General features: G+C 60.7%; 44 protein-coding genes and 1 tRNA gene (2 of these 45 running past the window's edge). 18 read left to right on the top strand and 27 right to left on the bottom strand.

Annotated elements, in window-relative coordinates; all coding sequences use genetic code 11:
* Positions 1–476: the 3' portion of a methylamine utilization protein gene (locus NZ960_05310; protein ID MCS7177021.1), read on the top strand. Its footprint begins 553 nt before the window's first position; only the last 476 of its 1,029 coding nucleotides appear in the window; its start codon lies off the left edge, out of view; the stop codon is at positions 474–476.
* Positions 477–481: 5 nt separating this feature from the next.
* Here the strand turns inward: NZ960_05310 and NZ960_05315 are convergent, their stop codons facing one another.
* The 13 genes from NZ960_05315 to NZ960_05375 all read right to left on the bottom strand — a co-directional run bounded on the left by NZ960_05315 (position 482) and on the right by NZ960_05375 (position 19,740).
* A complete protein-coding gene (locus NZ960_05315; GenBank protein ID MCS7177022.1) occupies positions 482–1,189 on the bottom strand; it encodes a Crp/Fnr family transcriptional regulator in 708 nt (235 codons plus the stop codon).
* A gap of 81 nt (positions 1,190–1,270) precedes the next feature.
* Positions 1,271–2,527, bottom strand: coding sequence for a hypothetical protein (locus NZ960_05320; GenBank protein MCS7177023.1), 1,257 nt, complete (start codon positions 2,525–2,527; stop codon positions 1,271–1,273).
* Between the two features lie 7 nt (positions 2,528–2,534).
* Positions 2,535–2,720: a hypothetical protein gene (locus NZ960_05325; GenBank protein MCS7177024.1), complete on the bottom strand. Its 186-nt coding sequence runs from the start codon at positions 2,718–2,720 to the stop codon at positions 2,535–2,537.
* Positions 2,721–2,784: 64 nt separating this feature from the next.
* Positions 2,785–2,857, bottom strand: a tRNA-Met gene (locus tag NZ960_05330).
* A 52-nt stretch (positions 2,858–2,909) separates the two neighbouring features.
* Positions 2,910–4,460, bottom strand: a complete 1,551-nt coding sequence (locus NZ960_05335) for a glycoside hydrolase family 57 protein (GenBank protein MCS7177025.1) — start codon at positions 4,458–4,460, stop codon at positions 2,910–2,912.
* Positions 4,461–4,465: 5 nt separating this feature from the next.
* Complete coding sequence (locus NZ960_05340; protein ID MCS7177026.1) at positions 4,466–6,826, bottom strand: endonuclease MutS2; 2,361 nt, start codon at positions 6,824–6,826, stop codon at positions 4,466–4,468.
* 166 nt (positions 6,827–6,992) lie between these two features.
* Positions 6,993–8,198, bottom strand: a complete 1,206-nt coding sequence (locus NZ960_05345; GenBank protein ID MCS7177027.1) for a metallophosphoesterase — start codon at positions 8,196–8,198, stop codon at positions 6,993–6,995.
* 43 nt (positions 8,199–8,241) lie between these two features.
* Positions 8,242–12,879, bottom strand: a complete 4,638-nt coding sequence (locus NZ960_05350; GenBank protein MCS7177028.1) for a choice-of-anchor D domain-containing protein — start codon at positions 12,877–12,879, stop codon at positions 8,242–8,244.
* A 14-nt stretch (positions 12,880–12,893) separates the two neighbouring features.
* Complete coding sequence (locus NZ960_05355) at positions 12,894–13,934, bottom strand: LD-carboxypeptidase (GenBank protein MCS7177029.1); 1,041 nt, start codon at positions 13,932–13,934, stop codon at positions 12,894–12,896.
* An 11-nt stretch (positions 13,935–13,945) separates the two neighbouring features.
* Positions 13,946–14,560, bottom strand: coding sequence for an HD domain-containing protein (locus NZ960_05360; GenBank protein MCS7177030.1), 615 nt, complete (start codon positions 14,558–14,560; stop codon positions 13,946–13,948).
* Between the two features lie 24 nt (positions 14,561–14,584).
* Positions 14,585–16,294: a DNA repair protein RecN gene (gene recN / locus NZ960_05365; GenBank protein MCS7177031.1), complete on the bottom strand. Its 1,710-nt coding sequence runs from the start codon at positions 16,292–16,294 to the stop codon at positions 14,585–14,587.
* Between the two features lie 59 nt (positions 16,295–16,353).
* Positions 16,354–18,813 (bottom strand): DNA translocase FtsK, encoded by a 2,460-nt coding sequence (locus NZ960_05370; protein ID MCS7177032.1) that lies wholly within the window; start codon positions 18,811–18,813, stop codon positions 16,354–16,356.
* 12 nt (positions 18,814–18,825) lie between these two features.
* Positions 18,826–19,740 carry a 2-phosphosulfolactate phosphatase gene (locus NZ960_05375; protein ID MCS7177033.1) on the bottom strand — a complete coding sequence of 305 codons (915 nt, stop codon included), beginning with the start codon at positions 19,738–19,740 and terminating at the stop codon, positions 18,826–18,828.
* On the opposite strand from NZ960_05375, the gene NZ960_05380 reads away from it, so the two are divergent.
* Both NZ960_05380 and NZ960_05385 read left to right on the top strand, forming a co-directional pair.
* Complete coding sequence (locus NZ960_05380; protein MCS7177034.1) at positions 19,739–20,092, top strand: hypothetical protein; 354 nt, start codon at positions 19,739–19,741, stop codon at positions 20,090–20,092. The genes NZ960_05375 and NZ960_05380 overlap by 2 nt on opposite strands.
* Entirely contained in the window at positions 20,073–21,020 is a 948-nt protein-coding gene (locus NZ960_05385; protein ID MCS7177035.1) for a hypothetical protein, read from the top strand. Before NZ960_05380 ends, NZ960_05385 begins: the two co-directional genes overlap by 20 nt.
* Before the next feature lie 11 nt (positions 21,021–21,031).
* Here the strand turns inward: NZ960_05385 and NZ960_05390 are convergent, their stop codons facing one another.
* From NZ960_05390 to NZ960_05405, 4 genes are all read right to left on the bottom strand, one after another.
* Positions 21,032–22,354 (bottom strand): replication-associated recombination protein A, encoded by a 1,323-nt coding sequence (locus tag NZ960_05390; protein MCS7177036.1) that lies wholly within the window; start codon positions 22,352–22,354, stop codon positions 21,032–21,034.
* A 65-nt stretch (positions 22,355–22,419) separates the two neighbouring features.
* Positions 22,420–23,685 (bottom strand): RdgB/HAM1 family non-canonical purine NTP pyrophosphatase, encoded by a 1,266-nt coding sequence (gene rdgB, locus NZ960_05395; protein ID MCS7177037.1) that lies wholly within the window; start codon positions 23,683–23,685, stop codon positions 22,420–22,422.
* On the bottom strand, positions 23,664–24,812 hold the full coding sequence (locus NZ960_05400) for an alanine--glyoxylate aminotransferase family protein (protein MCS7177038.1): 1,149 nt from the start codon (positions 24,810–24,812) through the stop codon (positions 23,664–23,666). The genes rdgB and NZ960_05400 overlap by 22 nt, the downstream gene beginning before the upstream one ends.
* Positions 24,772–25,596: an RNA methyltransferase gene (locus NZ960_05405; protein MCS7177039.1), complete on the bottom strand. Its 825-nt coding sequence runs from the start codon at positions 25,594–25,596 to the stop codon at positions 24,772–24,774. The genes NZ960_05400 and NZ960_05405 overlap by 41 nt, the downstream gene beginning before the upstream one ends.
* A gap of 895 nt (positions 25,597–26,491) precedes the next feature.
* On the opposite strand from NZ960_05405, the gene NZ960_05410 reads away from it, so the two are divergent.
* From NZ960_05410 to NZ960_05430, 5 genes are all read left to right on the top strand, one after another.
* On the top strand, positions 26,492–27,211 hold the full coding sequence (locus NZ960_05410) for a response regulator transcription factor (GenBank protein MCS7177040.1): 720 nt from the start codon (positions 26,492–26,494) through the stop codon (positions 27,209–27,211).
* A 276-nt stretch (positions 27,212–27,487) separates the two neighbouring features.
* The gene (gene plsY, locus NZ960_05415; protein ID MCS7177041.1) at positions 27,488–28,165 is read left to right on the top strand and encodes a glycerol-3-phosphate 1-O-acyltransferase PlsY; all 678 of its coding nucleotides are present in this window, start codon (positions 27,488–27,490) and stop codon (positions 28,163–28,165) included.
* Complete coding sequence (locus tag NZ960_05420; protein ID MCS7177042.1) at positions 28,162–29,157, top strand: NAD(P)-dependent glycerol-3-phosphate dehydrogenase; 996 nt, start codon at positions 28,162–28,164, stop codon at positions 29,155–29,157. The genes plsY and NZ960_05420 overlap by 4 nt, the downstream gene beginning before the upstream one ends.
* A gap of 385 nt (positions 29,158–29,542) precedes the next feature.
* Positions 29,543–30,043: an HDOD domain-containing protein gene (locus tag NZ960_05425; GenBank protein MCS7177043.1), complete on the top strand. Its 501-nt coding sequence runs from the start codon at positions 29,543–29,545 to the stop codon at positions 30,041–30,043.
* A complete protein-coding gene (locus NZ960_05430) occupies positions 30,043–30,870 on the top strand; it encodes a prolipoprotein diacylglyceryl transferase (GenBank protein MCS7177044.1) in 828 nt (275 codons plus the stop codon). The genes NZ960_05425 and NZ960_05430 overlap by 1 nt, the downstream gene beginning before the upstream one ends.
* On the opposite strand, the gene sdhA is transcribed toward NZ960_05430, so the two are convergent.
* The 3 genes from sdhA to sdhC are packed head-to-tail and all read right to left on the bottom strand — an operon-like array spanning position 30,851 to position 33,433.
* Positions 30,851–32,620, bottom strand: coding sequence for a succinate dehydrogenase flavoprotein subunit (gene sdhA / locus NZ960_05435; protein MCS7177045.1), 1,770 nt, complete (start codon positions 32,618–32,620; stop codon positions 30,851–30,853). The two genes, NZ960_05430 and sdhA, sit on opposite strands and share 20 nt — an antisense overlap.
* A 27-nt stretch (positions 32,621–32,647) precedes the next feature.
* Entirely contained in the window at positions 32,648–33,007 is a 360-nt protein-coding gene (locus NZ960_05440) for a hypothetical protein (GenBank protein MCS7177046.1), read from the bottom strand.
* Positions 33,008–33,025: 18 nt separating this feature from the next.
* Positions 33,026–33,433 carry a succinate dehydrogenase, cytochrome b556 subunit gene (gene sdhC / locus NZ960_05445; GenBank protein MCS7177047.1) on the bottom strand — a complete coding sequence of 136 codons (408 nt, stop codon included), beginning with the start codon at positions 33,431–33,433 and terminating at the stop codon, positions 33,026–33,028.
* A 155-nt stretch (positions 33,434–33,588) separates the two neighbouring features.
* On the opposite strand from sdhC, the gene NZ960_05450 reads away from it, so the two are divergent.
* Entirely contained in the window at positions 33,589–35,685 is a 2,097-nt protein-coding gene (locus tag NZ960_05450; protein ID MCS7177048.1) for a TonB-dependent receptor, read from the top strand.
* A 23-nt stretch (positions 35,686–35,708) separates the two neighbouring features.
* Here NZ960_05450 and der read toward each other — a convergent pair whose 3' ends face one another.
* Together der and NZ960_05460 are read right to left on the bottom strand one after the other, a co-directional pair.
* Positions 35,709–37,034 carry a ribosome biogenesis GTPase Der gene (gene der, locus NZ960_05455; GenBank protein ID MCS7177049.1) on the bottom strand — a complete coding sequence of 442 codons (1,326 nt, stop codon included), beginning with the start codon at positions 37,032–37,034 and terminating at the stop codon, positions 35,709–35,711.
* Positions 37,031–38,011, bottom strand: a complete 981-nt coding sequence (locus tag NZ960_05460; protein ID MCS7177050.1) for a MoxR family ATPase — start codon at positions 38,009–38,011, stop codon at positions 37,031–37,033. Before NZ960_05460 ends, der begins: the two co-directional genes overlap by 4 nt.
* 149 nt (positions 38,012–38,160) lie before the next feature.
* Here NZ960_05460 and lpdA point away from each other — a divergent pair, with 149 nt between their 5' ends.
* Genes lpdA through NZ960_05480 form a run of 4 tightly spaced genes read left to right on the top strand, consistent with a single transcriptional unit; the run spans position 38,161 to position 42,760 of the window.
* Positions 38,161–39,564 carry a dihydrolipoyl dehydrogenase gene (gene lpdA / locus NZ960_05465; protein ID MCS7177051.1) on the top strand — a complete coding sequence of 468 codons (1,404 nt, stop codon included), beginning with the start codon at positions 38,161–38,163 and terminating at the stop codon, positions 39,562–39,564.
* A 30-nt stretch (positions 39,565–39,594) separates the two neighbouring features.
* Positions 39,595–40,617, top strand: coding sequence for a hypothetical protein (locus NZ960_05470; GenBank protein ID MCS7177052.1), 1,023 nt, complete (start codon positions 39,595–39,597; stop codon positions 40,615–40,617).
* A complete protein-coding gene (locus tag NZ960_05475; GenBank protein ID MCS7177053.1) occupies positions 40,614–41,453 on the top strand; it encodes a class I SAM-dependent methyltransferase in 840 nt (279 codons plus the stop codon). Before NZ960_05470 ends, NZ960_05475 begins: the two co-directional genes overlap by 4 nt.
* Entirely contained in the window at positions 41,432–42,760 is a 1,329-nt protein-coding gene (locus tag NZ960_05480) for a glycosyltransferase (protein MCS7177054.1), read from the top strand. Before NZ960_05475 ends, NZ960_05480 begins: the two co-directional genes overlap by 22 nt.
* A 75-nt stretch (positions 42,761–42,835) precedes the next feature.
* Here the strand turns inward: NZ960_05480 and NZ960_05485 are convergent, their stop codons facing one another.
* Positions 42,836–44,371 (bottom strand): DASS family sodium-coupled anion symporter, encoded by a 1,536-nt coding sequence (locus tag NZ960_05485; GenBank protein ID MCS7177055.1) that lies wholly within the window; start codon positions 44,369–44,371, stop codon positions 42,836–42,838.
* Between the two features lie 139 nt (positions 44,372–44,510).
* Here NZ960_05485 and NZ960_05490 point away from each other — a divergent pair, with 139 nt between their 5' ends.
* From NZ960_05490 to NZ960_05505, 4 genes are all read left to right on the top strand, one after another.
* On the top strand, positions 44,511–47,477 hold the full coding sequence (locus tag NZ960_05490; GenBank protein ID MCS7177056.1) for a carbohydrate binding domain-containing protein: 2,967 nt from the start codon (positions 44,511–44,513) through the stop codon (positions 47,475–47,477).
* A 102-nt stretch (positions 47,478–47,579) separates the two neighbouring features.
* Entirely contained in the window at positions 47,580–48,458 is an 879-nt protein-coding gene (locus NZ960_05495; GenBank protein MCS7177057.1) for an NAD(+)/NADH kinase, read from the top strand.
* Between the two features lie 8 nt (positions 48,459–48,466).
* Positions 48,467–49,156 (top strand): exonuclease domain-containing protein, encoded by a 690-nt coding sequence (locus NZ960_05500; GenBank protein MCS7177058.1) that lies wholly within the window; start codon positions 48,467–48,469, stop codon positions 49,154–49,156.
* 205 nt (positions 49,157–49,361) lie between these two features.
* Positions 49,362–50,066 (top strand): hypothetical protein, encoded by a 705-nt coding sequence (locus tag NZ960_05505; GenBank protein ID MCS7177059.1) that lies wholly within the window; start codon positions 49,362–49,364, stop codon positions 50,064–50,066.
* Positions 50,067–50,127: 61 nt separating this feature from the next.
* Here the strand turns inward: NZ960_05505 and NZ960_05510 are convergent, their stop codons facing one another.
* The 4 genes from NZ960_05510 to NZ960_05525 are packed head-to-tail and all read right to left on the bottom strand — an operon-like array spanning position 50,128 to position 57,391.
* Positions 50,128–51,243, bottom strand: coding sequence for a hypothetical protein (locus NZ960_05510; protein MCS7177060.1), 1,116 nt, complete (start codon positions 51,241–51,243; stop codon positions 50,128–50,130).
* Complete coding sequence (locus tag NZ960_05515) at positions 51,243–54,809, bottom strand: UvrD-helicase domain-containing protein (protein ID MCS7177061.1); 3,567 nt, start codon at positions 54,807–54,809, stop codon at positions 51,243–51,245. Before NZ960_05515 ends, NZ960_05510 begins: the two co-directional genes overlap by 1 nt.
* The gene (gene nadC / locus NZ960_05520; protein ID MCS7177062.1) at positions 54,809–55,699 is read right to left on the bottom strand and encodes a carboxylating nicotinate-nucleotide diphosphorylase; all 891 of its coding nucleotides are present in this window, start codon (positions 55,697–55,699) and stop codon (positions 54,809–54,811) included. Before nadC ends, NZ960_05515 begins: the two co-directional genes overlap by 1 nt.
* 45 nt (positions 55,700–55,744) lie before the next feature.
* On the bottom strand, positions 55,745–57,391 hold the full coding sequence (locus tag NZ960_05525; protein MCS7177063.1) for a VCBS repeat-containing protein: 1,647 nt from the start codon (positions 57,389–57,391) through the stop codon (positions 55,745–55,747).
* Between the two features lie 84 nt (positions 57,392–57,475).
* Here NZ960_05525 and NZ960_05530 point away from each other — a divergent pair, with 84 nt between their 5' ends.
* A protein-coding gene (locus tag NZ960_05530; GenBank protein MCS7177064.1) for an acyl-CoA dehydrogenase family protein crosses the window boundary here: on the top strand, positions 57,476–57,671 show its beginning. The gene runs 968 nt beyond the window's last position; only the first 196 of its 1,164 coding nucleotides appear in the window; its start codon is at positions 57,476–57,478; the stop codon falls past the right edge of the window.

The following is a 57,671-nucleotide window of genomic DNA, read 5'->3' on the forward strand; positions in this document are numbered from 1 at the left end:
TCCGAGCGCTTTTGAGCGGAAGTTCGCCCTATGACCGCTTCCGCGCTGGGGATTCTTCCGCGCTGAGTCCTCAGCAACACCAGGGCATGCAGCTCTTCTTCCGCGTGGGTTGTGCTGAGTGCCATCCCCCACCCCTCTTTACTGACCACCGTTTTCACTGCAATGGACTGCTGGCCCACTACTGGGACGCGGGCCGAGCTGGCGTTACAGGCCGGCCGGCTGACTACGCTCGCTTCCGCACTCCCAGCCTCCGTAACGTCGCAGTTACCGCTCCGTACCTACACGATGGCTCTCTCGGCACTCTCCATGAGGTCCTACAGCGCTACAACCGTGGCGGCTATCCCGTCGCCTCCAAGGACCCGCGCATTCGCCCCTTGGGACTCTCAGCGGAAGAAGTAGAGGCCCTCGCAGCGTTTCTGCACAGCCTCACGGATTCCTCGCTCCTCCACAATCCCCTCTATGGCCCACCACGGTAAGGCCGTCAGTCGTAGAGCTCTGCCACGTGTGCCAAGCCTACTGGGTCCAGTACCCGAATGTGGCGATGATCAACCGACACCAGTCCCTTCCGCTGGAAGTCGCTCAGCAAACGGATGACCGTCTCGGGAGCGGTACCAACCAACTCTGCTAACTCGCGACGCGTCATGCTGGTCTTGAGGGCTCCCGACTCGTCCTCGCCGAAAAGCTCCCGAAGGTAGAGGAGGATTTCGGCCAGACGCTGCGGTACTGTCTTCTGGGCCAACGAGGCCAGCCGGCTTTCGGCCGTACGTAGGTCGCGTGCTAACAGCTCCGTTATAGCAGCCATTAGGCCTGCATTGCGGCGGAGTACCTCGAAGAAAGTCGGCCGTGGGATGAAGCAGACGATGCAGTCCTCCAGCGCTTCAGCCGTGGCTGTGTAATGCTCGTTGCTGAGTAGGGCACGGTAGCCTAAGAGGTCCCCTTGCTTGGCAAGGCGCACAATGACCAAGTTCCCGAGCGCGTCGCTCCGGTAGAGCTTCACAGCACCTTGGTGGACGCAGTAGATGCCAGCCGGATAGCTCCCCTCGCGAAAGATAATCTCACCACGCCGGTAGAAATAACACCCTTTGACCTCGTCTAGTGCAGTAGCCTCACCCTGCTCAAGGGTCCGGAGAGCGTTGTGGGAGCGTAGGGGACAGTACTCACACGTTGGGACGGCAACCTGCCGCGCCATGAGCCGGCTTCTGCGAGCGCTCTCCGCAAAAATACGCGACGCTCGCTGAAACGTCCGATGTACTTAGTCCCCAACCTCCTGTCACCACCTGTACAAAACTCCGAAGCTGAGCAGCGGGAACTTGCTGAGACTGCCATCCACTGCCACGGTGACCGGCCCTATAGGCTGGGCAACGCCAAGAGTCAGCTTCCAGTTGGTATCCGTCAGCAGAGGACGCACTACCTGGGGCTTTGTATCGCCAGGCTGTTCAGGTGTAGGCCGCTTATCCTCCGGCAGTAACCCCAGCCGGAGCTGTACTTCTATGGGCAACACGAAGGTGTACTCCGACTCAATCTGTATCCGCTCCCAGGCAGCACCGAGGTAGAGCAGCGTCCCTAGCCGAGGAAGGACATAGGCAGCATGCACGTTCGCACTCCATATCGCCGCCCAAGCACGGAGGCGGGCTCCTGTCTCCCCAATGGTATTCCGGAGCGCCGTACCCTGGTACACAACCTGAACCGCCGCTTGCACTGGCGCTCCCGCAGCCTCCCAGTACTGGGACAGCGAGTGCGTCAACCCAATCCCCCAGAAGGCAAAGTGCCCGACGTTACGGTCCCACTGTACAGGCGGGATGAGACGAAGTAGAAGCTCTGTCCCCCACAGAGCGCCGAGCTCGACCTGCGGCACAGCAGCGAAGATAGTGTGCATATTCTGGCCCGGTGGAAGCTCAAAGCGGACAGCAGGGACACGTGCCAACGCCGAATCCAGTGTTGCTCGTGCTGCTGGAGAGAGCATCTGGTACAGCGGATCACGCTGAATTCGCCGGATGAGGTAGTCCCGGGGAATCACAATCCCCGCCGGCAGGTACCCGAAGACCGTCGCTGCCCGCTCTGGGAGTCTGATGCTATCCTCCCGAATGCCCTCGTAGAAGAGATACCGCAGGATGCTAGCGATGAGCCCAGCCGTATCCACGATCACCAGCACGGGCTGGTTGTTGACAAATCGCAGCTGGGCATAGGGCTCCAGCCGCAGCACGCTGTCGTTTGGTGCCCGTGGAACGTAGGTACGCTGGCTTTCGCGAACCAGCCCCACCATGGAGTGGAAACCAAAGCGGAAGTAGAAGCTCTGCTTGCTGGGTGGGAGCGGCGCATGTCGGAAGAAGCGCGAGTTAGAGATGGCATTCACTGTTGTCACGAGGGGCTGCATGAATGGAATGGCATTCAACTCCATGAGGTCACGGGCAAACCACCGCGCTACCTCCACAGTCAAAGAATCAGCACGACGCTGAGCTGCCGCGCTCCCTATTACCACAGTAAGGAGAACCACCGCGCGCCACCGCATCCCAGCACCCCACCACATTGCAGCCTCAGAACACCTTCTTGCGAAGCACCAAGTAGATAGGCACCGCGACGATGCCGAGCAGGATGAGGAAGGCAAGATTCAGGGTAAACTCTACGACGAAGCCTAGTACCCAGCCTACCAGGCGGAGGACGCCGTATGCCAAGAACAGCGAGAGCGCTATTGCCGCAGCCGTCCTGAGAGATTCTCGCACTGCTGTAGCCTCCAGTTCAACAAAAAGAGGAGGCGGGCTTTGCAACCCGACCTCCTCATCATCGTAGCGGGGGCAGGACTTGAACCTGCAACCTCCAGGTTATGAGCCTGGCGAGCTACCCATTGCTCCACCCCGCGATCATCCGGAGCACAAAATTACAAACTGGCAGCGATACAATGGTAGCTCCCTTCACAAGCCACGTGTATAGTCCAAGGCTGCTGCAACGTGCCGCCGGAAGAGCTCGCGAAATACCGGAGCGGCCGGGGTTGGATGTTCCGGACTGAGCCACCAGAACCAATCGGAGCCTTCAGCGACAAGGAGGTGCTCGTATGCCCTCTTCCACACCTCGGGTGGTAGACGATGGCGAGTCGCTTCCAGCTCCTCACGCGCAGTACGTAGTAGCTCCCAAGCCTCATTGTGTTGCTCTGTCCCTATCCAGATGCGCAGAGATCCCTCTACCCAGGAACCAGTGTGGAACCGCGGTAGCTTCGGCAATTCTCCCTCCTCAGCCTCCTTCAGCACATCTTGGCAAGTTGCTGTCGTTACCCATGGCTCTGTTCTAAAGCGCTCAACGAGAGCCCGCAAGAAGGACACCCCATCGTCTGGATAGCTATCCCAGCAGTTCTCTCCGTCCACAGCGATCATGACGCTTGCAACCCTCATGATGCCTTCTCCATACGTCCGCAGCAATTCGCTGCGGATGTCCCAAAGGTGGCGGAAGAGGTCTTCAACAGCCCTTTCGGGTCCCCACTCCCAGTACCGGAAGCTGATTACGTCCGAGAGTTCACGATCGCGGAAGAATACAACGAGTGGCCCTGCTGGGGTCAGTATGCGATGCGGCAGGTACTTCTGTAGCGTCGGTGCAGAAGGCAGCGAACGGAAGAGCTGGACTTCATCTGTAGCTGTCCATCGAACCCCGGAGGCTGCCATCCAGTGGAGTGCCTCTGTGCTGAGTGCGCCCTCCGGAGGCCACATTCCCTCAGGAACTCTGCCGAGCAGCATCCAACAGAGCTGCCGTGCCCGGACGCAGTGCATCCACGTGTCAGCCGGAAAGCGGAAAGGAGGATGCGGAAGAGGCAACTCGGGATCGCTCTCCCTGGCAGCGTCGGTATCGCACACCAGAGGCAGCACCGGATGGTAGAACGGCGAGCAGCTCAGTTCAATACCGCCGTTCCCGATTGCCCAACGCAAGGCTGACAATGCTTCTCCCGCCAGTGCCCGCTGCAGACGGACGAGCATGCAGAGGTCATCTCCACGAAAGCCTCGGGCCCGCCGAAACCATTCGTCCACAACGGGCATAGCAGAGCGGTGCGGAGCCATCCACACCAACTGAAGCCACATCTGGAGATCACGCCACTCCTGCTCTTCGAGCAGCTCACCCGCCTGCCAGCGTTGCCATATGGCTTCCAACTCTGGAAAGCGCCGGAGGAGCGGGCGCGGCGGTTCAACCATCTTCCAGTATGGCTGGCGCTGTTGCTCAGGACCACCCGCACTTGCCCAAAGGCTCAGCTCTTCCATCGTGTCCAAGGGATGCCCAGCAGCATAGTCCACCAGTTGCTGCAGCAGGGAAGGCACGACGTTGAAGACGCAGCGGAAATCCGCAAGTTCAGCGAAGAAGCGGAATAGCGGTAGGTAGTCCTTCACTGCCCGCAGCCGCACCCATGGCAGCAGCGCTCGCCCCTGCCAGCGGTAGTCCGGCTGATGGTAGTGCCACAGGAAGACAACACGTAATGGCAACATTAGCGTCAGCGCAGCGTCACGATCGTCACCCCCGCTCCCCCTTCAGTGGCGTCAGCTAAGCGATACTCTGCCACAGCCGGGTGGGTTGCCAGAAACTGGTGGAGTGCCTGGCGGAGAGCTCCTGTACCCTTGCCATGGATGATTCGCACCTGGAGGGCATTGCCTTGGAGCGCTTTGGCCAGAAAGCGGTCAACAGTCGAAATCGCCTCAATTGCCCGCATCCCACGGACATCGACACTAGTAGGGGCAATGACGAGTGGGACATCGTCCGTCGGACGGGCTGTTCCTTCGCGCGGAGGCTTTGCCGGCTGGAGCTTTTCAACACCAACGTGCAGCTTCAGGCCATCGAACTCCACAACTGCCATCCGACGGTGCTCATCAAGTTCCAAGATGCGCCCTGGTGTCTGCATCCCCTCCATTCGCACCCACATCCCAGGAGCAAATGAAGCCGCTACCTCCGAAGCCACCCCTGAAGGCTCCTCTTCTGGAACGCTTAGAGCTTGAAGGATGGCCTCTCGCTTCTGGAGGAACTCCTGGCGGATTTCATTCAAGGGGCGCTGCTGCTCCCGAATCTCCCGGATTGTCCGCTCGATGAGACTCTGAGCTTGTTGGAAGAGCTGGCGTACTTCTTGCCGGGTCTGGCCGAGAAGCTCTGTCCGGCGCTGCTGGAGATGGCGGAGCTGCTCTTCGTAGCGCTGGAGGAGCTGCTGGGCCCGCTCTGCACGCTCTCGTGCCTCCCGCTCTAACTGCTGCCACTGCTGGCGAAGGGCCTGTACGGCAGCAATCCCCTCCTCCAGCTCCCGATGGCGACTGCCTAAGAAGGCCTCAGCTCGACGGATCAACGACTCTGGGAGACCAAAGTTTGCAGCAATCGCAAAAGCATAGCTGTTGCCAGGAACTCCAGGCAGGAAGCGGTACGTGGGCTGCAACCGTGCTTGGTCGAACTCCAGCGAATCGTTCTGAATCCCCTCCCGATGGAGCGCGAAGACTTTGAGGGACGATTGGTGCGTGGTCACCACGAAGTAAGCCTGGCGATGAAGGAGCTCTTCGATGATGGCTGAAGCTAGCGCTGCGCCCTCAGTCGGATCCGTACCAGCACAGATCTCGTCAATCAGCACCAACGTTCTGGGGCCACTACACTGGAGGATGTCACGAATCCGCACTACCTGCCAGCTGAACGTACTCAGGTTCTGCTCGATCGACTGTTGGTCCCCAATAGCCGTCAGCACTGTGAGAACGGGTGTTCGGCAGTAGCCCAAGGGGAAGATACCACTGAGCGCCAGCAAGATGTTGAGTCCTACACTCTTCAGCGCTACCGTCTTCCCACCGGCGTTTGGGCCAGAGATGAGATGTCCGCGAACAGTGCTCCGGAACTCTATGTCCAAAGGGACCACGGCGCTACGCCCACGAGCAGCCACTAACAGGGGGTGGACGATCTGCTGCAGTACAATCTCGCCATCTTCAGCAATCGTTGGCTTCTGCCCTCCGTAGAGCACGGCGTAGCGGGCACGGGCGTAGAGGCTGTCCAGAAGGGCTAGTATCTCCAGGGAGTGCAGAAGCTCAGCCGCGCATGAACCAACCTCCGCCGTCAAGACACGGAGAATCCGCTCTATTTCTCGCCGTTCTGCATCGGCTAAGAGTGCCAGCTCATTGTTGAGCTCAAAGATTTCCGCTGGTTCGAGGAAAACGGTTGCCCCTGTCTGGGAAACGCCGTGGATAATGCCGGGAATATGGTTTTTGTGCTCCACGCGGATGGGCACGACGAAACGACCCTCACGCTGTGTGATGAACTCGTCCATCGCCAGCTCGTCTTCAACGAAGCGGCGTAGGATGCGCCGCAGGCGTGTCCGCAAGGACGCTGCCACACGCTGCATCTCGGCGCGAATCCGTGCCAGCTCCCGAGAAGCAGCGTCCCGAACGCCGCCGGTTTCATCAACCGCATCGCTGATGTGTCGCTCCAGCAAGCGGTTCTGGTACAACTGCTCACCGAGTGCCCGCAGCAGAGGTAGCTCTGCCTGCCGAATCAGCTCTTGGCGTACGGCGCGCGAGAGCTGCAGTAACTCCCGAACATCCACCAGCTCCGTCGGCAGCAGCATCGCGTTCTCGATAGTTGACTTCCGGAGCTGCCGCCGTACGTCGGGTACAGGAGTCCATGGGAACGGTACCCCCTGCCGGAGGAGCCTTACCATCTCCTCCAGTATCCCGTGCTCCCGCTGCAACCACTCAAGGTCCGTCGTCGGACGGAGTTCTAAGACCTTCTCTCGTCCCAGCTCTGACAGGCAGAGCGAGGCAATCTGCTGGATGACCTTCGGGAACTCGAGCTCTGTCAGTGCTGCTTGGACCAACTCCTGCTCGACCTGCTTCATGCCTTCCGCGAATCCCGCAGTAGCGAACGAACTACACGCTCCCAATAGGTCTCAACGCCGCGACCCTGCCCTCCTATCCCTTCCCTGGCAACCCTGCAGAGGTTGGACGATTGGAGCGCTACAGCAGCTAACGGAGCACACCACCGAACCGACACAGCTCCGCCCCTCATGCCCGACGCAGTATCAACAGGGCAATCTCCGGTGGAATGCCCATCCGCACGGCGGGTCCAACGAAGCCGAGTCCTCGGTTGACGTAGAGCCACTGCTGACCTGTCTGATAGAGCCCTGCCCAGTACCGATAGACCAACTGCGCGACACTCCACTCTTGTCCCAAGAGCTGTAAGCCTACCTGTCCCCCATGGGTATGCCCACAGAGGCCCAACGTCACAGGGGCTTTGCCCTCCACTTCCCACTCCCAGAAGCGGGGATCATGGAAGAGCAGAATTGTCGGCACTTCCGAGCTCAACCCCGCCAGCGCCCGGTCTAAGTCACCAAACCGCTGCCCAGAACCTGTGTTGTCCGTACCAGCAAGCTGTAGCTTCGCACCCCGTATGGTGAGCATCCGCCCTTCATTGACCAGCAGCTCGATCCCTACCTGCTCCAGACGATGCCGCAATTGGCGGTGCCCAGTATCGGTCATGTAGTGGTCATGGTTCCCAAGGCAGCCATAAACCCCAAACGGAGCCGAGAGTTGGCGCAATGGGGCCTCCGCTCGTCGGAGTTCGTCGGGATGGAAGTTGACGTAGTCACCCGTAAACACGATGAGCTCTGGACGAAGTTGCTGGATCTGCTCGACGACCTGCCAGAAGAAGTCTTCTCGTGAGAAGGAGCCGGCATGGATGTCAGAGAGATGAACGATACGGAGTCCGTCCAGCTCTGGCGCAAGTCCCGGGATGGGGATCTCCGTAGTGAAAAGCCGGGGACGGTAGGTTGTACGGGCCATCCCTTCAGCAACGGACAAGAAAGGAAGCGCCGCGATCCCCAGACCCGCCAGTGACAGAACTTGTCGGCGCTGCAGATCAACGGCAGAAGCTACCGGCCGTGGCCACAAGCGACTCAACCGATGACGCAGCCAGCCAACGAGGTCAGTGAGGAGTAGCACAGGGAAAAGCAGCATTTTGGGTAGATACCACAGCGTCAACAGTGCGTAGATAACAGCCCCTTCTGGTGTCAAGACGGGCCCAACCCATCGCCGGTAGGCAAAGAAGGCAATCGCTGCGATGAACATCACGGCCCCCATCCCCCAAGCAACCCGGTAAAGCCAGGATGGTGCCCCTTGCTTTTGCACCCAGCGCATCCAGCGCCAGAGGACGTACGCATCAATAGCCCCCTGGAGGAGGGCCAGCACGACGATGAAGAGTGCCCAACGCATCTGCTACGGATTCCGCGCGATGCTTCACAGACTACCGCATAAGCTACGGCAGTATCACGAAGGAACCCGTCTGGACCGTAGGCCCAACGCGCAGGCGATAGAAGTAGACCCCACTGCCGAATGAATGCGTTGGCAACCAGAACTCATGCTCACCCGCTGGGAGTGCTTCCTGTCGTAGCGAGGCCACCGACCGACCCATAGCGGTGAAGAGCTCCAACTCCACAGTCGCTGGCTCGGTGAGCCAGGCAACGATACGGATCGGTGCTCCGCGCTCTACTGGGTTCGGCTCCACTTGTAGCATGCCTGCTGTACCCGAGAGGCGTACCTGCCGCCCGTTCATGAAGCAGACATTTGCCAGGTGAACTCTGGGAGCGCGAACGACCGGTACCAAGCACCGTGGGAGCAGCGAGCCTGGACACAACTCCACTTCCAACGCACGTTCCGTCGGCAGGGTTAGGTATGCCAGGAAGGTCAGTCCTAACCTCATCGGCGGCACGTTCGGACCAGTCCTGCCCTGACCACGAAGCAGCAGCTCACCTTCAGCGATTGGCTGTACCTGCCATACCCACGAGGGATGCCCCTCCAGCATGCTCCATTGGCGGAACTGGAGGAAGTCTGGGGCATACCGTACCCGCAAGCACAGGTCCTGCGTCTCCTGTGGTGCCCCAGTAATCTGAGGCTCAACCCGCAGCGCCAGCGGGACCGTTACCTCGCTCCCTGGCAGCACGCGGTCCACCACCGTCCCGTCACCAATCTGGAGCGACACCACTACTCCCTCGCCTCGCAACGAGAACCCAACTGGCACGCCCTGCTCGTTCTCTAACTGCACCGTCGCCGCGTAGGAGCGGGCTTCCGTTGGAGAAAAGCGAACCCGAAGTTCCTGCACCCTACCAGCTGGCACCTCAAACGGCGGCTGTGGGGTAATGGAGAAGGCTGCGGCATCCCCAGTGATGCGGTACGCTATCACCCGCAGCGGAGCCGTGGCGGAGCCGTTGACAAGAGTGACTGTCGTATCCCCCGAGAAGCAGGTCAAGACTCGGCCGAAGTCCGTTGTTGCCGGAGTAACAGTAACGCCGATACCATCGCCCAGGAGCTCGACGGTATCAGCAACTCGGGGATTCAGCTCGGGCCCAGGCGCAGCGTCGGTAACTACCAGGACACGCGCACTCCGACGCCCTGCCACCTGAGGCTGGAAGGCCACGGGAATGCGCAGCACCTCGCCGACTGCTAAGACGCGGTTCTGCGCTTCTGCCAGGGCTGCGGCATCGGGTGGGAACTCTGTAGTCCCGTCCAAGTATCGCACCTCCGCGATGAATAGCGGTGCGAGCGTGTCAACGTTCCGGATCTCGATGCTACCGAGTTCGGCCGAACGCTGCCCCACGGGGGTAGGCTGGAAGCGGTAGCCACGGGCTTCGACCTTCGGAAGTACTCCCACCCCCCGCAACTCCCCGATGAGTCGCTCCTGAGCACCTTCCACCTCTACCTCCACCTGCGCCCTCAGCGACCCCTCGCGCTGCGGCTGGAACTCGACTGGTACGGAGAGGACCTCACCCGGCGCCAAGACCCGAGGCAACGCTGGCGGCTGCAGACTGAAGGAAGCAGCATCTACTCCGGCCAGAGCTACCCGCAGAATGCGGGCTGACAGGCTACCATCACTGTTGCGGATGTCTACTGTAGCAGGGGTGACCGTCCGAAGGCGGCGGTAGCCCCAGTCGACTGAGCTGATCTGCACTGCTGCTGTAGCCCCTTCACCCTGCAGCTGAGAGGGCCGGACCTGACATTCGGGACCAAGGTCAAACTCCAGCCATGCTCGCCGCAATCCTGGTGCAGCCGGGCGGAACTCTACCCGCAGCGTCAGGCACTCCCCCGGAGCCAACGTGAAGCCTCCCAGGGGCGAGACGGTGAAGTCTGCAGCATGCGGTCCCACCAAACGGACTGTACCTGAAAGCGTCCGCGTCGTACTCACGTTCCGAAGCACGCAGACATTCTGCTGCTGCGCACTCCCTATGGCTACCCGCGCAAACGACACGTCGTTTCCGACGACCTCACATGGCGGATATCCGACTCCCCACACCGTCATCTGTGCAGGGTTGCCACAGTCCCCCTCTACGATGAGCGTTGCCTCCCGTCGTCCGATTACCTGTGGCGTGAAACGGACTTCTACCCCTACGCACTCTCCAGGCCTGAGCACTCGGCCTATTAGGGACTGCACTAAGGAGAATTCGCCCGGATTTGCCCCAGCGAACGATGTGCGAACGACAACGACCGGGTAGTTCCCTCGGTTGCATAGCACACCACCGAAGAGACTATCCACGCTGACGCCCACCGGAGCCGAACCCACGTAGAAGAGGACCGCTGGTAGCTGTAGCTGTGGGGCAGCAACGACGAAACTCGTATCACTGATGTCCGACGTAGCAGGGACGTAAGCCCGCTTGCTGATGTAGCCATCGGTCCCGCCACCACTGGAGATGCGCAGCGTCCCAAAGGTTCGTGAGCCGGAGAATTCACCACCTTCGTAGGAGTTCCCATAGCCGTCCTGTACTGAAGTCCCACTGTACGTCGGACGCGGGGTGAAGGTTCCCACCATCGCCCCCAGCACCTGGTTGCTCGCGCGGTACCAGCCCGTGAAAGTGGAGTAGAAGTTCGGGCTGGGGCTCTGGAGCTGTACGATTCCTCCACCAGGCGCAGCTCCAAAGTGGGCATGCCGGCGGAAGCGACCCTCTACGAAGACAGTGTCGTTGCGCAGAGCTACGCGATCAGCGAAAACCCGTCCACTGTTGTCCCACGTACCACCAATCCGGTATGCCCAGCGGTAGACCGGGGTCGATGTCGAGCCATCAAGGGCAATCAAGAAGGCGTTCGTCGTGTCCAAGCTGTTACCCAGCGCAAGGAACTGGGTGGAACCAATGTAACACTGCGGGCTCTCGTACCAGCCTACCACGTACGCGTTGCAGCTAGCATCTGTGACAACTCCCGTAGCCTCGTCGTTGAGTGTCCCGCCGATTTGGAAGAGCCACACTAAAGATCCCTCTGCGTCAAGGCGAGCAACGAAGGCATCCTTGCTGCCACGACTCACCAGCGTCTGGTTCCCCCACCGGAGCGTATCCTCGAAGGAGCCAACCACGTAGAGGCATGAGCCATCGAGCGCCACTGCTACGCTCGTCACCCGATCATTGCCCCGTCCTCCAACCGGCAGCGCCCAGGCCCAGAAACTCTGGCTGGGAGCGGAAACCCGAACCCGGTAGCGCCCTGGCGCAGGCGGCACCCACTGATAGGACAGCCCACGTACGCTGCTTGCCAGCGCGTTCCACGTACGCCCCTCATCAGTGCTGTAAGCTAGGTCCACAGGCTGGGTCGGCTCCACTCCCGCCCAGAGAATCCGCACAGTGTCACATACCGAGATTGTATCGCCACCGTTGGGCTGCAAGAGGATGACCCGACCTGGACCGCCGACGAGCGGGATCTGCGGTCCGCAAGGCTCACCGTCAACAATCAGCGTTGCCTGACGATAGGCCCGCGCAGGCCCTTGGCGGAACTCGACTGTGATCTGCAGTTCCTGCCCTGGTAGTACGACGGTTGGCAGCGCCGGTCTAACGCTCACCACACGGTAGTACGCCGAAGGCCGAACCTCTACCTGGCGGACCGTAAACGGAGCTACCAGCGGCCGGACGGTGACATCCTGCTGAACACTCGTATTCGGATCGGGATTGCCGAAGTACACCAGTCCTGGTGCCTGGAGGCGCGCCACGCTGTTCTCCGGCGCTGTGTACCCTGTCGTGACGCGAGCATTTGTCCGCACGAACGTCACCTCCAGCCGTCGGTACCGACTCTGCTCCGTACAGCCGTATGGAGCAGTCCAGCTTATCTCGCACACCTGCCGACTCTGCGCCTCCAGCGCTACCTGCCGGTAGATCCCCTCCAACTCCTGCTTGGTGGTAGCAACAAAGGCCTTACCACCTGTACCCCGGGCAATCCGATCCAGGCTTGGGTGCATAGGCATGTTAACCGTGATAGCGTAGACGACCGCTCCCAAGGCCTGGGCCCGAGCCAGGATAGTATCGGTCTGCGGCGGGACATTCGGCTCCCCGTCAGTCAAGAAGATGACGATCCGGCGGACGTCTGGTGGGCGTGTCGCCAGCAGCGGCAAAGCTCCAACGTTCGGCTTGAGGAAGGCTGGGTCATACCGCGTCCCCCCGCGGGCCAGGAGTGTATCAATCCCCGTAATGAGGTCCACTCGCCGGTTCGTGAATGGCACAATGAGCTCAGCATCAGCATCGAAAGCAACAACGGCGATAGCTGTACGGCCTACGAAGTTGACAGCTTCGATGAACACCTTCGCAGCGTACTTCACCCAGTCCCAGCGCGTCTCTCGGCGGACAGGGTCTACCAGCTCGTTCATAGACCCACTCCGATCCAACACCAGGACAGCGCTGAACTCAGGATCCCCGACCAGCGTCGTGCAGCGAACGCTCACTGTTGGGTCGACCGAGACTCCATTGTCCACAATGCGGAAGTCCGCTGGCCTCAAGTTGGGGTACGGCTGCCCATTGACATCAAGAGCCACAAAGTTCGCCCGCACTGTAGGAAAACCACTTGGGTCAATGCCGTAGACTGAGAAACTCTGCCCAAAAGCCGGCATCACTCCAAGTGCCCACAGCACTACAGCTGGCAGCAATGCCATGGCTCCCTCCGACCTTATGCTACGTTGTTTGCGACAGACGGTTCAGCAAGGCATATGGTGTGCGTGTGAGTGTTGACTTCTGCCCAGACTCCAAGCGGCAATGTCAGTTTGCTCCGGATATGCCCCAAAGGGATGCCAGCCAGGACTGGAATCCGTAGCGGGGTAAGCTTCTCCCGTAGGATTTCGGCCACCGTTGGCTGCCACGAAACATCCCGCCGTGTCCTCTTTGTGGAGATCCGGAAATTACCGATCAACACTGCTACGCACTGCTGTAGCTTGCCAGCCAAGAGGAGCTGTGTCAGCATGCGGTCTATTCGGTACGGCTCCTCCCCGACGTCCTCAAGGAAGAGCACCGCTCCCCTTAGGTCGGGTTCATACGGAGTTCCCAGCAGGCTCACCAACAGCGTCAAGTTCCCACCGATGAGTGGGCCGCACGCAACCCCCGGTGAGAGCACCTCCCAGCTCGGATTCTGCAGACTCCACGGATGAAGGGCTGCCTCCGGTAGGTAGAGCGTCCGTCGAAAGTACTCCAGTGTGAAAGCGTCGAACTCTGAAACCGCTACTGGACCATGGTACGTCACGACGCGGGCTTTCGTCGTGATAGCAAGGAGGAGCGCTGTGATATCGCTGAAGCCGATGATTGGCTTTGGGTGCTGGCGGAAGAGCTCCCAGTCTAGTAGTGGCAATAATCGCATAGTTCCATAGCCGCCTCGGGCGCAGAGGATGGCATCCACCCGCGGATTGGCCACCAGTTCTTGAAGCTCGCGCGCACGCTCCTCGTCCGATGCCGCTAGGTACCGCCGTCCGCGACGCTGCACGGTTGCCCCGAAGATAACCTGGCATCCTAGCTGCTGCAGCGCTTTTACAGCTGACCCCATCTCGCTCGGATGTGCAGGGCTGGCAGGCGCCGTAATCGCCACTACCGCTCCCGAACGCAGCCCTCTCGGATACAGAAGCGGTAGAGGCTCAGCGAGCGATGGGATCCGGCGTAGAGGGCCTACCCCTAATGGCAGTGTCCCCACGATGCGTAGCCACTCCCGTCGTGTCCAGCCCATGGCGATTGCTCTCAGCCTAGGAACTTGTTGCGCTCCCGCTGAAGTAGCGTCACCAGCTGCTTGAGCCGCGGATCATCGTACTGCTGAGCCAGCGGTATGTAGCGCTCCCACGTCTGCTGGATGTAGCGGAAAGGGTTGCGCTTGAGGTCGTAACCCAGACAGCGGAAGTTATCCAGCCGCGTTGCAAGCCGAATGAGGAGGCACTCGGGCCCTGCATGGCGGAGCCGCTCCACATGCTCCCAATCCACGGCATCGGGATCCCGCTCGTGCGCCTGAAGGTCCTTTGTCAGCGTCTGCACTATTGCTGCAACTCGGGGGCCGAAGTTGTACTCCAGAATCCCGACCGTCAGTTCTTGGGAGTCCTCTAGTACGTCGTGGAGGAGTGCTGCAATGAGCGTGTCTGGGTCTGCTACCCCAAGCTCGTCGATGAGAATCTTGCACACGCGTGTGACGTGGTAGAAGTAGGGGCTGCCATCCTGCCGGAGCTGCAGCTCATGGACGCTCGCTGCCACGTCGTAGGCACTGAGGATTCGGTTGAGATCGCGCGGGTCCACCTTGCCTTTGAGACGCTCCACCAGCTCTTGCCGTGACAGGTACGTCAGGTTGTACGGAACTTCGGTGGCCAATGGCGTCCTCCTGCTTTGTTCTACCTACTGCTCAACTGCAAGGAGCTCACGCGCTGTTTGGAGGGCAGTCTCGGTGACTTGCTCGCCACTGACGAGCCGTGCAATCTCGTACGCCCGCTCCTCTGGCCGCAGGCGTCGGGCGGTAACGATCGTGCGCCCGGCACGCTCTTGCTTTTCCACCACGATGTGCTCGGTACCGCGAGCTGCTATCTGCGGTAGATGGGTGATGAGGAGCACCTGGTGGTACTGCGCTAATGCCCGCAGCGCCTGTCCGACCCGATGGGCTATCCGGCCGCTGATGCCAGCGTCAATCTCATCGAAGACTAGCAGCGGCAGCCGATCGGACTTGGCCAGTATGCTCTTGAGCGCCAGCATAATCCGAGAGATTTCCCCACCGGAAGCAACCTTAACGAGCGGTCGGGGCTCTTCACCACGGTTCGTGGTGATCAGGAACTCCACACGGTCAATCCCCGTGGAAAATGCCCGATAGCGCCGGCCGCTGAGCTCTACCCAGAGCTCCTCTCCCGGGGAAGCCTCCTCCATGGCAAGCTGAACGACGAAGCGGCTGTAAGGAATGCCTAACTCCGCGAGGAGTGATACAACCTCTCGCTCCAGCCATCGGGCGACGTCCTCGCGCTTGTTGTGGAGCCGCTGAGCAGAGCGGGCAAGCTCACGCCGGCAGCGTTCTACTTGCTGCGCTGCCTGCTCCAGGTAGTACTCTACCTGATCGGCTAACTGGAGCTCTTCCTCCCACTTCTGCTTCTGGCGGAGCGCTTCCTCCACGGAACCGTACCGACGCCGTAGGAGCTGGAACTGCGCCATTCGCTGCCGGATCTGCTCCAAGCGCTCCGGGTCGAAGTCTAATCGTGCCGAGTAGCTCTGTAGAGAACGGGCCAGCTCTTCCACCCCCACAATCCAGGATTGGGCCTCTGTGACGACTTCGGTGAAGCGTCGGTCAATTCGCGCCAGTTCCTCCAGCAAGTTGCGCACCCGCAACAAACGGTCCCGGACGGCATCGTCGTCTCCGTAAAGCAGCCCGTAGATCTGCGTCGCCAAAGCATAGAGCCGCTCGGCGTGTTCGCTGAGCTGGAGCTCTGTTTGCAATGTTTCCTCTTCCCCCGGCTTCGGATCGATCGAGGCAATCTCTTGCAAGCGCAGCCGGAGCCACTCCCGTCGTTCGCGCAGCTCATGCTGGCGTGCCTGTAGGTCTCGGTAGACTGCGATAGCCTGCTGTAGGCGCTGGTATGCTTCTGCATACTCCTGGCGGAGTGCCTCCAATCCACCAGCATCGTCCAAGAGGCGGCCGTGGGTCTCCACCCGCAACAGCGACTGCTGCTCATGCTGCCCGTGGAAGTCCACGAGCTGCTCCCCAACGAGGCGCACCAGCGAGAGTGGGGCAGGAGAGTCGTTGATGAAGCACCGCGTCGTCCCCCGAGAGCTAATCTCACGCCGCAGGAGCAGCTCCTCCCCTTCCAACGGATATCCCTGCTCCGCTAGGAAACTCGCCAAAGGTCCCTGGGGGTCCACGCGGAAGAGTGCCTCTACGATCCCCTTAGTAGCACCCCGCCGCACGACGTCTGCACCAGCCCGTTCCCCTAAGACGAGCAAGAGAGAGTCCACCAGCAGTGACTTCCCTGCTCCTGTCTCGCCTGTGATGACGTTCAACCCTGGACCAAACGTCAGCTCCAAGCGCTCAAAGAGCGCAACGTCCTGGATGAAGAGGCGGCACAGCACCGTACCCTTTCGAGCCGGGAGGCCCTACACAGCACCCAACGCTAGGATTGGCGGCAAAATTATAGGATGCCCTCCAATTCCGATTCGCTCCGCAGGAGCACTGTTCGGGCACGGCTACCGTCCGCAGGCCCAACGATGCCTGCCGCTTCCAGCTCGTCCATGATGCGGGCCGCGCGGGAGTACCCGACTTTAAGCCGCCGCTGGAGCAAAGAGACTGAGCCCTGCTGATGGCGAACCACTAGGCGTGCTGCTTCGGCGAAGAGAGGATCGCGGCCGCCTGCACCCCCCTTACTCCCCTCTTCGGCGCGCTCTGACACCGTCGGCAACAGGTACGGTTCTGGGAAGCCAGGCTGCTGTGCGATAAAGTTACAGACTGCCTCTACTTCTTCGGTGCTGACGTACGCGTTCTGCAGCCGTATCGGCTTCGGGAGGCCTCCGGGTAGGAAGAGCATGTCACCACTACCCAGGAGCTGCTCTGCCCCTGCCATGTCCAAGATGACCCGGGAGTCCACGCGGGAAGCCACTTGGTAGGCAATTCGAGCGGGGAAGTTCGCTTTGATGAGCCCCGTGATGACATCGACGGAGGGGCGCTGAGTAGCGACGAGGAGATGGATTCCAACAGCGCGTGCTAACTGCGCCAGACGGGTGATTGGTTCCTCCACGGCCCGGGCTGCTGTCAGCATGAGATCGGCCAACTCATCAACGACCACCACGATGTACGGCAGGGGCCTACACTGCTGTCCCAGCTTACCTTCCTGAACGCGGCGGTTGTAGTCTACGATGTTGCGCTGCCCCGCCTGCGCTAAGAGGTCGTAGCGACGCTCCATCTCCAGTTCCACAGCCTTCAGCACTGTTACGGCCGCCGCTGGGCTAGTGACAATCGGTTCCCTAACGTCCGGGGAGATCGCAAGGAAGTGATGTTCCAGCATACCGTACGGTGTCAGCTCCACCTTCTTCGGGTCGATGATGACAAACTTCAGCTCCCACGGTCGGAGCCGGAACAGGAGCGAGAGGATCATCGTATTGAGCCCCACGCTCTTTCCGGAGCCGGTTGCCCCTGCAATGAGCAGGTGCGGCATCCGGGCTAGATCAGCGCAGTAGACCGAGCCAGTAATAGTCACACCGAGCCCGAGCGGTAGCGCTGCCTCCAAGTTCTGGAAGGCCGATGACTCCACAATGCTGCGGAAACGGACAAGGGCACGCCGGTGGTTGGGGATTTCCACAGCAACCGTCCCTCGGCCTGGAACGGGCGCTATGATGCGCACCCCTGGCGCTTTTAGGGCTAAGGCAATGTCATCGGCCAAGCTCTCAATCTGGCTGACCTTGACCCCCGCGGCAGGGACGAACTCGTACTGCGTCACCACTGGTCCAGGGGTCACCACAAGGTTCTCGATCCCGATGCGGAAGGTTTCCAGCTTCTCCTGAAGCAGGCGTGCATTCCGTTGGAGTTCAGCCTCGTCTACGGGCAGTGCATCCTCCCCGCCCAGCAGGAGCGAAGATGGAGGCAGCATATACCCGGACAGCTCCTCAGGCACCGTCAAAGGAGCAGGGGCTGAGGGCCCCTCAACTGCCTGTCCCTTGCTCTGCTCCCTTGGGAAGCGCTCAGAGGTTGTCGACGAGATTTGAGATACCCCCGGAGTTCCCTGAGCGGCCTTTGAGCCCGGAGAAGTTGCGGACGCCATCGGTACAATGGGTGCCGAGGTCGCTTCTGGAACCATCCCCGGCTGGACTGTAGCATCCTGTGTCCGGACTCGCACGATACGGGCCGGTTCGTCAGTGGAGGCTGCAACTCCTCTCTCGGTCTGCAGCGGCGGAGAAGGAGCCGTTTGGCGCCGTTCCTGCTGGGACCGCTGCTGACGATCTCGCCACCGTGCCCATAGCAAACGGGCTTGCCGGAAGAGCTGCTCCATGGCACGCGGGAATTCTACAATCAGTACTGCTACCGCCGCTGCCACAACCAGCACGATTGCTCCTGCCGTGCCCAGTAGTTGCCCGAGGACAACGGCTACGAAGGTCCCCAGCATCCCACTCCATTCCAGCGGAAGCTCCGCAAAGGCCGGGATTCCCCGCAAGCTCCCAGCACCCACAGCTCCCAACACCGCCAGTAGGAGTATCGCAAAGCTCCTCCGCCACACAGCCGCGGGAATGACCTCGTAGTGAGCAACCTCCCAAGCCCACCACCCCATGAGGAGTGGCAGCACGAGGCTCGCGTATCCGATCCCCAGTGCTACGAACACGTGAGCGATGAGTGCCCCCAGGAGTCCGAGCCAATTATGAGTTGTCTCCGCCTTCAACCGAGCCTCTGGCTCGCCACGGATGAGCCCTACCAGGTCACTCCAGTGCAGTGCGGCATTGTCCTGGTCCTCGGGCGTGTAGGAGAGGAGAGCAAGGCCCAGCAGCAGTGCCGCTGCTACCAGGAGCACGGCTAGGAGATACCGCTGCTGACGTCGGAGGAGACGGGTATGCGAACGCTCACGCCGCTCCCGCAGAGGGGGGTGGTCGAAGGACATTACCCGCATTACTACCCCTCTCTATGCTGCACATTCCGGCATCGTCGGCTGCTGCACTTCTCTGTTTCCCTGAGCCGAACGGGAACCCACTGCGTACAGCCGCCCGGCGTGCCACCGTGGCACGACCGATAGGCAGTCCAGCTGAAGGGCATACTCAACGTCTCGCTGCTTCCCCTCCAGCGTTAAGAAGCGAGCATGCCGGCTGCACCGGAGGACGGCCGAAAGGAGATCTGGCTCGGCACGCTGGAAGGCTGTGAAGGCCACATGAGCTGCATCTGTCAAGGCTACTGAGCGGAGCTGCCGTAGCTCTGCAACGAGTGCCCCAGCCCCGATGACATCCTCATACGCCACGGAACCTTTGTGCCCAGCACAGCAGATGAAGACGGCCTTAGGCTTGAGCTGATGACAGTACTCCACGACCGCAGCCCGGTTCACCAAGCCCATCATGATCGTGCTTGCCCTTTCTCCGTCCGGCAACCGTCGCAGCAATGGAGTACCGTTAGTGGAGACGAACGCTATCCGCTTGCCGGCAACGGCTCCCCCGGTATACTCCAGTGGAGAGTTCTCCAGAGCGAACCCCGGAATCGGGCGTCCGTCTTGCTCACCAGCCAACAGTACTGTCCCTTCGGGTTCCCGCTGTGCAAGCTCCCATGCCTCCTCAGGGGTCACGCAAGGCAGAACTGCGTCAGCACCGTATGCCAAGGCCGTGCAGAGAGTCGTGCTCGTCCTCAGCACATCAACCAAGACGTAAAGCCCTTCCGGCTGGCTCTCCGGAAGCAACGAGGGAACGAGCACTACTTCAATCCGCATCGCCACCAACTGCACCTGCGGTAGGCCAAAAATACACCAAAAGCAGAGAGTCGCCCGCCTACACTCCTGCCGCAGAGTCGTTCGTCGCTGCCGCTCGGACAGCGAGGGATGCTCGATGCAGACCATGCTACTGCTCCTCCTTGCTGCAGTTAGCCTCATGGTGGCGGGCTGCGTACGCTCTGATTCCCCCACAGGCCTAGCCAATACGCCCCCAAGAATCGACAGCATCACGATCTCACCCCAAATCCTGCGTGTAGGGCAGCCCGCAACAGTGACGTGCTACGCCCAGGACCCTGACGGGGATCCACTAAGCTATTCCTGGAGCGCCTCTGCTGGGGCACTCGTTGGGAGTGGCGCCCGCGTCTTCTACGTCCCCGACCCTTGCTGTGGAGGCTTGACGAACACGATTTCCGTCGTAGTCCTGGATGGAAGAGGAGGAGCAACCCAAGGGCAGCTCTATGTGGCAGTCTCTCCGTAGGGCGCTCCTCGTTGCCCTTGGACATGGCCTGCTTGGCGTCAGCACAGGAGTGTATGGACAAGCCTGCTGCGGCCCCCCAAGTGTATCCCTGGCAGGGACCGAACGCGGGGTAGACCCAGCGACGCCTGTGAGCCTTACGGTAGCCTACAGCTTCACTCGGTTCACCCGTGCGGCGAAAGCCACGACCACCGTTCCTGATCCGCTCAACCGCCAGGCTCTAAGCCACCTCTGGCGTGTGGAGGCTGAGTTCGCTGTCCTTCGGGACTGGGCTATAGTGGCATCGCTGCCGTTTACGCTCAAGGAGCGAAGCCTCCGGGTGGACACGCTCTCTACGGTCTACCGCGCTGCCGGGGTAGGAGATGCGATGGTCCTGCTCAAACGCGCCCTCCGTCCAAGCAATCTTCTCGCACCTTGGGACATCGCTGTCGGCGTTGGAGTAAAGGCCCCGACGGGCTCCTCAGACCAGGCACGGGATGGAGTCCGCCTCCCACGAGACCTCCAGCCCGGCAGCAGCACGTGGGAGGTCCTGGGCTGGGGATTCATCGCGGCTGTGTTCCCGGAGCCATTCCTCGGCCATGCTGTATCGGCGCTGGTCCGCATCCCACTCCAAGCTGACGCGCTCGGCTACCGGACTGGTACAGAGGTCCAGGTTCTGCTGTCGAGTAGCTGGCTCGATGCTCCACTGCCCTGGCTCGTACCCAGCCTCGGTGTGCGCCTTCGCGGTACCAGCTCAGACCGTTTCAACGGGCAGCCCCTGCCAGCAACGGGAAGCCTCTGGATAGATGCGGTCCCAAGCTGCACCTTGCTGTCCAGTCCGTTTGCAGCGCGACTCCAAGCCGTGCTGCCCGTCTTCTGGCGCACGAATGGCGTCCAGCTCATGCATACGTGGGGTATCGCTGTAGAAGCGCGCTGGAGCTGGCAGCCATAGAAGGGTTCTGGCTACAGCTGCTCTGCGCTGTACCGCGTACGCCACCATTGCCGCAAGCGTTCCCTGTACACGGCCTCTAGGCCCACTTCCGCGGGGGCGTAGTACACCTTCGGCTCCATGCCCTCAGGGAAGTAGCGCTGTTCCACGAAGTGGCCCGGGAAGTCGTGGGGATAGCGGTACCCCTGCCCGTACCCCGCACGGGCGAGTGCCGTAGTGGCGGGATTGCGCAGGTGGAGCGGTACTGCGGTTAGCACTCCCGAGCGCACATCCTCTATGGCTGCCTCCAAGGCCCGATAGGCAGCGTTGGACTTTGGACAACAGGCCAGGTACGTCGCCACTTGGGCCAATACTATCCGGGCCTCTGGCATCCCAATCCGCTCCACAGCCAACAGAGCTGAAACCGCCATTGGCAGCGCCTGCGGCTCCGCATTCCCTATGTCCTCGCTCGCCAAGACGACCAGCCGACGAGCGATGAAACGCGGGTCTTCCCCACTTTCCAACATCACTGCCAGCCAGAAGACAGCTGCGTCTGGATCAGAACCGCGCACGGACTTGATGAAGGCGGAGACCACATCGTAGTGTCGCTGCCCGTGAGCATCATAGCTCGGCAAAGAGCGAGCTAGAGCCTGCCGGACGTGCTCAGCCGTAATCCTGCGAGTGCCTCCGTGCAACTCTGCTAAGACCGCTGCAGCCTCCAGTACCTGCAGTAGGACTCGCGCATCACCAGCCGCCAGCCGCAATAGTTCTGCTTCCCCCTCCACCTGGATCGGCTGCCCATAACGGCTCTCCAGCGCTGCAACTCCTCGCCGCAGCAACTCTCGAAGCTCCTCTTCCGTGAGTGGCTGGAGCTCGTAAACCCGGCATCGCGACAGCAGTGCTCCCGAGAGCACGAAGCTCGGTGGCTCAGTCGTGGTACCGATGAGGATGAGTGTGCCCTCCTCCACGGCCCGCAGCAGAGCATCCTGCTGCGGACGCGTACACCGATGGATCTCGTCAATGAACAGCACCACGCGACGTCCTTGCCGCCGCAGAGCCGCTGCACGTCGCAACAACTCTCGCAGAGCTGTCATCCCTACCTCGGTTCCCGCCAACTGCAGCCACTCCGCTCCTAATTCCTGCGCCACGATACGGGCAATCGTCGTCTTGCCCGTCCCCGGCGGCCCCCAGAGAATGGTGGAGGGGAAGTACCCGCGCTGCAGGAACTGGCGCAACGCCCCCCGAGGTCCAACTAGATGCTGCTGGCCCACCACCTCCTCGAACCGCTGCGGACGAAGCTGCTCCGCTAGCGGCACATGCTCTCCTACCGCTGAGTCTCCCTGGCTAAAGAGCCGCATTCCAGCGAACACCCTCGCTCGAAAGGCAAAGACGGGTAATCCCTTGTCTTCACGTCTCCGCCGACTCACGAGAGCACGTGGGAGAAAGCACTTCGCGCCTGGGCCCATTCCTCCTGGAGCCTCTCCCACTGAGCCGAGCTGCAGAATGGCTGCAGCTCTCGGAGGAGCTCCTCACCCTGTTGTGGCGTGACTCCTAAGCGCAGGAGGGCCCGTAAATGTGACTGCACCTGCCGCCACCACCCGCCCACCGCAACTAAGGTTGCTACCGCCGTAGCCTCCCGAGCCACCAACTCCAGCCCTTGGCGCGAGAGCACACTCCCGTAGGCAACCCGAAGGACCATGTCCTCCAGAGCCGGAGCCGCCGCGCGGAGCCGCTCCCGTACCCGATCCGCCTGCTCACCGTAAACCCTCTGGAAGAGCTCCACCCCGATCGCCTCCGGCGACGACTGGAGCTGCTCTGACGGTCCTTCCCAGACCATCCCCATCTGCTGGCACACGCGCTGAGCACACTGTAGGGCCTCGATCGCCGCCGGGAATCCTGCAAAGAGACAGAGCTGCAGAAGCCCCTCACCTACGGCGTTCAGCGGCATCCCCAACTGCAGTGCCCGCTGGAGCTCGCGCTCCAGCACCTCCTCCTGCCCAGGCCGGGCAGCCGCGGCGCAGATCCGCATCAGTAGGGGAAGCCATTCTGGAAGCGCCTGCTCGGACACGCACTCTTCACGATGCTCCGGAGCTTCGTCTGACCAGAGCCGGCGAAGCTCCGCCAGAAGCGCCTGCATCGCCCAGTAGCGGTGGCTGAGCCGATTCTTCTCGCTCGGCTCCATCTCCCCGAAGGTCCGCTCTTCCCCTTCCGGCACGAAGATGGGATCGTAGCCGAAACCGAAGTGTCCCCGCTCTTGGAACGCAATCCAACCCTCGACAACCCCTTCCACGCAGATGGTGCGGAGATGGTCGCGATAGCAGAGCACCGTCCGAAAGCGAGCCCGGCGCTGCTCCTTCGGAAGGCCCTGAAGGAGTTCCAGAACCGCCCGGCGATTCTCTCCATCGCTCCCCACGAAGTGGGCAGAGTGAACCCCCGGCTTACCTCCCAAAGCCTCCACCTCCAAGCCAGAATCGTCAGCAACGACAGGAACCCAGAGGCGTTCAAACAGGGCCGTAGCCTTCAGATAGGCGTTCTCCTCTAGCGTCGCACCCTCCTCCACCCGATCCCAGCCTTCTATCTGTCCCGGCGCAACGAACTCCAGCTCGCCAGGAGCCAGCTCTGAGGCAAGCTCCTGGAGCTCTCGGAGCTTGTGAGGATTCTGCGTTGCTACGACGATGCGCCGCACCATGTCTCCTGCGCTGCAAGCTCCGCAGCCGCCTGCTCCAGCATCGCTTCGACATCAGGCCGCAGTCCCATACGACCGAGCATGACGCCAATGGCAGCAACCAGCATGAGGATGTCCCCTTCGCTAATGGCCCCCATATGCCCGATGCGCATCACTTTCCCCTCCAACGGCCCCTGTCCCCTTCCAACAACGATGCCGAAGTGTTCCCGCAACCGCTGTGGGAGCTCCTGGAGCTGCTCCGGAAGTTGGACAACCGTCACTGCATGGGAGCCACTCTGCCCAAACAGCGGGAGTCCACACACTGCCAGTGCTGAACGCACCGAGCGGGCATAGCGTCGGTGCCGCTCCCAATGCGGCGGCAGCCCATCGGCAAAGTAGCGTTCCAGGACGTAGCCCAACGCTCGAATCAACGACACCGCCGGAGTCCAGGCCGTCATCGCCTGCTGCCATCGCTCGTAGGCAGCATTGAGATCGAAGTACACCGTCGGAGCTCGCCAGCAGCGGACGAACTCCCATGCCCGTCGGCTAAGCCCCACGAATGCCAGCCCGGGAGGCAATGCAAAGGCTTTCTGAGAAGCCGCAACAACGACATCCAGCCCCCATTCCTCCATCGGGCACGGATGGACCCCTACTGCCGTGATGGCGTCCACGCAGATGAAGGCCTCCGATACTTCCCGAACTGCCGCTGCACACTGCTGGACGTCCATGAGGGCGCCTGTGGACGTCTCACTGTAGACCATCCACACTGCCTGCACTGGAGCGTGGGAGCGGACAGCAGCAACTAACCGCTCCGGCTCCACCACCTGCCCCCATGGTGCCGTCACTCGGACAACCTCTGCCCCGGCAGCTTCGGCAATCTGCGCACAATGCTCCCCAAAGCGACCACTCGTGGCAACAACGACGCGGCTCCCCGGTGGGCAGAGATTCCGCATCGCTGCCTCAATCCCACCCGTCCCCGAACTCGTCAGCACAACTACTGGCTCAGAGCTTCCCCACAATTCCTGCAGCCGCTGGTGGATTGGCGCCATGAGCTGCCGGAACTCCTCCGAGCGGTGCGACAGCACTTGCTCTGACAGTACCCTCAGCACGTCATCGGGAACGGCGACCGGACCGGGTGTGAAGAGCCGCATCGGCATGGTGTTGCTGCCAGAAGTGGTACAGTGCAATGGCTGTCGCGATACCAACGTTGAGGGACTCCAGTGTCCCTGCTCCAGGGATGCGGAAGAGCACGTGACACCGGCGTCGCACAGCCTCGGAGAGCCCGTGAGCTTCGTTCCCAACAGCTAAAGCCACCCGCCGTGGGAGCCTAACCCGCTCTAACGGAATCCCAGCCGCCGGCTCGGCTCCAATCAAGGTGTAGCCCCGCCGCTCCAGCTCCTGCAACCCCTCCTCAGTCCGCTGAACCCGATGGAGAAACGCGTGGAAGAGCGCTCCAGCGCTGGCACGGACTACCTTCGGGTGGTATGCGTCCACCCCTCCAGGCAATACCACGAGTGTCCGCCATCCAAACCAGACCGCTGTGCGCACGATTGTTCCCCAATTGCCTGGATCGCTCACTCCATCGGACACGAGCACCCGGTCTTCCCAGGCTGGTTGCTCTATAGGGTAGCTGACCACTGCCAGAATATCCTGCGGGGTTTCCGTCTGGGCCAGCGACCGAAAACGCCGCTCCGAGGTCGTGTAGACGAGGACCCCCTGCTGCGCAAAGGCCTGAGCGAGCCGCCGTGCCTCTGCACTCGCGTCTTCTCGGAGGACTACCAGCAGCGCCCGGTAAATCCGGCTGCGTAGGAGCTCTTGGCACACCCTCACTCCCTCGGCCAAGAACTCTGCATGCAGGTCTCGCTCCTCCCGGTCGTGGAGTCGAAGGAGATGTTTACGGAGCCGCTCGCTGAGATGCAGCGTCTGCATCAGCATCCTTGCTTGAAGCTCGCGCAAAATTACACGGCCCCTCTCCCCCCTTTGAACTGCCGCACAGAACGGAACAGTAATTTTGCTGCCAGTAGATTCAGGAGCTGCCTTAGGCGGTGAGTCGTGGCTGGTGGATCGGCGCTGCCTTCCTCCGCTCGTGGGCTGACAGTCTGATTGGCCAGACCGCCCTCCCTAACCCACCCCAGTCTGTCCCCCTCTACCAGACTCTGGCCCCAAATTGCCCAGGGCACCGTACGGGCGCAGACTCCACACACCTTGGTGGCATACATTTCCAGGGAGATCCCCCTAGTGCAGAGATTGCCTCTGTCATCCTGCTACTGGACTTTGCAGCCCGCTCCTCAGTCGCGCTCCCCTTCTGGGTACATCCGCAGCCCGACTTTGCTGGTAGACAGCGGCTCTCCGTCATAGCAGCAGAGGGCTACACAGGGCAAGGTTGTCCCGGCAGGGACCGCTACCTCTACGAGGCTGCCAGAACATCCCTGGCAAGCCCTCTAATGGCTGCGTCTCCTCCCGGATCCATCAACCACCTCCGGAATCCCTCCCGTAGTGATATTGACACCACAGCCCCCATGCCCTCGTACTACTCCGACAACCCGTGGACAGAGACTTTGCGTACGTCGGATACCCCGCATGCAGCCACCCCAAACACCCTGCATGCAGCTACCCCAAATCCACAGCTATGTGCCCTGTGTCGCTGGGAACCCGCTCCTTCAGAGTCCTTGCAAGCTGGTGCTGCACTGCACGATGCAAGACGGCACCGCTCACAATGGAGTGCCAGCAGCTACGAGCACTTCCTGCCTCACAGAGCGCTAGCAGCACCGCTGGCTCTCTCTAGTACTCAACCAACCCGAATGACGTCTCACGAACGGTCAGGTCACCCATGCACATCCTCCTCATAGAGGACGAGCGGAAGCTCGCGGCGTTCCTCAAACACGTTCTGGAGGAAGAGTCCTACAGCGTCGACGTCGCCTACGATGGGGAGACCGGCGTGGAAATGGCACAGCAGCGAGTCTACGATGCTATCATCCTGGACATCATGCTCCCCAAGCTGGATGGCTTTGCTGTGCTGAGCCGACTGCGGACACAAGGAGATACCACCCCTGTGATTGTCCTCACCGCCCGCGGGACCCCAGAAGAGCGCGTCATGGGACTCGACTTAGGAGCTGATGACTACTTGCCGAAACCGTTCCATCTTGAGGAGCTACTTGCCCGCTTACGTTCGGTTCTGCGCCGCTCCTCGCCTGAGAAGGCTACACGACTCCAGTGCGGGGACTTAATCTTGGACACCCGAGCACGCGTGGCTTACCGAGGAGGAAAGGAAATCCCGCTCACGCCACGGGAGTACGCCCTCTTGGAGTACCTCATGCGCCACAAGAACCAGACGCTGAGCCGTAGCCTCATCCTCTACCACGTCTGGTCCGACATCGGTGTGGACTCCAACATTGTCGACGTCTACATCAAGCGCCTGCGAGAGAAGTTGGATGTGCCAAATGCTCCTTCCCTCATCCAAACTGTCCGAGGAGCCGGCTATCGGCTCCGCGAGCCTGAAAGCGCCCCGTCTACTCAGGATACCGAGCCAAAGGAGCGACCACCTCAGTAAGCAAAGCTCTACAAACTAGCACCCGTCTATGCACCAGCCAGTACCGAGGTAGTTCGCTCAGTCCACAGAGTGCATCGCCCAGTCTGGCAGCCATCACCTGCTGTCCACTTCTTGCCGCCCTGGGAACTGGAACTGCTCAGCACTCTGCCGATTCTACTGTCCTTAACCGTGGAACAGCGCTAAGGCTTCAAAAGGAGTGCTGTTCCGCTAAGTGAGGCCAAGCCACGGCTAAGGTTTTCCCTAATTTTGGCCGAGCACGCCCTGGTTTCGACGGTGATGGAAAGCATCGCGGGGATAGGAGCGAGTATCGGACTTGCCTATGCCCTCGGAGGATTCCCAACGGGCCTGGTACTCGGACGCTGGCTGTTCGGCATAGACGTCCGGGAGCACGGCAGTGGCAACATCGGCAGCACCAATGTTCTGCGGACCTTGGGATGGCAGTGGGGGCTGGTCGTCCAGGCCGTGGATGTCCTCAAAGGAGTCTTAGCTGTGACATTGCTGCCGGCTCTGCTCGCTCCCAACCCAGCGTTCGGCTTGGAGCGACTCCACGTCCAGGTCCTGACGGGAATAGCAGCTGTTGCCGGACACTGCTGGTCCCCATGGGCTGGGTTCCGAGGGGGCAAGGGCGTCAATACCGCCGCTGGTGTGCTTGGAGTGCTGGCACCTGTTGAGCTCGCCGTAGGCCTCGGTGCCTTCATAGTCTTTTTGGCAGCCTCGGGATATGTCTCGGCAGGTTCTCTTGCTGCTGCGGTTGCTGTACCGATAGCAGTAGCAGCCCGCTTAGGTTGGGAACCCGCGGTAAGCTCCCCGCTCTTCTGGGGAGCGGTGGCGATTGCGGGAATCGTGATCCTACGGCACCGACCCAACATTGAGCGGATTCTGAAGGGGTCGGAGTACCGATTTGACGCCGTTTGGCTCTTAGGCCGCTGGCAGCAGCGGCAGAGGTCGAAATGAGGATCGTAGTCCTTGGAGCAGGAAGCTGGGGCACGGTCCTGGGGAGCTACTTAGCCCAGAGAGGGTACGCTGTCACACTGTGGGCCCGCTCTGCAGAGGTTGCCCAGTCCATCGCACAAGAGCACCGCAACCCTCGCTTCTTACCGGGCATCCGCTTGCCCGATACGCTCTCGGCAACGACAGATCCATGGGTGACACTGACAGCAGACCTGGTGGTCTTGGCAATTCCCACCCAGTACATTCGCGCGACACTACAACAGTATGGCTTCCCCATAAGTGCCCCTGTCGTCAATGTAGCGAAGGGGATTGAGCAAGGCACATTGCTGCGGATCTCAGAACTCCTACAGGAAGTAGCCGGTATCCCCGCAGAGCGATATGCTGTCCTTAGCGGACCGAGCCATGCCGAAGAAGTCGTCCATAACCTCCCGACAGCAGTCGTCGTTGCCTCACAGAATCGACAACTGGCGCAGTGGGTGCAGCAGATCTTCACGAGTCCCAGGCTGCGGGTGTATACTTCCCATGACGTCGTCGGAGTAGAGCTCGGAGGCGCGCTCAAGAACATCATCGCTGTTGCTGCGGGTATCGTTGATGGACTGGAATTGGGAGACAACGCTAAAGCTGCACTCTTGACCCGAGGTCTGGCGGAGATTCAGCGCCTCGGAACGGCCCTTGGAGCAGAGCCGCGGACCTTTGCGGGGCTCTCGGGCATAGGAGACTTGGTAGCGACGTGCAATAGTCGCCACAGCCGTAACCGAGCGGTGGGTCAACGGTTGGCCCTTGGAGAACCCTTGCAGCAGATCTTGGCTTCAACTCCGATGGTTGCTGAGGGCATCCCCACCACGCTTGCTGCTTACCAACTCAGCCTTCGTACTGGAGTGGAGATGCCAATTACTGCCCAGATGTATGCCGTCCTCTTCCAGGGCAAACCTCCTCGTCAAGCAGTAGAAGATTTGCTAACCCGAGAGGTGAAAGCGGAGTACTGGTGGAACTAGCCAGGGCTACCATGGAGCACCCGGAAGACTTCTCCCACATCGCTCGTAGCACCGCTTGGCTTGTACCACCACCTGTCGTTACGGAGCAGCTCGTCCAGCTGTCGAGGGATGAATGTGCAAACTGGCAGGAAATCGCTCGATCCATTGAAGCCGACCCAGCGATTGGTCTACGAATCCAGAAGCTCGTCAGCTCGTCCCTTTATGGACTGCCAGTTCCCTCCTCCCTTCAGCAGGCCCTAGTCCTCTCGGACTCCACGGCGGCATCCTCAGTGGCTAGGGGGACCCTCTCCCGAATGACGCTCAGGAGTCAACTTGAAGCCGTAGACCAACTCCAGCCCTCCTGGCAGGGCCTCACTTGCACAGCATTCGCTACCGAACTGTCAACATGCTATGCCGAGCCTGCGCCTATTTGCCAGACCAGATCTTCGCCGTCGTATTCCCCCACGGTATCGGTGAACCGGCCATGATCCAGGCAGCTCTACCGCAGTATCAAGAGCTAGAACGCCTCCTCCGAAATAGCCAAGAGGAGCACGCTGCCAAACATCCACCCTTGGGAACCACCCACGAGGAGGTGGGAGACCTGATCGCTTCTCGATGGCATTTCTCTAACAACACCCGCACGACTATTCGCTACTATCCCGCTCCTAAGCAGGCACCTCGCAGCCAGCTACAAGCGAGCGCTGTGCGGATCGCTGACCTCCTGCGCAAGCTCTGGAAAGCCGGGGTCGGTGGACAGGTTCAGCGTTTGCTCCAGGTAGAAGCAATGTGGAGGATTCTCGCTAGCCATGCTCCCACGCCCTTTAGGGCAGACACTGCAGCCTTCACCGTAAAGCAGCACCTCTACGATACTGCGGCAATGCTGAAGAACCTCGTGGTTCTCGAGTGATGTTGCCCATCCTCTTCAAGCTTGGCCCGATTACCGTTTACAGCTTCGGCGCTATGGTCGCCATCGCATTCCTGACGGCATACTGGCTCTCTGCCGCTGAATTCCGGCGCCGTGGGATATCGAAGCCGAAAGATGTAGCATCCTCGCTCCTCCTCATCGCCTTCATAGGGGGATTGGCCGGAGCAAAGCTGTTTCACTTGCTTGAGCACCCACAGGAATTCCTGGTCGATCCTATCGGCGCTATCTTCAGTCCCGCAGGGCTGACGTTCCACGGAGGCTTCCTCGTCGCGGCCCTCGGTTTCGTTATCTACATACGGCGACGACGCTTACCTCTGTGGCGGATCGCCGATGCCATTGCTCCAGCTCTTATCCTGGCTTACGGCATTGGACGCATCGGGTGCCATTTAGCTGGCGATGGCGACTACGGCATCCCGACCGACGTTCCTTGGGCCGTGACATACCCTAACGGAACGGTCCCCACGCTAGCACGCCTTAATCCCGAACTGCGGCGCAAGTACGAAGAACTCTTCCCTGGCCGCCCTGTCCCCGAGGATATCCCTGTCCACCCCACGCCGATTTACGAGTTCCTGGCCTCCGTGGGTATCTTCGCCGTGCTATGGCTACTGCGGACCTCTCGGCGCCATGCTGAAGGCTGGCTTTTCGGGCTTTACCTCGTGTTGGCCGGTGTGGAGCGGTTCCTCGTGGAGTTCATCCGCCTCAATCCCACGTACTGGGGGCTGACGCAGGCTCAGTGGATGTCCCTGCTAGCTATCGCTGTGGGGGCTATTCTCCTCGTTCGACGCTGGACTAGTACTTCCGCTCGGTAGGCTGGTACTGCGTGATGCGGACAGGCTTGTAGAAGATCCGGGGGGTAGTCCCTTCTCCGTCGCGGACAATCAGCGTGTGCTTGAGCCAGTTCTGATCATCCCGCTGAGGATAGTCCTCGCGGGCATGGGCTCCACGGCTCTCCCTACGGTTGAGAGCACTGTAGGTGATGGCCTCCGCGACATCCAGGAGGTTCTCAAGCTCCAGTGCCTCTACAAGCTCAGTGTTGAAGGTCGAACCTCTATCGTCAAGCCGCAACCGTTGGTAGCGTTCACGCAGATCGGCCAGGATACTGGTCATCTGCTGCAATCCCTGCTCCGTGCGGAAGACACCAACGTGCTCCATCATCGACTTCTGCAGAAGCTTCCGCAGGGACGCGACGCGCTCGTGACCGTTGGAGCTTGAGCGAAGACGCTCTATCCGCTGCCGGGAGAACTCCAGCACATCGGCCGGAAGTTCTTCCCACGGCGCCCCCGCTTGCAGGTACTCCATGATGCTCTTGCCCGCCCGGCGTCCGAAGACGACCAGATCGAGCAGGGAGTTCGTACCCAGCCGATTAGCGCCGTGGACGGATACACAGGCAACTTCGCCCGCCGCCCACATCCCACGCAGCACAGTGTTCCGATCATCAATGACCACCCGCCCGTCAACGTCAGTCGGAATGCCTCCCATCGCGTAATGTGCGGTTGGCTGAATTGGGATCCATTCCTTCTTGGGGTTCACCCCAAGGTACATTTGAGCAAAGCCAGTGATCTCAGGCAACTTCTCCCGCAACACTCGCTCTGGTAGGTGTGTCAAATCCAACCCGATGTAGAAGGTCCCATCACGGGCCTCGATGCCTCGCCCTTCTCGAATCTCCGTAATGATTGCCCGACTGATCAAGTCCCGGGGGGCCAGGTCTTTGACCGTCGGGGCATACCGCTCCATGAACGGTTCGCCGTACTTGTTGCGGAGGATTCCTCCCTCACCACGAGCGGCCTCCGAGATGAGCACCCCAAGCCTCCAGAGGCCCGTCGGATGGAACTGCACAAACTCCATGTCCTCCAGTGGAATGCCTCGACGATACACTATCGCCATCCCATCGCCAGTACCTGCGTGAGCATTAGAGGTCACTTGGTACACTCGACCGTAGCCACCAGTAGCGAAGAGCACGGCTCTGGCGTGGAATACATGGAGCTCACCAGACCGAATGTCGAGCGCCACAACTCCGCGACAGGAGCCGTTGTGGACGATGACGTCCGTGACGAAGAATTCAGAGAAGAAGCGGACGCCGTTCTTGAGGGCATTCTCGTAGAGAGTGTGGAGCATCGCATGCCCAGTGCGGTCTGCCGAGTGACACGCCCGGCGCACGGGAACCCGCTTGGAGTTCGGATCAGAAGGGTTCTCCGGCTTCGTGTGCCCACCGAACCGTCGCTGGGCAATCTTACCGTCTGGTCGCCGGGAGAAGGGCATTCCCATGTGCTCCAGTTCTATGATGGCCCGGATAGCATCCTGGCACATTAACTCTATGGCGTCCTGGTCCCCCAGGAAGTCAGAGCCTTTGATGGTGTCGTACGCGTGCCACTCCCAGGAGTCCTCTTCCTCGTTCGCTAGGGCTGCGCTCACTCCGCCTTGAGCTGCTCCAGTGTGGGAACGTAACGGATGGACCTTGCTGAGGACTGCGCAAGTAAACGGTGGCTTGATCTCAACTGCTGCCCGGAGTCCTGCTCCTCCTGAGCCGACGATGACTACATCCACTGTGTGTACCTGCATGGCGGATTCGCTCGCTACTCCGACACTTTACGGAAGATGCTTCCACGTGTGTACACTGAGCACCGTGTCGAAGCCCAAGTAGACAAAGTAGAGGGCTGCCACACCAACCAGCCCGACAATACCTGCGAGGAGCCATTGGGGAAGCTTGAAGTCTCGCAGAATGTTGTAGAGCCCCTGAACACCGTGGTAGAACCCCAACACCACGAACCCCAAGTACCAGAACTGGAACAACGGGTTCTGCAGCCGCTCAACGGAGGAAGCAAAGCTGTGCCCAGCCGCCTCCGTCCAGTGGACCGTCATGTAGTGGCCAATCGTGAACACCACGAGCAAAACTCCGCTGATACGCTGCCAATACCAGGCGTAGGAAGACCAACGGCCCGACCGCATTGCTACACCCGAAGCAGGTTAGACTGCGAATGGATCGAAGAAGATGAGCACGGCCATGAAGAGCATCATCGCTACCCCAAGGCCGTAGACCAGCCGCAGTAAGAACTTGTGACGATACGCCCCTTGTGCAGAGAAATCCACCAACACGATCCGGATCCCGTTGAGCGCATGGAAGAGCACGAAAGCAAAGAGCAACCACTCTGCAAACTTGAAGAACGGCGTCGTGAACGGCTCCATCTTCGCCTGGAAGGCTGCTTCTCCCTCGACGAGAGCCCGAAGTGTCCAGATATGCACGAAGAGATACCCTAGGAGCGCGAGACCTGTAATGCGATGCAGGATCCACGCCACGGAACCGAGGTGCCATCGGTACCGGCGGAGGTTGTCCCACCAGGTTGCCACCGGTGACCGCCACTGCTCGTACGCCATTTTTGATCCCCCAATGGATGTCCACACGCACAAACTTATACGGACCGTGACTTTCCTACGCATGATGCTGCTCACCCATGTCCGGATGCCCTCTAGAGAGGCTCAAGCCATCCTCCATGTTTATTTTTGCACGACCGACAAGCCAGGCTGTCCGAATGAGGCTCAGCACAGTAGGACCAATCGTAGCAGTCAGCTTAGCAGCTACTGCTGCTGACACAACGTATGTATTTCCCCCCACGACAGTCACCGCCTTGCGGACCACCCAACTACCCCTGGTTGCACCCTACGCACAGACCTACCGTACGGCGGAGGACTGGGACTCACGGCGTAGCTACGGCGTTGAGGAAGCTCTGAGACGGATTCCTGGGCTCTTCGTCCAAGACCGAGCAGGCACAGGCGATCTGCGGATCGTTGTCCGCGGATTCGGTGCGCGGGGAGCTGGAGACCGCTCTAACAACGGCACAACCCGTGGCGTTCGCATCCTCTTAGACGGAGTGCCCCTGACAGAGCCCGATGGGCGCACGGCATTGGACCTACTGGAGCCTACAGTGATTGCGGAAGTGGACATCCTCCGGTCCAACAGTACCCTCTTGTGGGGCAACGCGAGCGGAGGTGTCATTGCCTTTCGGACCATCCCGCTACTCACAGCGCCACCATTGACACTCTCTGCAAGCGCCGGAAGCTTTGGGTTCCGAAAGGTCACCGCCCAGTTCGTCTCCCACTCGGCTACGAGCACTATCAGCGGCACCGTGGCTCACTCTGCCTCCAGCGGATGGCGCCGCCATGCCCAAGCACAGCGCTGGTGGGCTGGCTTGTCAGTAGCTTCAGAGCTACAGGCCAGGACTCTAATAGAGCTCACAGCCTCCTTCACCGCTAACCGCTTCAATATCCCTGGCCCACTGAGCTGGGAAGAGTTCCTCCAGGACCCAGAAGCAGCCAACGCGGTGTATCTCGAGCAACGGGCACGGCGTGAAAACCTGATTGCCCACCTTACCGTAACCCTCAGCCACTCCCCTACCCCAAGCCAGCGATTACAGCTCAGCACCTTCGTCCAGCCGAAGTTCTTAACCCGCTCTGAGCGAGGGACCTACCGCGAGTTCTCCCGTGTCATGACTGGCGGTAGTCTCCTCTATCACCCCACGTGGCACTTATCCCCGACGGCAACACTCCTTTTGACCATAGGCGGAGATGTAGCACTCCAAGATGGGCCGGCACTCTTCTACAAGCTCACTGCCGATGGGGGACGTGACAGTGTCCTACGGCAGAACAAGCGAGAGGCTGCTCTCAACGCCGGCACCTTCGCCCGTGCCCTCTTCCTATTGGGCCCCTGGCAGTTCTGGCTAGGTCTTCGAAGCGACTGGCTGGCCTACCGACTCATTGACGCCCTCCGCCCCTCACTCTCGGACTACAAGCTCTTCCGCGCCATCCTACCCAGTGGAGGCATAGGATATCGCCTCTCCGAGCATCACAGTGTCTACGCCCATGTCAGCTCCGGCTGGGAAGTTCCTGCTTACAACGAAGTAGACCCTCCCCCAACGGCGGCTTCTCGGGGCATCAATCCAGACTTGAAGCCGATGCGGTCCTGGACTGTGGAAGTAGGGAGCCGGCACATGTTCCGTCCCGCCCAGCAGAGCTTTCTCCAGGACATACGTGCCGACTTCGCACTCTACTGGATTGACAGCCGCAACGAGATCGTACCCTACGGCGGTGGACGCTTCTACGTGAATGCCGCCCGCAGCCAACGCATGGGGGTGGAAGTACAAGTAACGCTCGGTCTCCGCGGTGGGCTAACGCTCCAAGCAGTAGCCACCTTAGCGAGCATGCGGTACCGGTCCTACGTCGTTGACTCCTCGTACTTCGGCATCCAACGCCAGGTAGATTTCAGCAACAACCGCATCGCCGGCGTCCCTGCGGTTCAAGGCGGATTCCATGCAGAGTACACCCTACCCTGGCTTCCCATTCGGCTTGGAGTAGAGCTGAGCTACGTCGGCCCGATGTATGCCGACGATGCCAACGAGGTCCGGGTCCCGGACTACGCACTCTGGAATGTTAGCATTCGCTCGGAGCGCTCCTGGTCGATCGCTGGAATTGCCGTGAGCCCTTGGGCAGAGCTGCGAAACTTGGCGAACCGGCGGTACGTAGGCTCCGTCTACGTCAATCCCGATCGTGACAGTCGAGGCCGTCCACTCTTTGCAGAGCTAGGTATGCCCAGAGCGATCACCGTGGGGCTCCAGGTCAACACCGCTCGGTAGACAGCAGCCCCCGCTACAACCGGCTACGCCTGTAGGGTATACGGAACATTCTTGCGCCGGAAGAGGAAGGAGATAGGCACCCCCTCAAAATCGAAGTGCTCTCGCAGGGTCCCTTCCAGGAAGCGCTTGTATGAGTCGGGGATGAGGTCGGGGTGATTGCAGAAGAACACGAACACCGGCGGCTCCGTACGCACCTGTGTGACGTAGTTGATGCGGATCTCTTTCCCCTGCACTGCTGGCGGAGGTGTTCGCTCGATGACTGGGAGAAGTGTACGGTTGAGCTGCGAAGTCGAGATTCGCTGCCGACGGCGCTCGCTGATCCGCTTGGCAAGCTCTAGAATTTTCGTCACCCGCTGCCGAGTGAGCGCTGAGACGAACAGCACAGGGATATACAGCAGCCCGGGAAGCTCCTCACGTACTCGCTCCACGTACCAGTCGGCCGTCTTGGCGTCCTTTTCTACCAAGTCCCACTTGTTGAAGACCAGGAAGACCCCTTTGCGGGCCTCCACGACATCCGCGACGATCCGTTTGTCCTGTTCGCGCAGCCCCTCATACGCGTCCACAACGACAGCCGCCACGTCGCAGCGCTCTAGGGCCCGAAGAGTGCGCACAACACTGTAAAGCTCCACGTTCTCCTGGATACGACTCCGTCGGCGCAGCCCGGCCGTATCGATGAGGAGGAATTCTTCACCGTTGTAGCGGACGACGGTGTCGACCGCATCACGCGTCGTGCCCGGAATTGGTGTAACGATGACCTGCTGGCGTCCCAACAGCGCGTTGACGAGGCTCGACTTACCAACGTTAGGACGCCCAAGGATGGCCAACTTTACGCGAATGTCAGGCTCTGCAGGACTCCCCTCCGGCAGGGCAGCGACGAGAGCGTCCAAGAGCTCCCCCAGACTGCGTCCGCTAGCTGCTGCGATGGGGTAAGGATTCCCAAGGCCGAGTTGGTAGAACTCTGCTGCCATCGCATCCCACTCGGCCGTATCGCACTTGTTGACGGCAATGAAGACAGGCTTCTGAGCCGCCCTCAGAAGAGCCGCCAGCTCTTGGTCAATCGGGGTCATCCCCTCACGGGCGTCTACGACGAAGACAATTGCATCGGCCTCTTCGATGGCTAGTGCCGTCTGCTCCCGCACGGCCTGGGCAATAAGATCATCGCTCTCGGGGATCCAACCGCCAGTATCGATGACCGTGAAATGCCTGCCAGCCCACTCTGCAGGCGCATAGAGCCGGTCCCGCGTAACCCCAGGGGTCGCCTCCACAATCGCCCGCCGCTCTCGGATGAGCCGATTGAAGAGAGTAGACTTCCCAACGTTTGGCCGCCCTACAATCGCCACAAGGCTCATCCGACCGCCTCTAAAAGGCGTTGGACCAACATCACCGGGGTGATGTTGTCGGCCTCAGCAGCAAAGTTCAGCACCATGCGATGCCGTAGAACCGGCAGCGCTACTGCCCGGACATCCTCCACGGATGGGGTAAAACGGCCGTAGAGCGCAGCCCGTGCCTTGGCGCCAAGGATGAGGTACTGCGAAGCCCGAGGGCCTGCGCCATATCGCAAGTATTCCCGAACCACAGGTAGCGCCCCGTTCTGGGGCCGGCTCGCCCGAACCAGCCGAACAGCGTACTCCACGACGTGGTCAGCCACCGGAATACGGCGGATGAGATGCTGGTACTCCACAATCTCGGAGGCTGTCAAAACAGTCTCCACCTGCGGTTCGATGTCGGCAGTGGTGCGCTGCACAATCTCTACCTCCTCCTCGAAGCTAGGGTAGTCAATCCAGAGGTTGAACATGAAGCGGTCAAGCTGCGCTTCCGGTAGCGGATAGGTTCCTTCCTGCTCGATGGGATTCTGCGTGGCCAACACGAAGAAGGGCTCCTCCAGGCGGTAGGTAACACCAGCGGCTGTGACGCTGTACTCCTGCATTGCTTCTAACAGGGCTGACTGGGTCTTGGGAGGTGTGCGGTTGATCTCATCTGCCAGGACGACGTTGGCAAAGATAGGACCGCGGACGAAGCGGAAGCGCTTCTCACCTGTAGCCAGATTCTCCTCCAGGACCTCCGTCCCCACAATGTCACTGGGCATGAGGTCAGGGGTGAACTGGATACGACTGAACTTCAGCGCCAATGCCTGGGCTACGGTCCGTACTAGAAGCGTCTTTGCCAGCCCTGGGACCCCAATGATGAGGCAGTGCCCACGGGCAAAGAGGGCAATGAGGAGCTGCTCGATGATCTCCTGCTGGCCAACGATGACCCGCGCAATCTGTTCACGCAGCTTCGCGATAGCTTCAGCCAAGCGCTCCAAACGCTGCAGTTCACTGCTCATTCTTCCGCACCATCACCAACTCCGGCAGGCAGAAAGACGCCAAACCCTTGGGGAAATTGGTGCTTCGGACTCTGGAACACGCTTGCTCGCAAAGCCCCTCCCTAATTTTGCCGTTGCAAGCAAGTCACAACAGAGCACCGCATGCCTGCATGAACCGCCATCAGTGTGATGTCGTCGTGATTGGAGCTGGACCGGGCGGCTATGTAGCCGCAATCCGGGCTGCGCAGCTACGACTCCGGACCATCTGCGTTGAACGGGATCGGCTCGGCGGAATCTGCCTGAATTGGGGCTGCATCCCCACGAAGGCCCTCCTCCGGAGCGCTGAGCAGATGCACTTCCTACGGCGAGCAGCAGAGTTCGGCTTCAGCATCGACACTCCGAAGTTCGACTTCTCACGAATCATCGAGCGTAGCCGACAAGTTGCTGAACGCATGTCGAACGGGATCGCTTATCTGTTCCGCAAGTACGGCGTCCAGCACCTCCGCGGAACAGCCACCATAGCTGACGTAGGGCAGGTAGAGGTCCGAGACGAAGGCGGCACAGTAACTGACCGGATTGAATGCCGTCACATCATCGTGGCCACTGGCGCACGCCCTCGCATGCTCCCAGGCATAGAAGTAGACCGGGAGCGTATCCTCACCAGCACTGAGGCGATGGTACTCCAAGAGCCTCCGGAGTCGCTCATCATCATCGGTGCAGGCGCCATCGGTGTAGAGTTCGCCTACTTCTACAACGCCTTCGGCACAAAGGTCACCCTCATAGAGCTTCTGCCACGCATCCTTCCGAACGAGGACGAAGAGGTCTCTCGCGAACTGGAGCGCCACTTCAAGAAGGAGGGCATCCAAATCCTGACCTCCACGAAAGTCGTTGCCGCCAAGCGGAAGGGGAAAGGGGTAGTCGTTACTGTCGAAACGAGCGACGGTCGCCAGCAGACACTCACAGCGGACATGGCGCTCAACGCCGTTGGCGTCCAGGGAAACGTGGAGGACTTGGGGCTGGAACGGTTGGGAGTACAGGTAGAGCGCAGCTTCATCAAGGTAGACCCCTACCTGCGCACGAATGTGCCAGGTATCTACGCAATCGGTGACGTTGCCGGCCCGCCCTGGTTAGCGCACAAAGCCTCTGCGGAAGGGATCGTCTGCGTAGAGGCGATCGCAGGCCACAATCCGTTGCCTGTAGACTACTCTAACATCCCAGCCTGCACATACTGTCAACCCCAAGTTGCTAGCATTGGCATGACGGAGCAGCAGGCCCGTGAAGCAGGATACGAGCTGAAGATCGGGAAGTTCCCCTTCTCTGCCAGTGGCAAAGCTTGGAGCATAGGGGAGGCACGAGGCTTCGTGAAGCTCATCTTCGACGCCCGCTACGGAGAACTCTTGGGGGCGCACATGATTGGACCCGACGTGACAGAACTCATCGCTGAGCTTGGGGTTGTCCGGACGCTGGAAGGGACGGCACGGACCATCTTCCGGACCGTCCATGCCCACCCGACACTTAGCGAAGCAATCATGGAAGCTGCCGCCGTAGCCTATGACGAGGCCGTCAACTTCTGAAGCCAGTCCAACAGCAGAGAGGCTTGTCACATGCGTGTCATCGGGATTTTGTTTGGCATGGAGCAGAGCTTCCCTCCAGCACTGGTGGAAGCGATCAACAGCTTAGGGGTGGAGGGAGTATCGGCAGAGTTCGTCAAGCTCGGGGGCGTCCGCATGGACCAGATCCTACGCTACGATGTCATCTTAGACCGCATCTCCCACGACATTCCCTTCTACCGCTCTGTCCTCAAGGTTGCAGCCCTCCATGGCACTCGAGTCGTGAACGACCCCTTCTGGTGGAGTGCCGATGACAAGTTCTTTGGCTATGCGCTCGCCACGAAGCTGGGTATCCTTGTTCCCCGAACGGTCACCTTCCCGACCAAGCAACACCCACCGCGGACTACTTCGGAATCCATGCGAAACCTCATCTACCCGCTCAACTGGGACGAGCTCTTCGAGTACGTCGGCTTCCCTGCCTACTTAAAGCCCCACCTCGGCGGTGGCTGGCGGCAGGTCTACAAGGTCCATGATCCTCAGGAGTTCTTCGCTGCTTACGATCAGACAGGCGACACCGTCATGGTCCTGCAAGAGGCGATCGAGTACGAGGAATACTATCGCTGCTATGTCATCGGAGACCGGGTACGGGTCATGCCGTACGCACCGCACCACCCCCATCACCTCCGGTATGTGGCTCCTTACCGGCCATCTCCGGAGCAGGAAGCAGAACTCCGGGAGCTGGCACTCCGCCTCTGCCGAGCGCTTGGGTACGACATCAACACTGTGGAGTTCGCTATCCGCAACGGCATTCCATACGCGATTGATTTCCTCAATCCTGCACCGGATGCGGAGCGATACTCGGTGCAGGAAGAGAACTTCGCGTGGATTGTGCAGAATACTGCGGAGTTCCTTGTCGAGCTGGCCCTCCAGGGACGACAGGTACCAACCCACTACCGATGGGCATCCTCCCTGACCCCTCCGCCCACCCTTCCCAAACAGAGTAGTCTTAAAGCAGCGCGAGCCCGAAAGGCACCGGCTGAAGCCCCACGAGCGACCAAGCGCCGCAAGCAGTCATGACCTCCGCAGAGGAACTCTGTACCGTCGTCCAGCAGGCCGACGATATTGATGCTGCCAACAAGTACTATTGGGCCTATCAGTTCCGCTTAGGGCACGAGGTACTAGTCCCGCAGCTTCGCGCGTGGGGCGTCTTCAAGCCTGGAACTACCGTCGCTGAGATCGGCTGCGCCGAAGCAGGCGTCCTTATGGCATTCGTGCTTGCAGGGGCGAAGGCAGCCTTGGGAACGGATATCGCCGCCTCCCGCCTCCATGCTGCTCGCCTCATTGCTGACCGAGCCAACATAGAGGTGGAGCTGAGCCTCCACGACGTCCTACAAGACCCCATCCCTGAACGGTGGCAGGGCCAATACGAGCTCATCCTCCTCCGCGACGTCCTCGAGCACCTGGAGGACCCTGCAGAAGCGCTTCGTCGCCTCCGTACCCTCCTCCGAGCCGGAGGCTTCGTCTTCATCACCTTCCCGCCGTACCCCTCCCCATACGGCGGCCACCAACACTTGCTGAAGACCTTTTGGGGCAAACTGCCGTACATCCACCTACTGCCCGACAGTCTCTTCGAGCACTTAATCGCCTCCGGGCAGGAGCCCGATCGAAGCGAGGTCCACCGTCTCCGCCGCATCCGGCTCTCGCTACCCACAATGCTGCAGATTGCCAAAAGTGCTGGCTATCGGATCGTTGCAGAAGAACACTACCTACTGCGGCCGGTCTTCCGGTATCGATTCGGCCGCTTCCTACCTACGCCTCGGATCACACCACTGGCTCGTCGCATCCCGAGCCTAGCCCAGTACTTCTGCATGGAGGCCGGCTACCTACTGCAATGGAGCGGCACCGGGTCCTAGTAATCGCCTACTATTTCCCGCCCTCCGGCGGTCCAGGCGTCCAACGCGTCCTCAAGTACGTCAGGTATCTTCCGGAATTCGGGTGGGAGCCTGTGGTCCTAACCGTTCGCGATGGCGAATTCCCTGCTCGCGACCCCAGCCTCTTGGAGGAGGTACCCCCAAGCATCCACGTAGAGCGCACGCGAATCCTGGAACCCTACAGCCTCTATCGCCGCTTGACTCGACGGCAAACGCCTATCGACATCCACGTCCTGACCACCTCTAGACGGAACGCCAAACTGTCTGAGCGGCTCTCCGAATGGATTCGAGCGACCTTCTTCATCCCGGACGCTCGCGTCGGCTGGCTCCTAACAGCCGTTCCTGCTGGCAAGCGCCTGATTCGCCAGTTCGGAATTCGTGCCCTCTATAGCTCATCGCCTCCGTACACATGTTCCCTCATTGCCCGCCAGCTCAAACGCTGGAGCGGCCTCCCGTGGATAGCCGGCTTCCGTGACCCCTGGACGGGCTTTCTGACAACCCCCCACCGATGGTGGCTCCCCGCCCGCATTGACCGACGCCTTGAGCTGAGTGTCTTCACCGAGGCCGATCTCGTGGAGTGCGCTTGGGAAGGGATCGCTGAAGATGCGCTCCAGAAGTACCCTCACCTGCCTCGAGAAAAGTTCACCCACATCCCGAACGGCTTCGATCCTGCCGACTACCCCCCACCACCGCGGGAGCGCAACAGCCGATTCACCATCACCTACACCGGCTCCCTCTACGGGCGCCGCAATCCCAAGACGCTCCTCCAAGCACTGGAGCTTCTCTTCCAGCGTAGCGTGCTCTCCCCCAAAGATGTCCGTCTCCAGATCGTTGGCCGCTGTGGGGAGGAAGTCCTGGATACCCTCCGCCAATCTCCTTTTTCCGCTGCCGTAGAGCTTGTCTCCTACGTCGCTCACCGAGAGAGCCTGCAGTATGTCGTTAGCTCTGACCTCCTGCTGTTAGTGGTAGACGAGGCGGAAGACAGCCATCGAATCGTCCCAGGCAAAGTCTTCGAGTATCTCGGCTCTGGGAAGCCCATCTTGGCGATTGCTCCGCACAACAGCGCTGTAGAACGCCTACTCCAAGAGACCGGCACCGGAGCCGTTGCTGACCGACATGAAGCGGAGCGCTGCGCCGACATCGTGGAACGGGTCTACTCGGCATGGAAACACAGCGGTCCCCCAGCCTTCACCCCACGCTGGGATGCGATCCGCAAATACGAGCGCAGAACTGCTGCCCAACGACTGGCAGAGCTGCTCACCACCCTCACCCGCACGCAGCCCCGGTAAGCCTCTACAGCTACGAAATCTCTGAAGCACGATGAGTCCTATACACCTGCGCTTGAGGTAGAACGAGGCTCCTTCTCACAGCAGCCATGCTAGGGCCGCAAGAACGAGCGTCGAGACAATGTTCATTGCAATCCCTCGGCGTACCATCTGCGGAAGCGGGACTAATTGCGTAGCGTATGCAATCGCGTTGGGTGGGGTAGCGACCGGCAACATGAAGGCACAGGAGGTGACCATCGCCAGTACTACGGTTGCTGGCTCCACGGGTACACCAAGAGTACTCAGCAAGGGAACCACGAGTGGCAGCAAGAGCGCTGCCAACGCCGTGTTGGACATCAGCTCAGTGGCGAGGTTTGCTGCCAACAGGAGAAGCCCTAGGACGACAACCGGTGGTACCCCTGAGAGAGCCCGTGCCAGAAGGTGCGTGAGCACGGCAGCAGTTCCCGTTGCAACCAGCAATCCTGAGAGGCTTAACCCGCCACCGAAGAGGAGTAGAGTCCCCCAGTCAATCCTCTGCACTGCACCCCACTCCAGAAGGCTTCCTGAGCGTTCACCCGAAGGGAGGAGGAACAGGGCTGCCGCACCAAGCAGCGCTATGCTCCAGACGTCAACACCCTTCAATCCCGGGAGCCATCCACTCAGCAGCGGGACACACAACCATAGCGCAACGACTGTTGCAAAGACCGCCAACACTCGACGAGCTCCCTTCCCGATTGGGGCCGCACGCCCTACATCCTGCTCAAGCTGTCCCCAGGCATTCTGTGACGACTTCTGGGAGTGACGCATAGAAGCTGAGAGCACCATCCAGGCCAGCAAGAGAAGGATGGCCCCTGCCGGTAGCCCGTACCGCATCCACTCCAGAAACCCTACCTCTACGCCGTACTGCCGGAGGACTCCGACAGCAATCCCGTTGGGGGCCGTTCCCACGATAGTCATCATCCCGCCAATGGACGCAGCCCAGGCTACGCCGAGCGTCAGTGCCAGTCCAAGCCTCGCAGCGTCCTGCTCTCGTCTCGACCGCAGGTGAAGCATAATCCCGACGGCTACCGGCATGAACATAGCTGCTGTAGCGGTGTTGTTCATCCACATGGAGACTGCCGCGCTCCCTACCATCACAGCAAACAGCAGCCGGCGCGGGGAACGCACTACCCACGGACGCCTCAACAGCCACAGTGCCCAGCGCCGGTCAATTCCATACTCCCGCAGAGCCTCCGCCAGCACGAAGGTACCCAAGAACAAGAGCACGATGGGATCCGCATACCCCTGTAGGAATGTTCGCACAGGAACCGACTGAACCCGCCCGTCCTGGAGCTGCACCAATCCTAACAGGGGCCCCACGAGAGCTGGCAGCAGCGCCGTGACGGGCAGCGGCACGACCTCTCCAACCCACCACCAAAGCATCCACCACACCAGCCCTAGAGTGCGCTGGATGCTCAAGGCAGCGACGGCAGCAGACTCTGAAGGAACCCCCATTTCTGCCAGCACTTGCAGAATTGGTGCTAACGGAGGAATCACCAGCATGCCAGCAAAGCCGGCGACCCCGAACACTGCTCCAAGCCACCATCGCACAGAGCCATACACGACCGTCGTGGGTTCGGATCCTTCTCCCCTCATGCTCTCACGGCTTGCTACTCGCCTCAACAGACTCGCAGACAAAGTTACCATAGGCTCTCACCCACCAAGCCATGGGCCGGCATGGCTGTCCATAGTCAAGCTGTAATTTTGGCTCGACCCATAGCCTGGAGGTAGTAGGATGCGCCGTTGCGCATTGCTACTTTTTGCACCGATAGCAGTAGAAGCGCAGCCACTGCTGAATCCGTATCCCTTCCAGCCAGCTTACTGGGAGACCATAGAGACTCGCTGGCTCTCATTACCGCAGTTCTCGATGTCCTCTGACACCGGCTGGCTGCAGGTGCGGGACGGTGACTTCGTAGACTCTCGAGGCAACCCAATCCGCTTCGTCGGAGCGGTGCTCAACCTAACGGCCTGTTTTCCCGATAGCGCCACGGCCATCCGGGTGGCCTCGCGGCTCCGCGCTCTCGGGTTCAACGCGGTCGCCCTGCGGGGCATAGACATCTCAACGTGGAATGCTGCCAGCATTCTACGGCCCGGCACAACCTCTTCTGCTCTAGACTCGCAACAGATGCGGCGCTTGGACTGGTTCATCGCCCAACTCAAACGCCAAGGCTTCCGCATCCTCCTGATGCTCCACTCCCTCTGGACGCCACGCCGAGAAGACGGAGTTGCGCGATGGGACTCCATTCCGTGGGGCGGGAAAGCCGTGCTCTACATCGACCCAGCGTTCCAGCGGCGCTACCGACAGATTGTGCGCATGTTCATGGAGCACGTCAACCCATATACTGGACGCGCGTACAAAGACGAACCGGCCATCGCCTGGGTTCTGCTCAGCGACGAGAACTCGCTCTTCTACTACTGGACCATCAACTACCTCCACCGCCCGGCCAGCACCTTCATCTCTGAGCACCACAGCCGACAGCTGGACACGTTGTTCAACCTATTCCTGCGCCGCAAGTACGGCAGCGACGCCGCGGTCCGTAGTGCCTGGTTCACCCCACCAGCAGACACGCAGAATGGCATCCGAGATGGTGGCTTTGAGGACGAGTTCAATCCGTCGTGGGTCTTCGGATTCAATGGGGCAGTTGCGCAAGCCCTCTACCGCCCTTCAGAGCTTGACAAGCGCGAGGGACGCTACGCTGCCTTGGTCCGGATTGCACGAACGGATGGCTCGCCTGGCTCCGTCTACTTGTACACAGGGACGCGGACGGTCTTCGGAAGGCTCTACGAGCTGAGCTTCTGGGCACGAGCCTCCCATGCGCCTCGGCGAATCCGCTTCCTGGTCTACAACGGAGAGTTCCCATACCAAGGCCTGGGGCTATCCATCGATACAGCGCTAACAGCAACCTGGCAGGAGTACCGCTTCCGTTTCCGCGCCAGTGACTCGGCTGCCGCAGCTCGACTCCTCTTCTACTTTGGGCAGGACACAGGCGACGTCTTCCTGGATGCTGTCCAACTACGGATGCTCAACGAAGTCCCACTACGGACTGGCGAATCGCTCCTCAACTTCTCGATTGCCCGCTCGCTCTACAACGACTTGGTCGGGACATCCCTCCCACGCATGCGCGATAATGTAGAGTTCTACACCGAGCTGCAGCGGGAGTACTACGAGAGCATGTACCGCCTCCTACGGGATACGCTCAAGTACCGTGGCATCATCATCGGTGGGACCCTACTGAGCCGGCTGAACGACCTCTGGAGCATGCAGCGGATGGACGCCACCGCAGAGCTAGCTGGCTGGGACTATCGGCGTAACCGCTCCCAGCCCCAAGGGAGCTGGTTCATCGCCAACACGCCGATGCTAGGCCACCTCTACGGCGGGACTATCGCTGAACTGGCCCATGCAGCCGTTCGCAACAAGCCCACGCTGGCCTTCTACATCATGCCCTTCCCCTCGGCCCACATGGGCGAAATGGTGACCCTCATCCCTGCCTATGCGGCGTACCACGGTTGGGATGCCGTCTTCTTCCTCTATGGAGCTGATGCCGTCGACAGCTACAGCCTCCCAATGATTGCGCAGAACAGGCACTATGACCTCTGGGCAAACAGCGCTGTGATGTGCCTCGTCCCCTCCGCCTCCGCTGCATACCGAGCGGGCCTCATCTCCCCGGCTCGCGAGACCATTTGGCTCAATCAGACCCGACATGCCCTACTACACCCACACTGGCAGCAGAGCCAGTTCTGGCTCCAGTACAGCACCGACCACCGCATTGCCCTCTTCCGCCGTGTTGTCTTCGACAGCCTCTCGGCACAGCAGCAGACAATGCTCCCCCACCGTTACATCCCAGAGCTCACTCAGTCCCCCATCGACGTCAGCAACCTGCTCTCTGACACCGAGGAGCTACTCTGGAACGCTCGCGATACCCTCTTCACTGTCTCCACTCCTCGCTACATCGCTGCTACAGGTCGCCTACGCGGCATCTTGCAATTCGGCGACATCCGTGTAGAGCGGCTCGATAGTGGTTACACTGGGACCATAAGCTGGCTCTCTTTGGACACCGCTCGCTTGGACAGCGCACGCTGGTCGCTGTTGACGCTCAGCACTAGAGCCTGCAACGATAGCGCTATCTGGGAGGGGAATGTTTCAATCTGGCAGGGATGGGGGAAAGCGCCTGTGCTCTTAGAGGGGATGCGAGTGCGCTTGTCGTGGCGCAGCAGCGCAGATACAATCCGCGTCTACGGTCTTGACTCGACCGGCCGGCTCGCCTTCGGTCCCTTGGAGCCTGTACGACTGCCGAACGGTCGTGTCAGCCTCACTATAGACCAGAGTTTGCCGTTGCAGCGGACGCCATGGTTTGTAATCGAGCAGGTTTGGCGGAGACCGGAACCGCCGCCCGATACGACTGAGGACACCACTGGCACCCGCGTATTGCCTCCAAGCATTGTCGAGCTTCCCATCCTCCACCTCTTTGGACCGCAGCCGGTTCGGGACGATGCAGCGGTAGAGTTCTGGCTACCCCCAACACTTGCTCCTGCCGCTTTAGAGCTGGTCACTCCGACAGGGGATGTCCGCACGCTCTGGCATGGGCAATCTGATGGAACATGGCGTATCCTCCACTTGCCCTCGCTTGCCTCAGGAACATACTGGCTCACCTTGCGCTCCGGGACGCTCTGGCAGCGCAAGGCCTTTGTAGTCCTGCGCTAAACATCGCATGGAGTGCTTCTTGCGCCCCTTCGAGACTCCCGCCACTCAGCAAAGCGCATCAACGGTGACGGTAACTGCACCGAATGTCTGTTGCCGCATGCCATGAAGCAGCGTATTGGCCTCTTTCCCAATCTCCAGAACCCTGAAGCTGTCCGGTGGGCAGAGTACAGCGCCCAGAGACTCATAGAGCTTGGAGCTGAGGTATGCCTCCCTACGGAAGTGGTCCACCACTTTGCTCGCGAGACCATCGTGCAGGCTCTCGTCCATCCGCTAGAGCATCTCGGCGACATAGCCGACACCATCGTGACTTTCGGTGGTGACGGCACGATGCTAACAGCAGCCCAACGCTTCCTGCTCAGCGGCGTGCCTCTCATGGGGGTCAATGTAGGCAAGCTGGGCTTCCTGGCGGAGTTCAGCGTCGACGAACTCGATGCCGCTCTGGAAGCCTTACTCCACGGGGACTACCGGATTGTCCACCGCACGGTCCTAGAAGCCGAAGCCCACGGTCAGCGCTGGTACGCCCTCAATGACATCGTGGTCGAAAAGCATGCCTCCCCACGCATGGTGCAACTACGGGCCTTCATCAACGAGCACCACATTGCTGACTACCGCGCCGATGGGCTTATCGTTACTACTCCCACAGGTTCGACGGCATACTCCCTCTCCTGTGGCGGCCCAATCATCGCACCGAACGCCCGGGTTCTGTGCCTGACCCCAATCTGTCCACACACGCTGACACTCCGCTCGCTAGTAATCCCCGACGACTGCCACATTCGCGTCGAGGTGCTCTCGAACGACGGTGCTGTTTTGGTCCCCGACGGGCAGTGCCAAGAGCCCCTTAGAGCTGGCGAGGTCGTCACTGTTCGACTCGCTCCGCATGTACTCAAGCTCGTCAAGCATGCCGAGAGCTCTTACTTCGATCTCCTACGCCGCAAGCTACTCTGGGCTGCTGACGCCATCGGGAGCGAGTCGCTCCGCTGAGGCGTAGAATGGCAGCAACCAGCCTTTGGGATGCTCGCTATGTCGTTGTGGATGTTGAGACGACCGGCTCTAACCCATCCCACCACCGTATCATGGAAATTGCTTGCCTCGTGGTGGAGGAGGGTACCATCACAGAGCGCTTCGTCTCCCTTGTCAATCCGCACCAGCCGGTCCCGCCGAGTATCTCGGCTCTAACGGGCATCACGAATGGCATGCTCGCGAATGCCCCAGAAGAGAGCGACGTCTTCCGGCACGTTCTCAGGCTCCTTGCAGCACCGGACACTATCTTCGTCGCCCACAATGCTGCCTTCGACTGGAAGTTCCTGCAGAGTACCTTCCAGCGCCTGGGGTACGGTGGCTTAGAAGAGGTAGCTCGGCTATGCACGTATCGTCTGGCCCGCAGACTTCTTCCCCCGACAGTTCGCCGCTTAGGTCTGGATGGGCTCATCGCACACTTCAACCTCCGCATCCCAAGGCGACATCGTGCGGAGCCGGACGCAGAGGCGACGGCCCAGATCCTACTCCACCTCCTGCGCCTCGCAGCCTCACAAGGGTACAACTCACCGGCAGAGCTTCTACGACTCCAGCATGCCCCACACCGTCATCTCTACATCCCACAGCACCTCCGACGGCAACTGAACGAGGTACCCGAAGCCCCCGGAGTCTACAGCTTCTACGACTTCCCACTTTTGCAGTGACGATGGACTTTGGAATCGCCTCTCTGGACGCCGCATCTGGGCGGTCCGCTGGGAGGAGACACCGACCGAACTCTCGGCACTGCTGCGGGAAGTAGAGCGGATTTGGCGAGAACAACCACCTGCCAACTCCGTTGGCAAGGAGCTGGAGACGTACGCCTTCGTCCGACTTACCCTCTCGGACCGCTTCCCTCGGCTGCTCGTAGAGATGGAAGTGACTGCTACCGACGACCCTTTGATAGGCCCTCTCCCTAGTCGCTTGCTAGCTGCTCACCTACTGCAGTTCCTCCAGCGTCAGTACCGACTCCGGCCCTGCACCGACCCGCTACAGAATGCACCTAACGAACCCGCATGCTTCTATGCAGAACTCGGCACCTGCTCAGCGCCGTGCAACGGCATGACCTCTGAACCGGCTTATCGCCAGCAAGCTCAGCGCCTATTGCAAGACGCGCTCTACGGGATCCCCTCTTGGGCTCAGGCCGTCTTCTCCGGAATGCAGCGGTATGCCGACCAGTGGGCCTTCGAACAAGCGGCAGCCCTACGGCCACTATGGCGCTTTCTCCACCGCTGGGGTCGTAGCTCTCTCCCGCTCTGGCTCCAGGCCTGCAGTTTCCTCCTCTTCGTGCCGGCTACGGGAAATGGATGGGAGCTGACTTGCTTCGTTCGAGGGAGCTTCCGAGGGCACCGCGTTATCCAGTCTCCCAGCGACAAGGTGGCAATTCAGGCCTTTCTTTCGGAATGCCTCCAGTGCCCATCGCAGCCCACGTGGCTGGATATCGCACGTCTTGATGCCCTCTCGCGCTGGCTGGCCCAGCAATCTCCCGAAGGATGCCGCCTGATGCTCCTTTCAGATGGACTGCCAGTCCCAGGCATCATTGGACAGCCCGCCGAGTCTCCTATCGGACCTTGCTGAGTGCAACAAAACGGAAACGATAAGACGCGGTCCCGCGAGCTCTACAAGTGACACCACCGCTTTATGGTACCGCTGAACGCTGGTACCACTCGCGGACGACAGCTGCCGCAGGCTTGGCGCGTGGTGTATAGTCGGTCGCTTCGTACCTCGACGGGATACTGTCCCATGCCCACCAGAAGACCCCAACACACCACGGGGCCGTGGAGAACAGTGCCGCGACGGCACGGTAGTAAAGCTCTTGGGCAGCGTAATCCGGTACGGCATCGGGTCTCGCCCCTCGCTGGTAATCCCACGGAGCCGCCAATCCACCCTTAACAGACTGGCAACCGACCTCCGTCAAGATAACCCTCTTGCCGGTCTGAGCCGCTAATCTCGCCAAGCGCTGGCGATGGAGCTGCCATTGTTCTACTGCCTGCTCCAGTGGTGGAGGTGGCTCATCAGGTGACTGGGTCAGTGGCGGGTAGAAGTTGATCCCGATGTAGTCCAGCTCATCCCAGAAGCCGACGCGGAAGTACTCCGGTCCCGGAAGCTCAGGCGTCCCCTCCCAATTGGCAGCGTAGAGCAGCCGACCGCTGTAGACTTTCCGGAGCGTATCTATCAGGCGTCGCCAAAATGGTGTAAACTGCGGCTGCGTGGCTGTCACGAGCTCTGTTCCGATACAGAGCATCTCCACACCCGTCTCCTCAGCGAGACGGGCATACCGGAGTAGCATCGCTGTATACGCCCGGAACCAGGCTGGGCTTGGCTGGATGAGTCCCCGCCACTCTCCGGTGTAGACGTCCACATGAGGTTTGAGCATCACCCGCATCCCCAAGGCTCGAGCCCCTGCAATCGCAGCGCGGATGTCGTCTGGAGTAGAGGTCATTGGTGCAGGGGCACCAGTGATAGGGTTGCGTCCGTCAACGTTAGGAGCGATGTCAGCACTCGTCAGCGTGCTCTGGTACTCGAAGACGCAGAGAGCAACCCAGCGGGAGGCGGTCTGCTGCTGGAGTTCTAAGAGTGCACCGCGGCGCTGCCCTTCTTGAAAGGCGTTGTGCCAGAATGCCGTATAGCAGAAGCCGGGAAAGTGAAGCCTTGACTCGCCAGAAGGCTCGACGGGCGACTCGGTACAGCCGAGCAGTAGAACAGCAAGCGCAAAAGCCCGCAGTAGGAACTGGCGGGACAGTAACCGCTCCATCACTGTGTCTCGAAATCCCTCAGCAGGAACAGGCACTCTGCGACCTCACGGAACTCATTCTCCCAAGCAAGGACCTCAGCCCGCTCCCATGCAATGGTCCAAACCCACGCCGCGTCCTCAACACCCTCGCGGGCACTCTCTACGAAGAGTAACCGTGCCCGAATCCCCGGCTGTTCTGGAAAACGCCGGAGCACCAGGTAGGCATAGACCCGCAACTGCGGCTCGTACCACTGAGCCTGCTGGGCACACTCTTCAGCCGAGGATACCTTCCCCAGCTTCCAGTCCCAGATTTCCCTTCCCTCCGGCGTTGTCAGCAGAACGTCTAGCGTCCCAGTGAGGAAGTTTTCGCCCAGTGGGATTGTCAGCGTGTACTCCCGCAAGGCGTTCCAGAAGTGCCTCCATTGGCGCCGGAGGAAAGGCGTGCGAACAACAGCGGATGCCCGTTCCATAAGCCATTCCGCTGCCATCGTTGCAGTTGCGTACGGGCTCTGCCGGATGAGCCCCTGTACCACTTCGCCGAGTCGCTCCGAAACCAGCTCTCCATCCGGGGTCGTCCAGAGCGTGACGTGGGCAAGGAGTTGGTGGAGGAGGTAGCCAAGGATGACCGGCTCAGGGAGCTCCTGTTCGGTATCTACTGGGATGATAGCTCCCTGGAGGAGCTCTTCGGGCGTTGCAGGGAAGCCTAAAAGGGCCCGCCGCACGAAACTCTCTGGGTCGTGGTGGAAGAGCGTATACTGCGTCGCCGACAGACGCTCTTGGCTCCAGCGCACGGGGACAGGCCGCTCCAGCACAATCGGTGGCACCCATACCCGGTGCCGCGGGGGCAACGCTTCGGGTTCGGGAACATCGCGGATGATGGGAACCGTCAGCTCCACCGTCTGCTGATACCGCTGCCCGCCAGCATAGCTCTCTATGGTCTCGGAGAGCTGGAGCGACGAGTACAGCAAGAGCTCTCGTGAGGAGAGCTGCAGAGCGTCTACGACGAAGCCAAACAGTCCCTCCACCGCTCCTATGCCCCCATCCTTCGTCTCTCGCAGCGTCGCGGCAAGGACCAGATGGTCTCGGGCCCGCGTCAATCCAACGTAGAGCACACGCTGTTCCTCTGCCTTCTGGCGAGCAGTGTTCGTTGCGCTCGCAACGACGTACGTCGGTGTCTGAATGGGAACCCACACGCCAGTCTCCGCATCCCAGCGCAGAGGCTGAGTCAAGACGCCCAAGTTCTCATCCAGCAAGAGCTCGTCCCTTCCAGCTTGTCCATCCGCCATGCGGCAGAGGACGACCACAGGGAACTCCAGTCCTTTAGCCGCGTGGATCGTTAGGATGTTGACCGCATTGGCCCCCGTTGGAAGTGCCGCCTCGGCTTCGGGAGCGTCCATCTCAATGAGGGCCCCGAGCTCGTTGACGAAGTCTGCTAACGTGCGGAATCCTTTCCCTTGGAAGGCACGGGCAAACTCCAGAAGCTTGGCAACATTGGCCTGGATCTGCGGCAGCCGCGGCATCTGCCGAAGTCGCAGTAGCCACAGCGTCCTATCGTTGATTGTCCGCAGGAGCTCTGCAACTGAGACCCTCGGTGCTAACAGGCGCAGGAGCTCTAAGGTTGCCACGACCTCTCGGAATATGGGCTCTTGAGCTGCGCTCCGACAGAGCCGCTGCCACAGCGTCTCCCCTTCTTCCAAGTTGATGCGCAGGAGCTCCTCATCGGTCAGGGCGAACAGCGGAGAGCGGAGGGCTACAGCCAAGGCCAGGTCGTCTTGCTCGTTGAGCAGGAACTGCAGCAGGTAGTAGAGGTCCTGGATCTCCGGCGCTTGGAAGAAGCCCGCCCCCGCGTGGACTATGTACGGAATACCGTAGCGCTGGAGAGCAAAGGTGAGCCTAGGGATGTGGCGACGGTACCGCGTGATGAGAGCGATGTCGCCATAGCCTGCGCGGCGGAGGGAGCCATCGGCTTCAGTGAGCAGGAGTGGCTCCGACCCATCAACCCAGAGACGGAGTGAGCGAGCAATGAGCTCCTCTTCGCTCAGCCTTTCCCGTTCTGCTCCCTGCGCTGGCTCGATAGCTAAGAGGAGTCGGACACTCCCCCGAGCTTCAGGCCGCCCACAAACCAGCGGTTCGTACGGGACCTGCTCCTCTACCTGCAGGAAGAGGCGACCTGCGACTCGGTTGATGAAAGCAACGAGTTCCGGTGCCAAGCGGAAGGACACAGGCAAGTGGATGTCCCCATCCGTGAGTGCATCCGCCTCGCAGCGCGGCAGCAATCCTCGCGCTACCGCATTTCGGTTCCGCTCTACAATGTTCTGCCGCGCCTGCTCAAAGACGCGCACATCTGCATCTCGAAAGCTGTAGATGCTCTGCTTGGGGTCTCCAACCAGGAAGACCTGAGGCCCTCCCCCCGGCATGGCTTCATCCCCCATAAGCCCCCGGACCAGAGCATACTGGACCGGGTTGGTATCCTGGAACTCGTCCACCAGCACATGCTGGATACTCCGTCGTAACCGTTCCAGAACGGCAGGATGCTCCAGGAGACGGAGTGCCTTAAGCTGCAGGTCGTTGAAGTCCAGCACGTTCCGCTCCTGCTTCTCTTGCTCTAGCCGTGCGAACGTCACATCCGCCAAGCGAGCCAGAGTCTGCATCTGCCGCAGAAAGCGGGCGTCTTCCTCCCGATGCTCCCATGCTTCCACCACTTCGTCCAGAGCTTTAGCCTCTCGGGAGAGATAGCGAGCAAGCGGAGAGGCCAATTGGAGCCATGCCCTTGGCTCTCTGCCCTGAGTGAAGGCTTGCTCACGCAGCTGTCGCCACAGCGAAGCCCACAAATCAGGGACAGGAGGTTTGCGAAGTTCGTCGAGGAGCCGGGCGCAGAGTAGGCTAAGCTCTGCAGCTTCCTCTCTCTTGCTAGCCTTCGTCACGAGGGAATCGCTGTAGACGAGCACCTCTGCAACCTTCCGGGCATGCTGCCGGAAGAGTTCCCAGAGGCGCTGGTGGGCCCATTCCACCCGCTCCGGGATTGGCCGTTGCAGAGCTGCACGGAGTAGAATCCAGCGTTCGCTACTATGCAGAATCGCTACCAGGAGCTCCAGTGTCTTCCGCTGCCCGTACTCTCTCACAAGCGCCCACACCTCCTCATCGCCTTGCAGGAGGAGCTCCTCCAGCACCTGCTGCGCTACTTCTCGGTTGAGCCGCAATGCTTCGGCCTCGGTCAACTCGGTGAAGTTCGGCAACACTCCCGCCTCCGTGGAGAAGCGCCGGAGGAGCTGGGCACAGAAACTGTGGATGGTCGAGATCGGAGCGTCTGACAGCCGTTCCCGCAGCGGTTTCAGCAATCTCAGTTCCTGGGCAGAGACGGCGGCAGCAATGAGGCGGTCCAGCTCAGCTGCAATTCGCGCATACATCTCGGCCGCTGCCTTTCGCGTGAACGTGATTGCCACGATGCTCTGGGGGTCTTTAACTGCCAACAGCAGCCGAATGTACCGGCCCACAAGGACAGCCGTCTTCCCTGAGCCAGCACTGGCAGTGACAACGGTATGCCGGTCAGCATCGAGAGCCCACTGCTGTTCCGGACTCCACCGCATTAGAGCAGGCGCGGCACGAGTAGCTCTAGTGAAATGTCCAAGGCTGGTGCGGAGTGGGTTAGCTGCCCAACGGAGATGAACTGGACGCCCGTCTCGGCATACTGGCGCACGGTAGCTAGTTGAATGCTGCCCGAGGCCTCCGTCTCCATGCGCCCTGCGACGAGCTCCACCGCTTGCCGAACCTCCTCTGGTGTAAAGTTGTCGAACATCACCCGATGGACCCCTTCGCATTCGAGTACCTCTCGAACCTGCGCCAGAGAGTGGGCCTCGACCTCAATCCGGACATTCATGTCCGCGAGTTCCCGGCGGCAGCGCTCCACGGCCGCCCGAATGCTACCCATGGCAGCGATGTGGTTGTCCTTGATGAGCACCGCGTCATAGAGCCCCATGCGGTGATTCTGCGCTCCCCCGATAGCTGTGGCGTACTTATCCAGCCGACGCCAGCCGGGGATGGTCTTGCGCGTGTCCGTAATTGTCGCCCCCGTACCCTCAACCGCTTCCACGAAGCGCCGAGTGAGGGTTGCAACCCCGCTCATCCGCTGGAGGAAGTTCAGCGCTGTCCGCTCCGCTGTTAAAATCGCCGGCACAGGCCCAACGACTTCAGCAACTACCACCCCCGGCTCTACCGATGCCCCCTCTGGCACAAGGGGCTGGAGAATGGCTTCGGGATGCACCTCGCGAAAGGCCAATGCCGCTATTGGCAAGCCGCAAATGACACCGACCTGCTTTACCACAATGCGGCCATGACCAATCGGTGCTTGACCGGCAAAGAGGCACTCTGTCGTGATATCGCCAGCACCGATATCCTCCTGCAACGCAATCTGTACCAGGCGGAGGACACTAGCATCGCGGAGAAGCTCCTCTGCCCGTGGTGGCATGCCCTGCGCCATGCGCCGCACACTCTACCAAGCTGATCTCACAACCTAAGGCTGACCTCACAACCGCAGTACTCGTAGCACGACTGTACCCCCTGGTGTCTGCAGCCGAAGCCAGTATGGACCTCTCGACGGCGGCAGCGGCACCCGTATGCACGAATGCCCTCCCGGAAGCCACAACGCCAGCGCCGGTAGGCTCCTCCCTCCGACATCTACCCATTGCCCCACAACCGCACCTGCCTTGGGCAAGTCAACTGAAAGGAGCAAACCATCAGTTGCTTCGAGGACTCGGACACCTGGCTCAGTTTCAGCCACTGCTCCTGCGGCAGGCTGCCAGAGGAAGAGGAAGTTACCCCTGTCTGGGTCCCAGTTGCTCACCGCTATGTCCCGCCGAGAGGAAATCACGGCCATCACCACTACCGTGTCTGCCACATCGGCCGGTAGCGACATCCACCCAGCAGCACGGTTAACCGTGTACTGGCTAGGCTGGAGCAACTGACCCCCACTCTGGACGGCAATGATGCGCTCCACAGGAGCCACGGGGAATCGGACGAGCGACCCCTTGCGGCGAAGGCGCCACGTAACGGTATCCAGGCCATCGGCGTTGACATCGGCTATAGCAAACGCCTCTACAACGCTCCGAGTCTGCGAGCTCCACTGCGGCTCCAGAGCAAAGTTCCCAGCTTCGTTCTGGTAGACCCGCACCGTATCCCACCAAGCCCCTGCCAGCAAGTCCAAGTCCCCGTCACCATCCAAGTCAACGAGGGCAACCCCAGAGCCGTAGCCAGAGAACCGGGAACGCCACGAAGGAAGCCGCTCCAGCTCCCCGGAGCGGTTACGGAAGAGCGCAACAGTACCGCTGCCACCAAGCTGGCGGTTGAAGGAGACCACAACGTCCACCCAGCCATCGCTGTCAACGTCGCCGACCGCCAAGGAGTTTGCGAACTCCATCTCCGCTGCTCTCCAGCCCGGCAGCGTATCGAGCTGACCGCCTCGGTTGTAGAAGACACAGCTTGGACCCCAACTGCAGGCAACGATGAGGTCTAGCCAGCCATCGCTGTTGATGTCCTCCCAGGCCAAATCGTAGGCGATGAGGCTCTCTGCACTCCGCCAAGAGGCCATCTCTTCTAAGTAGCCGCCGCGATTTCGGTAGACCCGCACGGGTTCCCGGACCCAGGTATACGCCTCTCCACCAGCAACAGCTAAGTCGGGTCTTCCATCGCCATCTACATCCCCCCAGGCACAGCGGAAGGTATGGAAGCGCTCGCGCGCTCGCCACGAAGGGCGCTCCTCCAGCCGTCCCCGGCGATTCCGGTAGAGCTTCACTCCACCCGGACTCCCGAAGCCCCCTTCGCCTAGGTACTCGGTGACGGCCACATCTTCCCACCCGTCACCATCTACGTCCGCCACGGCAAGGTGGCCGTGGTAGCCGCTGTCGGCAGATGACCACGTCGGCAGCCGTTCTGGCAGCCCAGTAGCGTTAGCGTAGACAACGACCGGCTGGCGTTCCATATCGTTGCCACAAGCAACGACAACGTCAGGCAGGCCATTCCCATCCACATCGCTCAAAGCCAACCCTGTGGCGTAGAACCCTTGCGGTACAGACTCCCACTGCGGGAGCTTCGCGTACGGCACCTGTGCCGCTGCCCATGCGCAACAGAGGCTCCACCATCCAACCGCTGCCTGCCAAGCCGTTCTGCGCCTCATGTCGCCAAAAATACGCACCAATTTCCGCTCCCCGCTACCGTCTATTGCTGTCGAGACACGGGGCGCGAAGCAAAGATGCCAGGCATTTCCTTCGCACTCAGCAGCGAGCAAGAAGCCATCCGCCGGATGGTCCGGGAATTCGCCGAGGACAAGATTCGCCCTGTAGCTGCCTACTACGACGAGACGCAGGAGTTCCCCCACGAGCTCTTCGCTGAGATGGGCAAGCTCGGCCTCCTGGGGATTTTAGTGCCACAGGAGTATGGAGGCGCTGGGCTGGGTT

The organism is Candidatus Kapaibacterium sp. (genome assembly GCA_025059875.1).
GTDB lineage: Bacteria > Bacteroidota > Ignavibacteria > Kapaibacteriales > HRBIN21 > HRBIN21.

What these genes read in the sequence shown, in the direction of transcription:
- NZ960_05350 (MCS7177028.1), bottom strand. Translation starts at nt 12,879, where the DNA reads ATGGCATTGCTGCCAGCTGTAGTGCTGTGGGCACTTGGAGTGATGCCG.
- NZ960_05390 (MCS7177036.1), bottom strand. Translation starts at nt 22,354, where the DNA reads ATGCGGCTCTTTAGCCAGGGAGACTCAGCGGTAGGAGAGCATGTGCCG.
- NZ960_05470 (MCS7177052.1), top strand. Translation starts at nt 39,595, where the DNA reads ATGCGTGTCATCGGGATTTTGTTTGGCATGGAGCAGAGCTTCCCTCCA.
- NZ960_05500 (MCS7177058.1), top strand. Translation starts at nt 48,467, where the DNA reads ATGGCAGCAACCAGCCTTTGGGATGCTCGCTATGTCGTTGTGGATGTT.
- der (MCS7177049.1), bottom strand. Translation starts at nt 37,034, where the DNA reads ATGAGCCTTGTGGCGATTGTAGGGCGGCCAAACGTTGGGAAGTCTACT.
- nadC (MCS7177062.1), bottom strand. Translation starts at nt 55,699, where the DNA reads ATGGCGCAGGGCATGCCACCACGGGCAGAGGAGCTTCTCCGCGATGCT.
- NZ960_05425 (MCS7177043.1), top strand. Translation starts at nt 29,543, where the DNA reads ATGCTATGCCGAGCCTGCGCCTATTTGCCAGACCAGATCTTCGCCGTC.
- rdgB (MCS7177037.1), bottom strand. Translation starts at nt 23,685, where the DNA reads ATGGTGCGGCGCATCGTCGTAGCAACGCAGAATCCTCACAAGCTCCGA.
- NZ960_05420 (MCS7177042.1), top strand. Translation starts at nt 28,162, where the DNA reads ATGAGGATCGTAGTCCTTGGAGCAGGAAGCTGGGGCACGGTCCTGGGG.
- NZ960_05375 (MCS7177033.1), bottom strand. Translation starts at nt 19,740, where the DNA reads ATGGTCTGCATCGAGCATCCCTCGCTGTCCGAGCGGCAGCGACGAACG.
- NZ960_05450 (MCS7177048.1), top strand. Translation starts at nt 33,589, where the DNA reads ATGAGGCTCAGCACAGTAGGACCAATCGTAGCAGTCAGCTTAGCAGCT.
- NZ960_05400 (MCS7177038.1), bottom strand. Translation starts at nt 24,812, where the DNA reads ATGCGGCTCTTCACACCCGGTCCGGTCGCCGTTCCCGATGACGTGCTG.
- NZ960_05460 (MCS7177050.1), bottom strand. Translation starts at nt 38,011, where the DNA reads ATGAGCAGTGAACTGCAGCGTTTGGAGCGCTTGGCTGAAGCTATCGCG.
- NZ960_05355 (MCS7177029.1), bottom strand. Translation starts at nt 13,934, where the DNA reads ATGGGCTGGACACGACGGGAGTGGCTACGCATCGTGGGGACACTGCCA.
- NZ960_05510 (MCS7177060.1), bottom strand. Translation starts at nt 51,243, where the DNA reads ATGGAGCGGTTACTGTCCCGCCAGTTCCTACTGCGGGCTTTTGCGCTT.
- NZ960_05385 (MCS7177035.1), top strand. Translation starts at nt 20,073, where the DNA reads ATGTGGCAGTCTCTCCGTAGGGCGCTCCTCGTTGCCCTTGGACATGGC.
- NZ960_05345 (MCS7177027.1), bottom strand. Translation starts at nt 8,198, where the DNA reads ATGCGTTGGGCACTCTTCATCGTCGTGCTGGCCCTCCTCCAGGGGGCT.
- NZ960_05515 (MCS7177061.1), bottom strand. Translation starts at nt 54,809, where the DNA reads ATGCGGTGGAGTCCGGAACAGCAGTGGGCTCTCGATGCTGACCGGCAT.
- NZ960_05490 (MCS7177056.1), top strand. Translation starts at nt 44,511, where the DNA reads ATGCGCCGTTGCGCATTGCTACTTTTTGCACCGATAGCAGTAGAAGCG.
- NZ960_05340 (MCS7177026.1), bottom strand. Translation starts at nt 6,826, where the DNA reads ATGAAGCAGGTCGAGCAGGAGTTGGTCCAAGCAGCACTGACAGAGCTC.
- NZ960_05525 (MCS7177063.1), bottom strand. Translation starts at nt 57,391, where the DNA reads ATGAGGCGCAGAACGGCTTGGCAGGCAGCGGTTGGATGGTGGAGCCTC.
- NZ960_05410 (MCS7177040.1), top strand. Translation starts at nt 26,492, where the DNA reads ATGCACATCCTCCTCATAGAGGACGAGCGGAAGCTCGCGGCGTTCCTC.
- lpdA (MCS7177051.1), top strand. Translation starts at nt 38,161, where the DNA reads ATGAACCGCCATCAGTGTGATGTCGTCGTGATTGGAGCTGGACCGGGC.
- NZ960_05430 (MCS7177044.1), top strand. Translation starts at nt 30,043, where the DNA reads ATGTTGCCCATCCTCTTCAAGCTTGGCCCGATTACCGTTTACAGCTTC.
- NZ960_05370 (MCS7177032.1), bottom strand. Translation starts at nt 18,813, where the DNA reads ATGCGGGTAATGTCCTTCGACCACCCCCCTCTGCGGGAGCGGCGTGAG.
- plsY (MCS7177041.1), top strand. Translation starts at nt 27,488, where the DNA reads ATGGAAAGCATCGCGGGGATAGGAGCGAGTATCGGACTTGCCTATGCC.
- NZ960_05335 (MCS7177025.1), bottom strand. Translation starts at nt 4,460, where the DNA reads ATGTTGCCATTACGTGTTGTCTTCCTGTGGCACTACCATCAGCCGGAC.
- NZ960_05405 (MCS7177039.1), bottom strand. Translation starts at nt 25,596, where the DNA reads ATGCTGATGCAGACGCTGCATCTCAGCGAGCGGCTCCGTAAACATCTC.
- sdhC (MCS7177047.1), bottom strand. Translation starts at nt 33,433, where the DNA reads ATGGCGTACGAGCAGTGGCGGTCACCGGTGGCAACCTGGTGGGACAAC.
- NZ960_05485 (MCS7177055.1), bottom strand. Translation starts at nt 44,371, where the DNA reads ATGAGGGGAGAAGGATCCGAACCCACGACGGTCGTGTATGGCTCTGTG.
- NZ960_05315 (MCS7177022.1), bottom strand. Translation starts at nt 1,189, where the DNA reads ATGGCGCGGCAGGTTGCCGTCCCAACGTGTGAGTACTGTCCCCTACGC.
- NZ960_05320 (MCS7177023.1), bottom strand. Translation starts at nt 2,527, where the DNA reads ATGTGGTGGGGTGCTGGGATGCGGTGGCGCGCGGTGGTTCTCCTTACT.
- NZ960_05505 (MCS7177059.1), top strand. Translation starts at nt 49,362, where the DNA reads ATGGAAGTGACTGCTACCGACGACCCTTTGATAGGCCCTCTCCCTAGT.
- NZ960_05495 (MCS7177057.1), top strand. Translation starts at nt 47,580, where the DNA reads ATGAAGCAGCGTATTGGCCTCTTTCCCAATCTCCAGAACCCTGAAGCT.
- NZ960_05440 (MCS7177046.1), bottom strand. Translation starts at nt 33,007, where the DNA reads ATGCGGTCGGGCCGTTGGTCTTCCTACGCCTGGTATTGGCAGCGTATC.
- NZ960_05475 (MCS7177053.1), top strand. Translation starts at nt 40,614, where the DNA reads ATGACCTCCGCAGAGGAACTCTGTACCGTCGTCCAGCAGGCCGACGAT.
- sdhA (MCS7177045.1), bottom strand. Translation starts at nt 32,620, where the DNA reads ATGCAGGTACACACAGTGGATGTAGTCATCGTCGGCTCAGGAGGAGCA.
- NZ960_05380 (MCS7177034.1), top strand. Translation starts at nt 19,739, where the DNA reads ATGCTACTGCTCCTCCTTGCTGCAGTTAGCCTCATGGTGGCGGGCTGC.
- NZ960_05480 (MCS7177054.1), top strand. Translation starts at nt 41,432, where the DNA reads ATGGAGCGGCACCGGGTCCTAGTAATCGCCTACTATTTCCCGCCCTCC.